Below are 56,049 nucleotides of genomic sequence, written 5' to 3'. Positions count from 1 at the left end.
AAATTGAAAAAATCCGAAAACATTGTAAACTCAAATTGGAGCTTGGTGGTGGAATTCGTGATGAAGAGACGATTCGTCGTTATGTGGATTTAGGCATTGATCGCGTCATCTTAGGCTCAATAGCGCTTAAAAATCCCGCTTTCGTAAAAGAGATGTCGCAAAAATTTCGTGTTGTTGTTGGCATTGATGCGATTGATGGTTATGTTGCCGTAGAAGGTTGGGCTGAAAAATCCACCATGAAAGCAACGGATCTTGCGCGTGCTTTTGCTGATGCTGGAGTTGAAGCGATCATCTGTACCGATGTTGGACGTGATGGTATGCTCAGTGGCGTTAACATTGATTTTACGCTCTCTATCGCAGAAGCTTCAGGCGTTGCCACGATTGCGAGTGGAGGATTAAAGAATTTAGACGATATTATACTGTTGAAGCAGAGCCAAAAGGTTTCTGGTGTCATCGTTGGAAAAGCATTTTATGAGGGTAGCTTAGATTTGCGTGAAGCATTTGCGTATATCGCTAAAGAAACGCTTTAAACTAAGTTCAAACTAAACTTGGTTAGAATTTAACCAATAGCAATAACTAAACGATAAAAGGAGTGACATTGAAGCTGCTTGTAGTAGATGATAGCTCGACAATGCGCCGTATTATTAAAAACACATTACAGAGATTAGGTTTTAATGATGTTTTGGAGGCTGAGCACGGTGTTGAAGCTTGGCAAATTATGGAAAGAACGCCTGATATTAATGTGCTTATTACCGATTGGAACATGCCTGAGATGAATGGTTTGGATTTGGTTCGTAAAGTAAGAGCTGAAAAAAAATATGAGAGTATGCCTATTATTATGGTAACAACTGAAGGCGGTAAGGCAGAAGTTATTACTGCTCTTAAAGCGGGAGTCAATAACTATATTGTCAAACCTTTTACGCCTCAAGTACTTAAAGAAAAACTCGAGGATGTTTTAGGTTAATTTGAATGGAAAAAACCTATAACGAACTTCATATAACCCCTAGTAGTAGTGTATATCCACTTTTTCTTGACTTTATCATGAGCCTCAGCGATGAGGCAATTGAAGAAAATGAAGGCACCCTTATTTTACGTAGCGAAGAAGATTTGGAGATGCTCCGCTTTGGCGTAGAAGCATTTGCCAAAGAGCTTACGATTGCTCTGAATCAAGAGATTGCGCTTGATACCAAGCTTTTCGTGAAAGAGAATGAAGACTGGATCGCACAGTATCGAAATTCTGTACAACCTTTACATGTAAACGATTTTTACATTCATCCAAGTTGGGTAGAAGGTGTAGAAGGCAAAAAAAATATCATCATAGATCCAGCTCTTGCTTTTGGCTCAGGTCATCATGAAACAACGTATGGTTGTTTATTGCTATTGCAAAAATATGTCAAAGAGGGAACGGAACTTCTAGATGTTGGGTGTGGCAGTGGTATTTTAAGTATTGCAGCCCGTAAATGTGGCGCAATTGTTGATCTGTGCGATACAGATGAACAAGCTACAGGAAGTGCTGAGGAAAATTTTAAGCTCAATCATGAAAGTTTTCATCGTATTTGGACAGGGTCTGTTCAAAAAAGAGAGCAAACGTATGATGTCGTTGTTGCCAATATCATTGCAGATGTACTTATTATGCTAGCTAGCGACTTGCAAAAAGCGGTAAAAGAAGGGGGATTACTCATTCTTTCTGGCATTTTGGATAAGTATGTTGATAAAGTTGAACAGAAGTTTTCTTCGATGAAATTGGTCGAAAAGTATCAAAAAGAGGAGTGGTTTACACTCGTGTTACAAAGGAATTAAATGAGTCAAAATAATCAAGATAATAATAAAAACGACAAAAAAAACTTTTTCAATCAAAATCCACTTTTAATGTTTGCTATTTTCTCTATTGTCGTTATCGTTTTATTTAAAAATTTTACATCGGTTTCGGATGCTGGTGTGGGAGCTGGTTTTGGCGCACAAAACAGTACAACCAAAAACATTAGTTATTATGACCTTAAAGAGTTAATTCGTAATAACCAAATTAACTATGTTGCAATTGGTCAAACAACCATTAAAGCATTTACACCTGATGGTGCACAAAAAACAGTTTATGTGGTTAAAAAAGTAGGCGAAGATAGTACCTTAATTCCTTTAATGGATGAGAAAAAAGTGGGCTATGGCGGTTACAATGAGTCTAATATCTTAACTGAAATTCTCTTCTCATGGGTTTTACCTGTTTTTGTATTTTTTGGTATTTGGATGTTCTTGGCGAACAAAATGCAAAAAAATATGGGTGGCGGCATTCTTGGAATGGGAAGCAGCAAAAAGCTTGTTAATTCTGAAAAACCAAAAGTGAAATTTGAAGATGTTGCTGGTGTAGAAGAAGCCAAAGAAGAGGTTAAAGAGATCGTTGATTTCCTTAAGTTTCCTGATCGTTACATGAACTTAGGGGCAAAAATCCCTAAAGGTGTCCTTTTAGTAGGCCCTCCAGGTACGGGTAAAACCCTGCTTGCAAAAGCCGTTGCAGGAGAGGCTAGTGTTCCTTTCTTCTCTGTTTCAGGTTCTAGTTTTATCGAAATGTTTGTAGGTGTGGGCGCAAGTCGTGTAAGAGATCTTTTTGAAAATGCTAAAAAAGAGGCTCCTGCTATTGTTTTTATTGATGAGATTGATGCCATTGGTAAAAGTAGAGCAGCGAACGGTATGATGGGCGGTAATGATGAGAGAGAACAAACCCTCAATCAATTACTTGCAGAGATGGATGGCTTTAGCTCTGATAAATCACCGGTTATTGTTTTAGCTGCTACGAACAGACCTGAGGTTTTAGATGCAGCGCTTCTACGACCTGGTCGTTTCGATAGGCAAGTATTGGTCGATAAACCAGATTTTCAAGGTAGAAAAGATATTTTAAAAGTACACAGTGCGGATATAAAACTTGGTAAAAATATTGATCTTGAAGAGATTGCACGCTTAACTGCAGGTCTTGCAGGCGCAGATCTTGCCAATATTATCAATGAAGCAGCACTTCTTGGCGGACGTAAAAATAAAGATCATGTTGAACAAATTGACCTTGTTGATGCTGTTGAACGTGCCATTGCGGGTTTAGAGAAAAAAAGTCGCCGTATCAATCCTGCGGAAAAACGCATTGTTGCATACCATGAAAGTGGTCATGCTTTGATAGCGGAGACAACAACGGGTGCGAAGAGGGTTTCTAAAGTTTCAATCATTCCAAGAGGTCTTGCGGCCCTTGGATATACACTTAACACACCAGAAGAAAATAAATTTTTAATGCAAAAGCATGAACTTATCGCTGAAGTCGATGTTCTTCTTGGTGGACGTGCGGCAGAAGAAGTGTTCTTAGGCGAAATTTCTACGGGCGCTGGTAATGATCTTGAGCGCGCAACGGATATCATTAAATCAATGGTTAGCATATACGGTATGAGTGATGTTGCAGGTTTGATGGTTCTTGAAAAACAACGTAACACATTCCTCAATGGTGGCACAACCAAAGATTACAGTGAAAAAATGGCTGAAAAGCTAGATGAGCACATTAAAGATACGCTGCAAGCACGTTATGTCATTGTCAAAGCGCGTTTAGAAGAGTATCGCGAATGTATTGAACGTATTGTAGCAAAGCTTAGTGAATATGAAACCATTGATGGGGTGCAATTACGTGAAGTAATTGAAGCCTTTGAAGTGGAGTTTAATATTGCTTCAAAGCTCAAAGCTCCTTTTGTGAGACATGAGTCAAAAATTTCTGAAGAACAGCCTAACAGTGATGCGTAATACGTACGATACTTCAACGCAGATTATTGCTAAGGAGGGATGGAACCAGATCGTTTTTACGTTTATGGTTTTCCTTCTCTCTTATGCACTTTCATTTTTTTCATGGATCTTTTTCCTCATTTTTATAGCGACTCTTTACAGTTATCGTAACCCTGAACGCATTCAAGAAGAGGATGATGAGCATTGTATCGTTGCCCCAATGGATGGAATTATTACCGATGTTTCTAAGATTGGCTTACGTGATGGTAGTGAAGCATTGCGCGTGGTTATTCGAAAATCATTTTTTGATGTAGGCGTGTTAAGATCTCCTCTTTCGATGGAAATTGTGGATGTCAAAAAACGCTTTGGACTTTTTATGGCGTCCTCTTCACCTCTTTTCTCACGTTTGTCTGATCGTAAAACCTTTACATGTAAAAGTAAATTTGCTTCTATAAAAATGGTTATTAGTGCTGGCCTTTGGAGTCAAAAGATTACATTGTTCTCTAAAATAGGATCGTTTAAAGCAGGCGAGCGATTAGGTTTTTTGCGTGATGGTGAAGTAGCACTTTTACTTCCATTAGATACACGTGTCAAAGTTTCGTTAAATGATGAAGTCAAAGCAGGTATGAGCGTTTTAGGCTATCTTGCATACAAGGATAAAGATGTTAAATAATGGTGGTAACAATAAGCTCCAATTGATCTATATTTTCCCCAATCTTTTCACGGCGGCAAGTGCATTTTTAGGTGTAATCAGCATTATAGCTTCGGCAAATGGTCAATTTGAAAAAGCGGCTGTTTATATTTTGCTTTCTTTAATTTTTGATGGTCTTGATGGACGAGTCGCGCGTATGACAAATGCTACGAGCAAATTTGGCGCAGAGTTTGATTCATTAGCCGACATCGTTGCTTTTGGCGTTGCTCCTGCGATGCTTTTTTACTTTAGTGTCGGGCATATGTATGGCAAACTAGGCTCTCTTTTATGCGCAATGTATGTTGTATTTGGTGCGATCAGGCTAGCACGTTTTAATATCATGATTGGTGTATCTGAGCCTTCTGTCTTTATTGGCGTGCCTATTCCTACTGCGGCAGTGGTTGTTTCTATGTGGATTTTATTTTACCGTGAGCATGCTTTTTTCCATGGCTTTGAGTGGGTTATGCTTCTAGGTATTGGTTTGCTCTCTTTTTTAATGGTCAGTAATATTCGCTATCCAAGTTTTAAAAAGATAGATATGAAAAAAGGTTATTTAATTAAAATCTTAGTCTACTTAGTCATCGTTTTTTCTTTCTTGTATATCTATCCTGTTGAAGCAGGGACGTTTTTAGTGACGGCTTATTTAGCATATGGACTTATTCGTGGAGTTTATAATTTTATCGTTGCCAAATCCCATAAAAATTTAGTATAATATGCCCACTTCGAGGTAAAGAAAGACTTTACCTCACTTAGTTTTAACAAAGGAGAAGCGATGAACAGCGTAGATGTTGGCATTATGAAATCGATCAAAATTTTACCCAAGATAGAGATCAAAAACGCTCTCCTGCAAAACCTCCTCTCCCTCTAACCCTTTTTATTTTCTAATTTTTTTAACAATCATACTAAGGAATAACCTATGAGTAACTCTAAAATTATAATTTTTGATACCACATTACGTGATGGAGAGCAAAGCCCTGGGGCGTCTATGAATACGGAAGAGAAGATTCAGATTGCATTGCAACTTCAAAAATTAGGGGTTGATGTCATTGAAGCAGGTTTCGCAGCGGCAAGCCCTGGAGACTTTGACGCCATAGCACGCATTTCTGAAGCAGTCACGAAGAGTCGTATCTGCTCTCTTGCTCGTGCCCTTGATCGCGATATTAAAGCAGCGGGTGAAGCTGTTTCAAAAGCAAAGTTGAACCGTATTCACACGTTTATTGCGACAAGTCAGATACATATGCAGTACAAACTCAAAATGACACCGGATCAAGTCATTAAAAAAGCGGTTGAAGCCGTACAATACGCTAAAACATTTTGTGATGATGTCGAGTTTAGCTGTGAAGATGCAGGTCGTAGTGATGTCAGCTTCATGAAAGAGGTGTTGGACGCAGTTATCAATGCAGGAGCCACAACGCTGAATATCCCCGATACGGTAGGGTATCGTTTACCAACGGAGATGGGTGCAATTATCAAATCGCTTTCTGATTTTGTGGGTGAGCGTGCGATTATCTCTGTGCATAACCATAATGACTTAGGTCTTGCTGTGGCTAACTCTTTGGCATGTATTGAAAACGGTGCGCGTCAAGTGGAGTGTACCATCAATGGTTTGGGTGAACGTGCTGGTAATGCGGCACTTGAAGAGATAGTCATGGCTCTTCGTACCCGCAAAGATCATTTCAATGGTTACGATACGAACATTAACATCAAAGAAATTTATCCAACCAGTAAATTAGTCTCTTCTATTACGGGAATTGAGCCTCAACCAAACAAAGCCATTGTCGGTAAAAATGCGTTCTCTCATGAGAGTGGCATCCACCAAGATGGTGTTCTTAAACATACTGAAACGTATGAGATTATGAGCGCAAAAGACATTGGTCTTGATAAAAACTCGATCGTTCTTGGTAAACACTCTGGTCGCCATGCCTTTAAAGACAAATTGAATACACTAGGGTATGAGTTAAAAGATGAAGAGCTTAATGAGGCATTTGATCGTTTTAAAATTTTAGCAGATCAGAAAAAAGAGATTTTTGATGATGATTTACGAGCCCTCGTTGCAGAAGAGATCACGAAGATTCCTCAAGTATTTGACTTGGTACGTTTACAGCTCTCTGATTGTGCACCAGGAGGTGTTCCAAGTGCTGCTGTGACTATTTTACATGATGGCAAAGAGATCACCGATGCAGCGATTGGTAATGGAACTATGGATGCTATCTTTAAAGTGATTGACCGTGTATGTGGTGTGAGTGGTGAGCTAAAAGACTATAAGGTGGATGCCGTTTCTCAAGGTAAAGATGCGATGGCAAGAGTACTTGTAAAAGTGGTATTTGATGAGAGCAAGCCTGCGATTATGGGACATGGACTCAGCGTTGATACAATGCTTGCTACGGCTAAAGCGTATATTGGAGCGCTCAATAGTTATATGTCTATGAGAGAGAGTCTTCGAAATATTAAAACAAACGAAGAAGAGGGCCTTTAACTCTTTTTGATCTTTACATGTAAAGGTCTAAAAACCTTTACATGTAAACTTATTTTATAAGTGCAAAGCTAAAATATTGTGAGATAAAACCAATATTGCCAATCGTTCGATACTGCGCATTTGCCGCTTCAAAATTTCCTACTTCTTGATACAACAATCCAAGGGCATATTTGCTTTCAACATTACTAGGGTCCGTTAATTTAGACAGCTCTAAGAGTGCAATGGCATTTTCACTATGCCCAGCTCCAATGGCTGCAACGGAGGCAAGAAAGATGGTATGTGTATCTCTTTTATTATAGTCATCGATGAGTTTATTGTAGAGTGTAAAAGCCTCTTCAAAATTGTTGGTGTAGATCTCCATGTAAGCGAGTGTTTGCATAATGGAAGGAATATCGACACGCTCTTCTTCCATTTTTTTCCTGACACTATCGCGTTTTTGATGAAGAAGCCCACCAATCTGTAAGAGTTTAATGTACTGTTCTTTGACGATTTTTGGTCCAAAATAAAAGGCATCATAATCAAGAGGAAGTCGGTTGAATTCCATTTGAATGGCTTTGGCATACGCTTTAATGTTCTGTTTTTGATGCTTAACATTAAAAGCAATGAGATTGGCAACGATGTCTTTAGGAAGGAGTGCTTGAAGCTTTTGTGTGCCTAAACGATAAATACGCTCATTGCCTAGCTTTTGTGCCGCTATGATGTTCAGCATAATGCTAAGGGGGCTATCTTCTTTCTCTTTTTCTATCCAGCGTGTGAGTGAAAAGTGGTTTCCATCGGTAAGGTGAATTAAAGAAGCATAGAGATTGTCTTTTTCTAATGTTGTATTTTTGTTTATACTCTCTCTGACATCTTCTGAGAGTTTTGTGATGTCTTTCCCAATCAAATTACCCGTCATAAGCGCAAAGACACCTGCCAGATAGTTGTTGCCATCGAGATGATAGCTTTTGGAAAAGTTTTTATAAGCCGCCGCATAATCGCCCATTTGTGCGTACGTTAAAGCGAGATTATAGTGCAAAATAGAGTGATTTTTATACTCTTCAACCATTTTTAGGAAAATGTCATTGGCTTCATAGACATGAAAGTCAAGCGCTTTTTTAATACCTTTACTAATCGCAATATTGACTTTAGAAATGGTAGAACTGGCTTTTAAATAAGAAAGCGCTGGACCAATCTCATCAATAAAGATATTCATACTTCCTTTACGGATATAGTCAATGGTTTGTTTTGCATCAAAGACTTTATACGGAGCATAATAAAAGATGAGGCTATAGATATTTTCATTGTCAAAAAAGAGCTCTTTTTCAAATTCAACCTGAGCTTGGTCAACATCAAAAAGGGAAGGTTTCAAAATAGCCCGCATTTTATAGATAGGCTTAGCATCCGTGTCACGTACTTTGTAAACTTCGCTCATCAGTAATGCCGTATTGCCTAGATTGCCTAGTTTATTTTCAACCATGGCAAGTGCCATTTTAATTTTTGCATTTTCGTGGTCATTTTGGAGTGCTTTGAGCAGTGATGCCTTAGCTTTTTGAAATTCTCCAAGTTTAGCATGTAGAAGTCCAACGGTAAAATGATCACTCTCTTTTTCAATTTTTTCAAGCGTTGAGAGGGCATAGTCATTATAATTGAGTGAAGCTAATATTTTGGAAGCGAGATAATCTTGATCTTCTTTATAGTAGTCTGTAACAGGATGCGATATGGCACTCAGTGCTTCGTGGTAAAAATCTTTATAGTAATGCACGAGTCCTACATAGTATGAGTAAAGAGGGGCATTGCTCTCTTCTGGTAGATAGGCAAAGGCAAGGTCTATGTAGTAGCTAAAAAGTTTATCATCTTTCATTTCCAGCGCGCACACAGCAGCATTAATGGCACTAATCGTACGATGTTCTTTATTTTGGATTGCTTTTTTGAACGCTTCTAAAGCATCAGGAAAATTCTGTTCTTTGAGTTTTGCCACGCCAATGTTATAGTAAGAGATGGCTTCATTAAACGTAGCAATTTTTTCATAGATTTTAAGGGCATCATCTTTATTGCCTTGTTCATAAAGAAGATGTGCTTTTTTAATCATACCATCTATTTTAGAAGGTGAAAATTGTTCTTTAATAAAAGGTTTTTCGACTGTTTTTTCAATAGCAACAGGTTCAGGAGTTTTATTTTTATTTTTGATGATAACCACAAGTGCAATAATAATACTAAGAAGTAGTACGGCTCCAAGAATGAGTAAAATAAGCAATTTTTTCTTAGCTTTGCCTTTTTGTTCATTTTCTTCACTTTGAGCAGCGGAGGAAGCTGCAGTTTCATCAGCATTCTCTTCCTCTATCGGAGCAAATCCCTCTTCCATGACGGTGATCGCTGATGAGGGATCAGCTTCGAGTATGACTACTTCTTCTTCTGCCATGTTACATGTACTTTTTCAAGACTTCAGGAATAGCAATACTGCCATCTTCTTGTTGATAGTTCTCCATAATGGCAATGAGTGTTCGACCTACTGCTAAAGAAGAGCCATTAAGCGTGTGAACTAAACGATTTTTACCTTCATCTTTAAAACGGATTTTGGCACGTCTTGCTTGGAAATCAAATGTATTAGAAACCGAACTGATTTCGCGGTATCTATTTTGCCCTGGAAGCCAGACCTCAAGATCAACGGTTTTGGCGGCACTAAAGCCAAGGTCTCCTCCGCAAAGCATCAAGTGACGGTGTGGAAGTCCAAGGGAAGTCAGCAAATCAGAAGCACACGTGAGCATCTCTTCAAAAACAGCTTCACTTTGCTCTGGTGTGGTGATACAAACTAACTCAACCTTGTCAAATTGGTGTTGGCGAATCATACCGCGTGTGTCACGTCCTGCACTTCCTGCCTCTTTTCGAAAGCAGGCAGAATAAGCCGTCATTTTAAGAGGGAGTTCTTCTTTGGTTAAAATTTCATCTCTAAATAAATTGGTAACAGGCACTTCGGCTGTTGGGATCAAAAAGAGGTCTTCACCATCAATTTTAAAAAGGTCATCTTCAAATTTAGGAAGCTGACCTGTTCCCATAAGCGTTTCACGGTTAACAATGTAAGGAACGGCAACCTCTTGGAAGCCTCGTTTGGTATTAAAATCAAGCATGTAGTTAATGAGTGCTCGCTCTAACTTCGCGGCTTCATTTTTTAAAACACTAAAGCGACTCTTTGCAAGTTTGACGCCACGCTCAAAGTCGATCCAGTTTTGTTTGATGTCAATATCCCAGTGCTCTTTAGGTGTAAATGAGAAAGTTTTGGGTTCAAGTACACGTTTGAGTTCCACATTGTCATTTTCATCTTCGCCATCAGGGACAAGATGGGAAGGCATGTTAGGAATGACTGTTGCGAGAGATTCTAGTTTTTCTTCTAAAGTTCGAACGACTTCTGTTGCATCCGCAATTTTTTCTTTATTAAGAGAAAGTTCTGCTTTAAGGGCGCCTACATCTTTGCCTTCTTTTGCATAAGCACCAAAGAGTTTACTTTTTGAGTTCTGCTCTGCTTGGAGTGGTTCTAAAACAAGGCGAGCACTTTTGAGCTCTAATGAAAGAGTACGAAGTTCTTCAAGAATTGCTTCATCCACTTTTTTTTTGCGAAGACTTTGTGCCACGTTTTCAAAATCATTTTGTATCAGTTTAATATCTAACATACTTTCCCTTAGCGATAAATTCCAGCAAGATCACGAATAACGCGCATCTTCTCACTTGCGATTTTACGAGCTTTACTCGCACCTTCATCTAAAATAGCGAAGACTTCGTCTTTATGGTCCAAGTAATACGCTCTTTTTGCACGTGCTTCAGCAAAATAGTCCCAAATAAGCGTGTTAAGATAGGCTTTAAAGTGCCCGTATCCTTCGCCACCTTTTTGGTAGCGCGCTTGCAATGCAACTACTTCGTCATTTTCCAAAAAGAGTTTAGCCAGTGCGTAAACATTACACGTAGCATAGTCTTTTGGCTCTTCCATAGGCGTTGAGTCGGTTACGATGCGTGAGGTTGCTTTTTTGAGCTCTTTTTCGGTGCAGAAAATATCAATGGTATTGCCATAGCTTTTACTCATCTTCGCACCATCAAGTCCAGGCACAGTAGCAACATTTTCATCCACTTTGAATTCGGGTACTTTGAAAATTTCGCCAAAGTCATTGTTAAATTTAATGGCGATGTCGCGCGTAATTTCAACGTGTTGAATCTGATCTTTTCCCACAGGAATGATTTCAGAATCATAGAGCAAGATGTCAGCTGCCATCAAAACAGGATAAGAAAATAAAGAGTGGTTCGCAGCAATACCTTTAGCCACTTTGTCTTTGTAGCTGTGTGCTCGCTCTAGCAAACCCATAGGCGTATAGCCTGAGAGTATCCAGTAAAGCTCTAAAACCTCTTTGACATCCGATTGTGCCCAGAAAGTTACTTTAGTGTGGTCGATGCCTAAAGATAAAAAGTTTATGGCTGCATCAAGCGTGTTGTTTTTGAGTGCAACACCGTCTTTAAGTGAGGTGAGGGCGTGGTAATTTGCGATAAAGATAAAAAGATCGCTCTTCTCTTGAAGGTCGATCATCTGTTTAATGGCACCAAAATAGTTACCTATGTGAAGCGCACCAGAGGGTTGAATTCCTGTTAATACTCTCATAAATCTATCCTAATCTTTTTTCTCTTTTAAATTGAGTAATCTAATTAAATCTCGTACGATATCGTTGATACTGCGCTCTTCAACATCAATGATGATGTCTGCTTTGGCTTCATAAAGTGAAGAGCGCTCTTCAAATAAAGCGCGCGCTTTAGCTTCATCGGTAAGCAGCGGACGTTTAGCAAGCTTTAGATCTGCATTTTCATGCTCCCGAAGGCGTTTTAAGATGCCATCAAATGAGGAGCGAAGGTAGACAATCGTTCCAATTTGGTCCATATTCTCGACTTTGAAAAAACCACCACCGGTTGAGATGATGGCATTTTTAACATTTTTTTCAAGCCATTTAGCGGTTTTCTTTTCTAGCTTACGAAAGTATGCTTCTCCGTCTGCTTCAAAAATAGCTTTGATTTTTCGGTTTTCCATACTTTCAATGAGATCATCCGTATCCAAACCAAAGCGTTTGGTTTTTTGAATGAGGGCCCTTGCAATGGTACCTTTGCCAACGCCCATAAAGCCGATAAAAACGATATTTTTGTTTTTAGGATTCAGCACCGTTATTTTCCTGTTCGTCTCTCTCTCCACGTGCGCGTGGGTAGAGTAGAATTGGTGAGCCTTCAAGATTGAAGTTTTCACGCAATTTGTTTGCAAGGTAGCGTTTATAGCTAAAGTGTAATGAACGTGGTTTGTTCATGACAAGCGCAATGCGTGGAGGCTTGGTAAGGTACTGAGTTGCAAAGAAAATTTTAACGATCTTAGAGTGATCACTTGGAATCTGATGTCTAATGGTCGCCTCTTTAATAATCTCATTGAGCTGACGTGTTGGAAGATGCTGTGAATAATTGGCATAGACTGATAAGATCATATCTTTGATTTTAGCAACTCTTTGTTTACTCTTAGCCGAAACGGTAATCAGTGGTGCATAGGAGAGAAACTTAAAGCGGTGTCTCACTTCTGCGGTGATTTGTTCAAAGTCAGCCAGTGGATTGTCCCATTTGTTAAGGACGATAATACATGCCAAATGGTTCTCTTCCACAAGTCCTGCGATACGCTCGTCAAGCTCTAAGAATGGCTCACTGGTATCTAAAACAAGCAAAGCGATATTGGCACGCTCTAACATCTCTTTGGTACGCATAAGGGCAAATTTCTCAATACCTTCAATTTTACCACGGCGACGAAGTCCCGCAGTATCGACAAAGTTGATGACTTTATCTTCATACTCGATGCTCTCATCCACAGGATCGATGGTTGTTCCAGCCACGCTGCTGACAACGGCTCGCTGTTTGCCAACAAGGGCGTTAAGGAGGGAGCTTTTACCAACATTGACACGTCCGATGATCGCAACATTGATTTGATTGGTTTCAACTTCAGGGATAACGTCCTCAGGGATGATCTCTTCATCTTCTTCCGCAAACTCATCGTCATCGTCCCAGACGTCTTCTTCAGTAGCATCTTCATCTTCAAACGCATCTTCGTCACTTGGAAGCGGAGGTGTTATAGCACTTTCGACAGCAGGAAGAAGCTCACCGATCCACTCTAAGAGAGCACTTACTCCTCGGTTGTGTGAAACAGATATTGGGAAGACATGTTCTGCTCCAAATTCGTCAAAATCCCATGCGCGTTCCATCTCTTTATCGTTGTCGATTTTATTGATGACCAAAGCAATAGGCTTTTTACGTGCTTGAAGGGCGTAAAAGATTTTCTTCTCTGCATCACTTGGACGCATTTTACCATCGACCACCATAACGATGATGTCAGCTATTTTGGCAGCTTCCATTGACATTGTGTGGACATTTTCAAAGAGTTCTGTCGATTTGTCAAGTCCGCCAGTATCTAAAAGAAGGCACGGTTTTTCGGTGATATGGACTTTGTGCGTTTTAATATCGCGGGTAGTTCCACTAAAATCAGAAGTAATCGCAATACGCTGTTTAGCGATGCGATTAAAAAGGGAGCTCTTACCCACATTGGGTAGCCCGATAATTGCTATTTTTTTCATAGTAACCTTTATTGCATAATTAGGTTGATTATACTCTGTGTTTGCTGTTATTTTGGTAAACTCTCTCCATAGGGCGTCTGGGATGGGAAAGCAAACTGTGCTCCATTTTTGGAAACGATTTGTATAATTTTTTATTTTACATGTAAATACACGTTGTCTTGGTAAAAGATTGAGGTAAATAAAATAACAATCGCACTCAACGTGTCGTTTAAGCATGACTGAAAATTCATCGGTTCTTCCAAGTCATGCTCAAAATATCAACGGATTTTAACACAGAATTGATTAAGATTACGTATTTACGGCGTTGAATGGAGTCATTGTGAGAGAGTTTATAGGCAGTATTAACAAGGGCGTCTTGTTTATGCTGATCTCCTCGTTTAGTTTTGCGTTTGATGGGGCTTTTGCTAAGGTGCTGAGTCAAGATATGGATTCAGTCGAAGTTGTCTTTTTTCGCAATGGTCTTACTATGTTCTTTGTTGCTCTAAGCATTTTCAAGCTTCCTATCAAACAAGCGGGTGGAAAGCCTTGGTTGTTGCTTTTTCGAGCCCTCATTGGTTTCGCTTCCATGTTAGTTTTTTTCTACAATATTGCCCATATTCCCCTTGCCGATGCCATTACTTTTTCACGAACCGCTCCTATTTTTACCGCTATTTTGGCTTTTTTCTTTTTGAAAGAGCAGATTAGCTGGAAAGCGTGGTTAGCTGTTTTTATAGGCTTCTTAGGGATTGTTTTGGTCATGAAACCAAACGGTTTAATGCTTTCCAAAACCGATCTTTTTGGTCTTTTTAGTGGTCTTGGCGCCGCGTTAGCTTATACGAGTGTAAGAGAGCTTAACAAAGTGTATGATACAAGGGTTATCGTATTAGCATTTGTCTGTACAGGGACGATTTTTCCTGCGTTGTTCATGCTTTTGAGTGAGTTTTTTCATACACCGATGTTTGATTTTATGCTGGGGCATTTTATTCTGCCACAAGGTATTCAGTGGCTTTATATTGTTCTTATGGGCTTTTCGGGTGCGATTGGTCAGGTCTATATGACGAAAGCGTTTGCCACGACCAGAGCGGGTGTTGTAGGTGCGGCTGGGTATTCGATTATCTTCTTTTCACTGATTATTGGCGTAATATTAGGAGATGGTTTACCTGATTTTATTGGACTATTTGGTATACTCTTAGTCGTTCTTAGTGGAATTATCGTAGCAAAGGAGAAAGAGTGATTTTAATCGCTGGACCATGTGTCATTGAAAGTAGAGACAGCCTCTTTAGGGTTGCAGAGAAATTAGTAAGTTATCATGAAGATAAAACAATAGATTTTTATTTTAAAAGCAGTTTTGATAAAGCCAATCGTACCAGTATCGATAGTTTTAGAGGTCCTGGTATGGATGAGGGTTTGAAGCTTTTGGATGAGGTGAGAACGCAGTTTGGTTATAAGCTTTTAACTGACATTCACGACTACACCCAAGCAAAACCTGTTGGTGAAGTGGTTGACGTGCTTCAAATCCCAGCCTTTTTGTGTCGTCAAACCGACCTTTTAGTTGCAGCCGCACAGACAAAATGCGTTGTTAATATCAAAAAAGGGCAGTTTTTAAATCCTGCTGATATGCGCTATTCGGTCAAGAAAGTACTTGATACCAGAGGTGTCAAAGAAGAGGGCCATGAAGCGGCTAAAAAAGCGGGCGTATGGTTGACGGAGCGAGGCAGTACATTCGGATACGGTAATTTGGTCGTGGATGCACGTAGCTTTGTCATCATGCGTGAGTTTGCACCCGTCGTTTTTGATGCAACACATTCGGTGCAAATGCCTGGAACTGAGGGTGGTAAAAGTGGTGGAAAACGTGAATTTGTACGTCCACTTTCGCGCTCAGCAGCAGCTGTAGGCGTGGATGGTTTCTTCTTTGAAACCCATTTTAATCCATGCGAAGCACTTTGCGATGGCCCAAATATGCTTGACTTAGAAGATTTAGGCTTAGCAATCAAAGATATTAAAGCGATTCAAGACAGTTTAAAGGCATAAGATGCAACTTATCCCAACACGCAACATTCTTCTCAACGTGGGAACAGCGGAGCAAAAAAGAGCGGAGATCAGAGAGTATTTTCTAAAAACTTACACGGTGTATGAGAAGCTCTTTGAGCTGATGAAGGACGAAGAGAGTTACTACCTCACGGCAGATCCTCTACGTCATCCGCTTGTCTTTTATTTTGGTCATACGGCGACCTTTTTTATCAATAAACTGGTTCTTGCCAAGTTGATTGATAAGCGCATCAATCCGACATTCGAGTCTATTTTTGCGATTGGTGTGGATGAAATGAGTTGGGACGATTTGAATCAATCTCATTATAAATGGCCTAGAATTGCTGAAATTCGTGTTTATCGTGACGCTGTTAAAACGAAAATCTTAGATCTCATTGATACCTTACCTCTTACAATGCCCATTTCATGGGAGAGCCCTTTTTGGGCGATTATGATGGGCATTGAGCATGAGCGCATTCATCTTGAAACTTCCTCTGTTCTGATTCGCCAATTGCCACTTGAGCGCGTGAAGCCGAGCGATTTTTGGAAAGTCTGCCCTCTCGATACTCCTGTTGTGGAAAATCAATTATTGCATGTAAAAGGAAGCACGCTTCGTTTGGAAAAGAAAAAAGACGATGCGCTGTACGGTTGGGATAACGAATACGGTTTACATGTAAAAGAGGTCAAAGACTTCAAAGCGTCCAAATACCTTGTTTCTAACGCCGAGTTTTTGGGCTTTATGGAAGATGCTGGTTATGAAAATGAAGCTTTCTGGAATGAAGAGGGTTGGAAATGGAAACAGTACAAAAATGCCACGATGCCTCTGTTTTGGCGCAAAGATGGCTCAAGCTATAAACTTCGCCTAATGGCTGAAGAGATAGCCATGCCATGGAGTTGGCCTGTTGAGATTAATTACCTTGAAGCCAAAGCATTTTGCAACTGGAAAAGTAAGAAAACGGGTAAATCGATTCGCCTCCCCAGTGAAGAAGAGTGGTATGTTTTACGTGATTTACATGTAAAAGTTGAAGAGCCTTTTTGGGATAAAGCACCTGCCAATATTAACCTAGAATATTTTGCCTCTTCCGTGCCTGTAGATACCTTTGCTTTTGGCGATTTTTACGATGTTATCGGCAATGTGTGGCAGTGGAGTGAAACGCCGATGAATGGGTTTGATGGCTTCGCTGTTCATCCGCTGTACGATGATTTTTCAGTCCCAACGTTTGATGACAGACATAACATCATCAAAGGGGGTTCGTGGATTAGCACGGGCAATGAGATTATAAGAGCTTCTCGTTACGCATTTCGTCGTCATTTTTACCAACATGCAGGGTTTCGCTATATCGAGTCAGACGAGCCTGTAGAAACCAACTCGGTTTTTTATGAGACAGATTTTGCACTTGCTAAAATTTGTGATGCACACTTTGGTAAAAAAGAGAACAACTACTATGAAACAATGGCTGAGTTTTGTATCGCTCTGGGTGGTACAAAAAACAAAGCACTTGAAATTGGTTGTGGGGTAGGGCGAGGGACATTTTCGCTTGCACGTCATTTTGCAATGGTTCATGGCATTGAATTCACCGCGCGCGTTGTCAGACTGGCGACCAATTTTAAAGAGAGTGGTAAGCTCAAATATGCCCTTAAAGAAGAGGGCGAGTTGGCACTTTTTATCGAGAAAAATTTGAGCGATTTTGAAATTGATCCAAGCCGCCAAAAAGTCGAATTTTGGCAGGCTGATCCTCACAATATGAAGCCTTATTTTGATGGATACGACCTTATTTTAGCCAACGATGTGCTCGATACATTGTACGATCCGGCACTCTTTTTAGAGAAGATCAAAGAGCGTTTAAATCCTCAAGGATTTTTAGTCATCGCAAGTGCCTATGACTGGGATGAAGTCAAAACGCCTCGTGCTAAATGGCTCGGCGGCATTAAGAAAAATGGCGAAAAATACAGTACATTTGATGCGTTAAATGAGCATTTATCGCCTTTCTTTGATTTACATGTAAAGCCTGTGGAAATGCGTTTGAGTATCCATGAAAGTGCTCGAAAAGAAGTGGTTAAATCTTTACATGTAAGCGTGTGGAAGAAAAAGTAAATTGTCACACGATTATTAGAACGTTAGATTACAATTCTCTCTTTAGTTTTTTATAAGGGAGAGTGTATCGTGACGCAAGAAGTTCAACACATTAAAAATATTGTTGCTGACCCAACGCCATTAGGGCTTTTTGGTTTGGCTATGGTGACACTTGTCGCTTCATCCCAAAAGTTGGGTCTGACAGTAGGTCTTTCTCTCATCTTGCCTTGGGCTATTTTTTTGGGAGCGTTTGTTCAGCTTATTGCCTGTTTTTTTGACTTTAAACACAATAATACGTTTGGAGCAACTGCCTTTGGTGCGTATGCGTTTTTTTGGTTTGGCGTGGCGTTTTCTTGGATGATTAAGATGGGTCTTTTGGGTGACGTTCTTCTCTCACAAGCCGATGGCAAACAGCTTGGTTTTGCATTCATTGGGTATCTCATTTTCACGCTTTTTATGACCATTGGTGCGGTAGAAACAAACAAGGTTTTACTTGCGATTTTTGTTCTGATTGACCTTCTCTTTTTGGGACTTGTTGGAGATGTTTTTGGCTGGTTTCATAGCGCTCATACATTAGCCGCGTATGCAGAATTAGGCATCGCACTTCTTTCCTTGTACGGCTCAGGAGCCATCCTTCTTAACAAACATTTTGGAAAGTCATTTTTACCGATTGGTAAGCCACTGGGCATTTTTAAATAGTCCATGAATCGCTTCTAATCAAAGTGTAACGAAAAATAGTGTATTATAAGGAAAAGTAAAAAAGGAAAATTATGAATATTATCGAAGGAAAACTCGCTCTTACTGGTAAAGAAAAAGTAGCAATTATTAATAGCCGATTTAACCATATTATTACGGATCGTTTGGTAGAAGGTGCGAAAGATGCGTTTATTCGTCATGGTGGCGATGAAAAAAATCTTGATCTTATCTTAGTGCCAGGTGCGTATGAAATCCCTTTAGCACTCGATAAAATTCTAAGCAGTGGCAAATATGACGCTGTTTGTTGTGTCGGTGCGATTATTCGTGGAAGTACACCTCATTTTGACTACGTTGCAGCAGAAGCAACCAAAGGTGTTGCAAACACAGCCCTTAAATATCAAAAACCAGTTACTTTTGGTGTTTTGACTACCGATAATATTGAGCAAGCGATTGAGCGTGCAGGAAGTAAAGCCGGCAATAAAGGCTTTGAATCAATGACAGGGTTAATCGAACTCATTAGTCTTTACAAACATCTATAAGGAAACGCTTTGGCAACACGACATCAAGCAAGAGAGAGCATTATCACCCTTTTGTACGCAGAAGATATTGGTAATGCAGGTATTGAAAAATTTATTGACGAGCTTTTTGAAGAGAAAAAAATTCGTAATCAACAAAAAGAGTTTGCCCTTGGACTTTACCGCGGTGTAAAAGAGCATTTAACCATTATTGATGAGGCGATCAATCTTCATCTTAAAGAGTGGAACCTTAGTGAAATTGGTATGCTTGAGCGTGCTATTTTAAGACTGGGTGGTTATGAGATTTTATATTCAGAACTCGATAATGCAGTGGTTATCAACGAAGCAATTGAGCTTGCAAAGAAGCTGTGTAACGAAACAAGCCCTAAGTTTATCAATGGTGTTCTTGATGCGATTTGTAAAGATGGAGAAACAAAATAGATGAAGCTCTGTGTTGCTCTTGATCTGCCAAGCAAAAGTGAAAATTTAGCGCTGATTCAAAAGCTTAAAAGCGAGGATGTCTGGCTTAAAGTAGGACTTCGCTCTTTCATCCGAGATGGAGAATCGCTTTTGCGTGAGATGAAGTCGATCAACCCCAATTTCAAAATCTTTTTAGATCTCAAAATTCATGACATTCCCAACACGATGGCAGATGCCGCTGAATCGATGGTAAGCTTAGGGGTGGATATGTTCAATATTCACGCTTCCAGTGGCATTAAAGCAATGCGTATGGTCATGGATCGTGTCAATACATATGCCAATCCACCGATTGTTTTAGCGGTTACCGCCCTCACCAGTTTTGACAACGCTTCTTTTGAAGCGATCTACCATACTTCTATTGCTCAAAAAGCAGTAGACTTTGCCAAAGATGCTCATGCGAGTGGGTTACATGGTGTTGTTTGTTCTGTTTATGAGAGTTTAGATATTAAAGCACATACCGCGTCTTCCTTTTTAACACTGACTCCTGGTATTCGTCCTTTTGGCGAGAGTAGTAATGACCAAGAACGTGTGGCTGATTTAGAGACAGCAAAATTACAAAAATCTGATTTTATTGTTGTTGGACGACCCATTTATCATAGTGCTGATCCACTGGGAGTCGTCAAAAAAATTATTGAAAATATTTAGGGACTGAGAGGGAAAAATGTTTCGGAAGATATTGCTGAGTGTTTTGTTAGTGTGTGCCTTTATCATCGTTACATTTTTCTTACTCATTAAAGTTATTGATTTTAATGAATATAAGCCGCGCATTCATAAAGCACTCAAAGAGAGTACAGGGTACGAGATTATCATCCGTGGTGATATAACACTTTCTCTTTCTCCTGTGGGTGTGAGTATTTCTGATATTGAAATTACCAATCCATCCTATCGTTCTGAAACTCCTTTTGCAAAACTTGGAAGCTTTGATGTCGCTTTAAATGTTGCCTCTCTTCTTAAAAAAGAGATTAAGGTGAGAGATGTGAGCGTTGATAATCTTACGCTTATGGTCGAAAAATCCAAAGAGGGCAAGTTCAATTATGAATTAGCTCCTTTGAAACAAAAAATAGCCGATAAAAAAAGTAAAGAGAGCAATGCTACTGTTGAAAAAAGAGATTGTAACGTTACATGGTTTGAAGATGTTAAAAAAATAAAGTTTAGCAATGCAAATGTAACGTACAACGAAACCAATAGTACTACCAATAAATTGACTTTTGAGAAGATCAATCTTGATACGTATAATATCGGTCGTGATCTTTCAAAGCAGAAGTTCCAAGGTTTTGCTTTTAGTGCAGATGCCCATATTGATAAAATTTCTTACGGTGAATATGCTCTAAGAGATATCTCGATGCCGTTTGAAATGAAAGATGGTATTGCGATCAGTGAAAATCTTCAATACACTCTTTTTGATACACCCGTTCTTGGAAGTAGTAAATTTGATCTGAGTGGGAAACAACCAAAAATATCGCTAAAAAGTAAAATTGTAGGCTTAAAACTAGCGAGCCTTTCCAAAGAACTTTGGAATAAAGACCTTCTTGAAGGCAATGCAAATGGCGAATTCAAACTTTCATTCTTTGCAGGCGATAAAAGTACCCTCCATGGCTTTGTACAGCTTTTTGGAGAGGAGATAGTACTCAAGGGGTATGATCTTGATAAAATTGCCTCCTTGCTTGATCCAGCACAACAAAATGCACACGCTTTCAATTTTGGTAGTTTAATTTCAGGTATTAATGCTTTTAAAGGTGGCACAACACTCATTAAAGAAGCAAATACAAAGCTGGATATGGGGTATTCTGAAATTCATTTTACGGATGTTGCTCTGAGTACAGCTCAAAATAGAATTGCTATGAAGGGTATTGTAAATATTGTTGATGAAAAGTTGGTCAATGTTAAAACAGCACTTTTAAACCCAAAAGGGTGTGCTACTCTTGAGCAGAAATTTAGTGGGACCTTTTTGAATCCTTCGTTAAAAGTAGATGATTCAACCATTACAACGTTGAGTAATGTTGTGCTTTCATTTTCAACAAAGTCAAAAGCAATAGTCCCAAATACTCCAAAACAAAATGATGAAAATTGTACGGTTTTTTATGAGGGCGTCATTAAACATCCTCAACCTGAACCAATCAGTGCAATACCTTCAGGGGAATAAATTTTGCTTTTTTAGATTATATTTCTGATCTAAAGGAGTACCCAATGCATTTTATAGAAGGTGTTAAGCTCGTAGTGATGCTTAAAGATAAGATTGAAGAGGCGAAAAAAACAGATCAAGCCAGTGTGCAAAAGCTTCAAAAACTGCTTGAAAAGCTTTTAAAATCGCATGATGCTGCGTATATCTAACCGATAAACGGCTTAGGAGAAAGCTCTTAAGCCGTTTATTAGTTACTTTTGCTATACTTTCGTTCTACTTTTTAATGGACAGATGGGTGAGCGGCTGAAACCACATCCCTGCTAAGGATGCGTCGGGGTAACCTGACCGAGAGTTCAAATCTCTCTCTGTCCGCCACAACCTAACTTCCCCTTATAATTATCTCAAAATGAGTTGTTTTTATAGATACTCTAAATCTTTGAACGAAAGTTGAGTCATAATGTTAAAACTGTATACCCATTTTATTACCAAACATTTTAAAGCAGTGATCGTTGCTGTAACGATTATAACGGGCATTTTTGGCTATTTTGCACAGTATTTGAGTATTGATGCTTCTGCTGAGACACTTTTGTTGGAGAATGACCAAGATTTAAAACTCACACGTGAAGTACATGGACGCTACATTAGTCCTGATTATTTAGTGATCTCTTTTAGCCCAAAAGCAGACTTACTCTCCGATGCTACACTTTCAACCATTCGAAATCTCAAAGAATCTTTACTTAAAATCAACGGCGTGGAGAGCATCACTTCCATTTTAGATGTTCCTCTTTTGCAAAGTCCTCCTAAACCTATTAAAGAGGTGATAGGCAATGTTCAAACACTAGAGTCAGCAGGTGTTGACAAATCACTGGTGCAACAAGAACTTACCACCAGCCCTTTGTATTCAAAAAATCTTGTCAGTGGTGATTTTAAAACAACGGCCATTGTCGTTAATCTCAAAGATGACGCAAAATACACGGAACTCTTGAGCGCTCGGAATCAATACATTCTTTTAAAACAAGAACGAGAGCTGAGTAAAGAAGAAAAACTCCAATACGATATGGCAAGAAAAGAGTTTAAAGCGTATCGTGATAGCACCCGTGACGAGACACATCAACTCATCAACAATGTCAGAACGGCTATGCAACCTTATAAAAATGAAGGTGAACTCTTTTTAGGTGGCGTGATGATGGCGGCTGATGATATGATCAGTTTTGTTAAAAATGACATTGAGATTTATGGTGTTGCAATTTTGGTCATCATGGTTGTGATTTTATGGATTATTTTTAGGCAAATTCGTTTTGTGGTCTTGCCAATCGTTGTTTCGATCAGTGCGGTTATCATTACGACAGGTATCAATGCGCTTTTGGGTCTCGAAGTGACGGTTATTTCATCCAACTATGTCGCGATGCAGCTTATTACGACACTCTCTTTGGTCATACATCTCATCGTGTGTTACCGTGAAGAGTACACCCTTTTCCCTGATGTCTCACAACGAGAGCTTTTGGAAATTGTATTTGAACGTATGAGCATTCCTTCAGTTTTTGTTATTTTAACCTCTGTTGCAGGATTTGGTTCATTGATGACCTGTGATATCTTGCCAATTATTGATTTGGGTAATATGATGAACATCGGTGTTACCATCTCTTTACTGGTAACGTACACTCTTTTCCCTGCGATGATGATGCTTTTTAAAAAAGAGGCACCTATTTTAGTGTTTGACAAGGCTTTTACGCTCAATGAAAGTTTTGCTACAATCGTTGAACACCATGGTAAACTCATTATTGGGGTGGTTGTCTCTCTTGCAATCTTTAGTATTTTAGGTGCTTCACAGTTAGTTGTTGAGAACAGTTTTATCAACTATTTTAAACAAAGTACGGAAATTTATAAGGGTATGAAAAAGATCGACAATAACCTTGGTGGGACAACACCTTTGGAGATTGTTGTTAAATTCCCTAAAGCCGCACCAGTCGAGGCAAAAAGTGAAACAACTACGCCTGCCTTAGATGGTTTTGAAAATGAATTTGATGAAATGAACAGCGACGCGAAGTATTGGTTTACCGAGCAAAAAATGCAGACCATTCTCAAAGTGCATGATTATCTTAAATCGCTACCAGAAGTGGGCAACGTCTCTTCTTTAGGAACACTCTCAAAAGTTGGTCGTATCATCAAAGATGGAAAAGATTTTGACAACTTTGAATTAGCACTGATGTATAATGAACTTTCGCCTGAGTATAAAAAGATTTTGATTTCTCCGTATGTCAATATCGAGCACGATGAAGCACGTTTTGTGATTAGAGTGGTGGATTCGAACAAAGAGTTAAGACGCAATGAACTGCTTCAAACCATTCAAAAAGGGTTAGAGAGCGAAGTGGGGCTTGAACCACAAAACTATAGACTGGTAGGAATGATGGTGCTTTACAACAACATGCTCCAGTCTCTTTTTTCATCGCAAATTTCGACGCTTGGGCTTGCGGTACTCTCTTTGGGCGGTATGTTCCTCTTTTTATTCCGTTCGCTTAAAATTGCCATTCTTGCGATGACAGTTAACATGGTTCCGATTAGCGTCATCTTCGGTATTATGGGTTTTGCAAACATTCCACTTGATATGATGAGCATTACGATCGCTTCTATCGCACTTGGTATTACGGTTGACAATACGATTCACTACTATTACCGGTTCCGTGAAGAGCTGAAAATCGATGGAGATTACATCGCTTCGATGCACAGGGCGCATGGTACGATTGCTTTTGGTATGTTCTACTACTCGCTTGCAACCATTGTAGGCTTCTTGGTCATGGTAACGTCCAACTTTATTCCAACACTGATTTTTGGACTTTTAACGGTCATCGTTTTGGTGACGGCTATTGTCTCAGACCTTCTTTTCTCGCCTTTCTTGGTGGTCTTTTTCAAACCTTTCGGCAAAGGTGGAAAGCTCAAAAAGTAAGCATGACCTTACCACTCCTTTTTGGCGAAACAAGTTATACTGTTCCAAAAAGGAGTGAACGATGCTCAACCTGAACTGCCCCGAACTTGACGCATACCATACCGAGTGTGACGAGCTGCTCAGCTCTTTTGACTACACCCATTTCACAGACTCCTTTAGCGCACTCATCCACCACACCAAAGAGCATTTTGCCAATGAAGAACGCATCATGAAAGAGCTTAACTTTCAAGGTTTCATGGAACATTTTGAAGAGCATCAAAAAATTCTGGGAGAGATGAGCCAGTTTTTAGCAATGGCGATGCAAGGCAATACGCTGTTTGCCAAAAACTACATCAAAAATGGTGTTGGGGAACGCCTTGATTTGCATATTCGCAACATAGACTCAGAACTTGCAATGTTTTTAAAAAGTAAAAGCTAATTACTTTACATGTAAACTTTTTAATCCTTTTTCATTACAATGGAACCACACTGTTTTTAGGCAAGGAAGAAAATGAAAAAATGGATTTTACTCTGTTTGAGCGCACTTTTGGGTTATGCTACAGAGCTTCCAACGGTTTCATCCGTAGATTTAACGCGTTATCTTGGGCGTTGGTACGAAATAGCACGGTTTGATCATCGTTTTGAGCGCGGTTGCAGTGACGTTGAAGCGTTTTACACCTTGCGTGAAGATGGAATGATCGGCGTTGTTAACCGGTGCCGTCTTCAAGCTGAAAACCGTACCAAAGAGGCAAATGGACGTGCTTACATTGTCGATGAAAAAAGCAATGCCAAACTCAAAGTAAGCTTCTTTTGGCCATTTTACGGTAACTATTGGATTATAGATTTAGCCGAAGATTACCGTTATGCCGTGATCAGTGAGCCAAGTCAAGAGTACTTTTGGATACTCTCTCGCACTGGTGAAATGGCACAAGACGACATCGACCATATTCTTCATTTGGCTACAGCACTAGGCTTTGATACTTCAAAACTTATTTGGCGTTACTGAAACCAAGCTAGGGCAAGCTTGAAACTAAAACCAATGAGACCTATTCCTACAACTTTTTGCACAACGAAAAGATAAGGAAAAAGTCTTAACGCTCTTTTGTTGCCAAAAATAAGTGCCACAACCATATCCCATACCAGCAACATTCCTACCATCCACATGGCGTAAAAAATCTTTACATGTAAAACAGTTTCAGGCTTGATGATCGTAAAAAGAAGCGAGAAGTAAAAGAGAATATTTTTAGGATTGAGCAGCGCCGATAAAAGTCCTTGAACAAAGAGTTTAAACGCCATTTTGCTTTTTACATGTAAAGCATTTTCAAGATGCGGTTTGGGTGCAAAAAGCAGTAAAAAACCAAGGTAAAGTAAAAAAAGTGCTCCACCCATTTCGATGAAAGAAACGATTAGTGGATAGTGGCTCAAATATTCATGTCCCATGTATGCCAAAATGATGTAAAGCGCGTTTCCGCTGGCAATGCCTAAACAACTCCACCACGCTTTTTGATACCCATGTGTTAAGGCGTGCTTGATGATAAGAAAAAAGTCTTGACCAGGGCTGAGAAGTGCTAAAAAGTAGATGGACGTGAGGGTAAAAAACTCTAAGCCAAACATGTAACTCCTTTTTGCATGGAAGCATAAAGGAAATGGAAAAAAAGTTATTGTACAAAATTGACTTGGTACTCTTTGGGCGTGAGAGCAGTGTGGCGCTTAAAAAAGCGGTGGAAGTGGCTTTGGTCTACAAAACCGCAGTATTGAGCACATAAGGCAAGCGAGGTACCAACTTGGAGCAATTTTTTCGCGTGGTCGATGCGTAGATCCAGCGCGTAGTGTTTGGGTGTGCAACCATAGGCTTGTTTGAAATGGCGTGCGAGTACAAATGAGTTGAGTCCAAAGCGTTTGGCAAGATCGCTCAGACTGAGCGTCTCATCGATGCGACTTTCCAAAAAGCGCGCCACATTGTGAAGCGTTTCCTCTGTTTCTTTGATGACGCAACGTTTCGTATAGAGCCAAAAAAATGTTTCCAACCACGATTCCAATGCCTTTACATGTAAAGGTGAATACTCTTTTATAAATGCCTTGATAATATGCGTAAATGCTTCAAATAACTCTTTGTGAAAAATCAAGGGTGATGTGAGTGGCAAAAGCGTGCTCGCTTCTTTAAAATGCCGTGCTTGAATACGTGCGCAAAAGTCAGCATCAAGATATACCATAACGTAACTGCGTTTGCTCTCTTTGATAGGATTGCACGAATGTTGCGTGTGTGGCGGGATGATGGCAAGAGCGCCTTGTTCTAAAAAAAATGCACCTTGAGGCGTTTGAAAACAGGTCTTTCCTTCCATCATAAAGCCGATGGAAAGGGTAGGGTGAGCATGCGACTCGTAGGCTCGTTCACTTTGCAAGGTTTGGCGAATTTGCACAAAAGGTGCTTCCTTATAGCCTGTCATCGTTGTTTTTGTCGTCTTCATGAGAGTATTGTAATATAATAATCAAAATGAAGGCAAGGAGAAGAGTATGAACAAACTCTTTTTAATCGTGGCACTATTCGCAACTACTGCGCTGTTTGCATTGGATTTTGCACGTGAGAGTGAGCTTCAAAATGAGTGCGATCACAACAATGGTGTGGCATGTTTAGAGTTAGGTGCTATGTACCATGTGGGCGATGGTGTGAGGCAAAGTTTTAGCAAAGCCAAAGAGCTTTACAACCAGTCGTGTACATTAGGCGTTGCGAAGGGATGTTCAAGTCTTGGGTATATGTACGAAAACGGACATGCAGGGACGAACTATGCTAAAGCGGCTGAGTTGTACGAGCGAGCCTGTGTTAACGGCGATGCTTCCGCTTGCGAGAGTTTAGCGATGTTTTATGAAAATGGCAAAGGTGGCAGTGAAAACATGCAAAAAGCAGTCGATTATTATGACCGTGCGTGTAGTGGAGGACTCCAAAGTAGTTGCTCCCATTTGGGTCTTTTATATGAACAAGATGGCAACTATGAATATGCAGTCGTCTATTACCAAAACAGTTGTGATGCAGGAGGTGCGCAGGACTGCGTGCGTTTAGGAAGTATGTATTACACGGGTCAAGGTGTTGCACAAAGAGAAGAGCGAGCCGTCAAACTTTTTAAGCGAGCATGTGAGCTTGGTGAAGAGGTCGGATGTAAAAACTACGAACTCATCAAAAACAGCTACTACATCGAATAAGCCAAAAACAGATGCATCAAGAACATGTAAACTGGCATACTAAAACATCGCAAGAGGTTTTAGATGCTTTACATGTAAACGAACATAAAGGCTTAAATGCCGATGAAATAGGCACTAGACGTACACAGTATGGTGCAAATGTTCTAAGTCAAAAAGATAAAGAATCGCTGTTAAAACTCTTTTTACTTCAGTTTCACCAACCCCTTGTTTACATCCTTCTTTTAGCCTGTCTCATTATGGCGCTTATGGAAGAGTGGATGGATACATGGGTTATCTTAGCCGTCGTTATCATCAATGCCATCATCGGTTTTTGGCAAGAAAACAAAGCCATCAAAGCCATCGAAGCACTTTCAAAACTGAGTCACAGCAGTGTGATGGTACTGCGAAGCGGAGAGAAACTTCTGTTGGAGTCTTCACACATCGTTGTTGGGGACATCGTACTGCTCTACTCGGGCGATAAAATCCCCGCTGACATAAAACTTTTACACGCCAAAGAGCTTAAAATTGATGAGTCTTTGCTCACAGGCGAATCCATTTCAGTGGAGAAGCTTGTGGGAGTGCAAAGTGCAGATACCGCTTTGGCAGATCAGACAAATATGCTTTTTTCTTCCACCCTTGTGACCTACGGGCAAGGCATTGGCGTGGTAGTCAGTGTGGGCGATGAGAGCGAGCTTGGCAAAATCAATACGATGATCTCCAATGCCGATGTGCTTCAAACGCCGTTAACGCAAAAGTTGGCTTTTTTCTCAAAACGCCTTTTGTACGGTATTTTAGGCATGGCAGGCGTGACGTTTATCATCGGTGTGATGCGTGGCGAAGAGCTTGTCATAACCTTTATGGCTTCGGTCGCTATGGCGGTGGGTGTCATTCCTGAGGGATTGCCTGCGGCGATGACCATTATTTTAGCGATTGGCGTTGTGAAAATGGCGAGCAAAAATGCCATTATCCGAAAGCTCCCTGCAGTTGAAACACTGGGAAGTACCACCGTCATCTGCACGGATAAAACAGGCACACTCACGCAAAATGCTATGACCGTTACCGAAATGATGGCAGCAGGTAAAACGTACCTCCTCAGTGGTAATGGGTATGATCCTAAAGGGGAGATATTTGAGGCAAAAGTGCCGATGATTCCCACAAAAGGAACTGCGCTTTATGAGACGTTGGTTGCTGGTGTGCTGTGTAATACTGCACGTCATGTCAAAGTGGAGGGTGTTTATGCCATTGAGGGTGACCCAACGGAGGGTGCACTCATCGTCTCGGCTAAGAAAGCGGGTCTTAGAGAAGAGCTCTTGCTTCAAGATTTTGAACACGTTGATACGCTCTCTTTTGAGTCAGAACATCAGTACATGGCGTCAGGTTACCGCATCATTGGGGAGGAATCGAACCTTGCTTATCTTAAAGGCTCAGTGGAAAGAATCGTTGAGCGATGCGACCTTTATATGGACGAACAAGGCTCTTTCGTGTCCATAGATAGAGCTAAAATAGAAGCTTCTGCTGAAGCGATGGCAAGCCAAGGACTTCGTGTTTTAGCCTTTGCCAAAGTGTATCTCCAAGAAAAGATTGATACCTTAGGGCATCATCATTTTCAAAAGGGGTTGATCTTTTTAGGCTTACAAGGAATGATAGACCCACCGCGGATCGGTGTTATCAAAGCGATTCAAAGTTGTTACCATGCGGGCATTGCGGTTAAGATGATTACGGGAGATCACCGTATGACGGCACTTTCTATTGCGCATTCTATTGGGCTGAAAACCGATGATAAAACCGCTGTTTTGACAGGTAAAGAACTTGAAGCATTGAGTGATAGTGAGCTTGCCTCATTGATAGAGCGCGTAAGTGTTTTTGCGCGCATTGCGCCTGAACAAAAACTACGGCTTGTTAAAGTGCTTCAGTCACTCTCTCATGTTGTTGCGATGACAGGCGATGGGGTCAATGACGCACCAGCACTTCGTCAAGCCAACATCGGCATAGCGATGGGCATTGCAGGAACCGAGGTTGCCAAAGAGTCCGCCGATATGATTCTCACCGATGATAACTTTACCACACTTGAAGATGCCATTGAAAAAGGGCGTGTGGTGTATGACAACATCATCAAGTTCATCACGTGGATACTCCCTTCCAATATGGGCGAAGGTCTTGCGGTTATCTTTGCCATTCTTGCAGGCATTACACTGCCGATACTTCCTTTGCAGATACTTTGGATCAACATGGTAACGGACAGCGTGCTCGGCATCATGCTCGCTTACGAGCCTAAAGAGAAAAACATCATGGAGCGCGCTCCTCGCAACTCAGCAGAGCCTATCCTAACGGGACGGCTTTTATTTAAAGTGGCACTCGTTGGCATTTTGTTGGCACTGAGTGCCTTTAGCGCATTCTTCTATGTTCAAGCCTTAGGGATGAGCGAAGAGGTAGCACGGACTTTGGTGGTTAACATCTTTGTTTTTGGTGAGATGTTTTATCTTTTTAATTGCCGCTCTTTGCGCTACTCAATGTTTCAAATAGGCTTTTTTAGCAACCCTTTATTGCTTGGCGGTACTGTTCTAGTCACTACTTTACAACTTCTTTTCGTCTATGCACCCTTTATGAATCAGCTCTTTAAAAGCGCGCCTTTAGGGGCAGTGGAGTGGGCGATCACGTTAGGTTCTAGCTTCATCGTTTACGTCGTCATTGAGGTTGAAAAATCTTTACATGTAAAAAGAAGTGAGGCGAAGTAGTTAGAGCTTTTTAGCTTCATTCTCAAAACGAAAATGCGCTTGTGTCATCTGATGACGGTAGGCAAACATTGCGTCCATATCTTTTTTGATGAATTTAAAAATGAGGGATTGAAAGAAGAAAATCGGTGGTGCTAGGGTGATCGTCTCTTCCATGCGTGTGCAATTTTCACCTTCCGCTCTAAAGTGTCTTTCATGCCGAAAAGAGGCAAAAGGACCTTTGATCATCACATCGACAATGCTTTGAGGGCAGTTAATTTCCAGTGCCATTTCCCAACGTGTCGTAATCCCAAACTTTTTGATGTCGAGCACGACAGTATTATTGCCCTGTGAAACGATCTTTACATCAATAGAAGGTGGCGTAATAAGTGGAAGGTTCTGTGTGTCGGTATGAAAGGCACACACCTCTTCCACAGAAGCTTCTATAAGACAGCTGTAGAAGAGGATGTAGTGTTTCATTTGCCCAGTGGCGCATCGTAGAGGAACGAAGCGATCTCTTTAAGCGTTGCTTGATCCAAACCAAGTTCAGGCATCACCCCATACTTTGTAACGGCTTCAGGCATAAGTGCTGTTTTAGCGTCTGGTTTTCCCACCCACGTTGCCATAAACTCCACAAACTTCTCTTTGGTCGCAAAAGCTTTTTTGTAGGTCTTTTGCATCTCTACTGACGTTGGTGCCGCGGCTGCATCGCTGGGTGTGTGACACGTAACACAGTTACCGTTAAAGAGCGTCTCACTCGAAGACGCAGCGTAAAGATAAAAGGCTGAAAGGCAAAGTAGTAAAAATTTTGTCATAAGGCCTCCTTGTTTTAGTTATTGTAGCAAAGAATCATCGAAATGTTTTATTTATATGTAAAGCTAGTTAAAATAGTATTATTATAATTAAAAAGGATAGTTCATGGATATTGGTGTATATATTGGAATTGTTAAAGATATCACACTATCAATAGCTGCTGGTATTACAGCATGGGTTGCTTATACTGGACTGAATAAATGGAAAAAAGAACTAAGAGGTAAAATAGATTTTGATACAGCCCATGCACTTATCAAGGCGACTTATAAAGTGAGGGATGAATTAAAATATGCTCGTTCTCCTTTTATCCCCGCTCATGAATTTCCAAAAGGTTATGATTCTTTCAATAAGAATTCTGAAAAAGAAGGTGATGCCTACGCTTTTATATATTCCAATAGAATGAAGCAAGTATTTGATGCCACGCAGGATTTTGATATACGTGCGTTGGAAGCAGAAGCATTATGGGGAAGTAAAATAAAAGAATATACTCAAGAATTAAGAATTTGTTACAGGCAGTTAAATATATCTTTTGAAGCATATATAAGGAACAAGTACTCTGGAAATGTAACTTTTGAGTCAGATCGCAATTTTAAAGAAAAAATTGAACAAGATATTTGGGTATCTTTAGAAGAAGATGATTCTTTGTCCATAAGGATCAAAGATGCAATTAAAAAAATTGAACAAGAAATACACTCCTATTTAGACAAAAAATAATTTAATAAAACTCCATCAAAAGGTCGATTATGAAAAAATTACTGTGCTTTTTTCTTCTTTGTATGAGCTATGGTTTTGCAGCTGGAAACGTTGAGTCCGTAACCCTTGCCAAGTCAGACAAGAGTTGGGATGGCTCGGCAATGCCCTCATACCCCAAAGAGACGCCTGAGATTTCGGTTTTGAAGATCATCATTCCTGCTCACATGGAGCTTCCACTTCATAAGCATCCTATCATCAATGCGGGGTACATGGTCAAGGGCTCACTCAAAGTGGTGACCGATGAGAACAAAGTGCTACAGCTCAAAGCGGGCGATGCGCTCATTGAAGTGGTGGACAAGTGGCATTATGGTGTGAATGAGGGCGATGAGCCCGTCGAAATTGTCGTTTTTTATGCGGGGACAAAAGAGAGTGCGTATTCGATTAAAAAATAATTTACATGTAAGCTTTGTTATAATGTGAAAAATCTCCTAAGGAGTAGACGATGGACAAAGAACTGCAAACGCTTCAGAAGTTTTACACGGTTGTAATTGAGTTTTTGACCCATTACAGTTTTCAGCTTTTGGGTGCGCTTATTATCGTTATTATTGGGTGGTTTGCGGCGAAGTATGTGTATGCGCTTTTGATGCGTCTGTTTGAGCGCAATCATTTTGACAGTACGCTTGCTAAGTTTGTCGCAAGTGTTGTTAAAATGCTTGTTTTTGCCGCGATGATCGTTATAGCACTTGGGAAAATTGGCATTTCCATCGCTCCGTTTGTTGCCGCCATCGGTGCGGTTTCTCTGACGGCTGGTTTGGCACTTCAAGGCAGTGTTTCCAACTACGCCGCGGGTGTTTTGCTCATCATCTCTCGCCCGTTTAAAGTCGGCGATACACTTTCCATTAGCGGTTTTTACGGGGTGGTGGAAGAGATAAAACTCTCCTACACCGTACTTCGCAATGAAGATGAAGAGCTCATCACCATTCCCAATAAAAAGATGATCGGTGACGTGCTGGTAAACTCGTTTGATGTGCGTGTTGTGGAGTCTGGCATTGGTGTGGCGTATGAGGAAGACCCCGCTAAGGCGATAGCGCTCATCAAAGAGGTGTTATCGAGTTTTAAAGACGTTTCCAAAGAGCATAAACCCGTTGTGGGTATCGCAAAATTTGGAGATAGTTCCATCGAGCTTGGGCTTCGCTATTGGGTTCCAACCAAGAGCTATTTTAAGACACAGTATGATGTAAATTTAGCGCTTTACACTGCTTTACATGTAAACAATATTAGCATTCCGTATCCTCAAAGAGAAGTGCGCATTTTAGGAGAGAAGTTTGATTTCAAAGAAGTATGAGTTTATAACGTTTGCCTTTTTTATGTCGTTGTTTATGACATTGTTGATGTCGTTTGTCATCACGCTCATCAATATGGGCTTTAGTGAAGCCTTTTTCTTCCAGTGGTTCGGTGCATTTTGGCGTGCCTATGTTGTTGCTTTTCCAGCAGTGTTAACGGTTGTACCAATCGTTCGAAAACTCGTGAAAAAGTTGGTTGCAGAACATTAATTTAATGTTTAAAAAATTCGATGAGTCCCATTACGATTTCAAAGCCAATGAGACCGATGATGATCCACTCTAGAAATTCGCTGTGCTTGTGGTTGAACATATCCAGCGCCATACTGATGTCATCTTTGAGGTTGGTGAGTTTATGCTCGACAATCTCGAAGCGATCTTTGAGTTCTAGGATGGATGAAAGTCTATTATAGAGTTTCTCTGCTTCTTCGTTGTCCCACAAAATGTTCGGTTTATCCAGTAAAAACAGATCACTCACCATACCATGCTGAATGGCGGTTAAATTACGTGCAAATTCGATAAGTTTAGAGCGTTTGAGCAGTGAATAACTTTGCGTCAAATCAAGCAGTTGTTGGCTTTTGGCAAAATGTACGTCTAAGTCTTGCTCATACTTTTCCAACCCCACGCTTTGCGAGATCACCAGTGCGATGATGATGAGGTAAAGCGAAAGAGGTTCTTTGAGGATGATCTGCTCATTGCTCACTTTACATGTAACTTCTAAATCAGGCTCAATGAGAATAGGGTAGTCTTGAAAAATGGTGTGTTGTTCAAAAGAGTCAGCATTATTAATTCCCAGTTTCAAGAGTGCTTTGTGGATAGCTTCTTTTTCCCAGTTGATGAAGGTGAGGACATTGAACTGAGTGTAGACTAAAAACGTATCTCGGTATTGCATAAAAAATGCTTTCTCAATTCCTTTTTTAAACGAGCAATCCAGCAGTGTTTCGATCTCATGTTTGGCAAAGGGAGTAGGAAGAGAGATGGAAACCAGAGAATAGGATGTAGCCATGATGGACTCCTTTTGAAAAAAATACCAATACTTTGTAAAAGTATACATCGAAAGTACAACCAAAGCATTACATGTAAAAAAATGTTAACAAATTAATGCTAATATTAACACACTAAAAAAGTAAGGATACCGATGCGTTTGAGGTTCATGGGGTGTATGGTTCTTGGCATGATAAGTGTGCTTGTAGCAGAAGAGTTTGACCCATTGGATACAAAGTCTCTTTTACCAAAACAGCAAGCAACATTTGTAACATGCACAACGACCGATCTTACGAAGTCTTTAGGACTTTCTGATGTAGTTATGGCGGCACTGTGTAACAACCCGCAAACGAAGATTGCGTGGCAAACATCGCTTTATCAGGCGGCACAAGTGGGTGTGAGTCGTTCGGCGTATTTGCCAACACTGAGTGCCACAGGTTCCGTGTTAAGAAGTGAAAGTAGTGAAACCAAAAGTGGCAACCAAGAAAACATAGGCGTAACGCTTTCGTATTTGCTCTATGATTTTGGCAAGCGCGATGCAACGTATGACAATGCACGAGCACTTTTAGACGTTGCGCTTTTCTCCGAAAATGGTACGATTCAGAGTGTTTTTCTCTCCGCCATTCAAGCCTACTACACACTTTTTGGCTCTAACGCCTCACTGGAAGCCAGTCGTGAGGCTGAACGCTCTGCTCTGGAAAGTCTCAATGCGGCAAAGACACGCTACAACGTGGGAGCTGCAACACCTGCCGATACTCTGCAAGCCCAAACAGCCTATTCACAAGCGATGTTAAACCGCATCCAAGCTGAGGGCAGTGTCAAAAGTGCGCAAGGAGAACTTGCAAGCGTTTTGGGCATGATGCCAGATACGACGATTGGGTTGCAAAATCCTCTGCTTGCCATTCCCAGCGATACATTCGAGAAAAACATAAGAGCACTGATGGAAGAGGCGCAAAGACTTCGCCCCGATCTTATGGCTGCTAGTGCTAAGATCAAAGCTGCAGAAGCCAATGTCAAAGCGGCCAAAGCAGACCACATGCCAACTTTTTCACTCTCTGCAACGTCAGGACATACCGATACGGTTTTTAACACATCGCAGAGAACGTCTAGCATTGGGCTTTATGTCAGTATTCCCATTTTTACGGGGTTTAATACCAAGTATAAAGTTCAAGCCGCACAGCAACAGCTTAAAATCAACGAAGCGGAGTATGAAAAACTCACCCAAGATGCAAGTTTGGAAGTGTATAAAACCTATCAGACTTTGGTGAGTGAAACCCAAGCCACACGTACAAGTAGTGACCTTGTAGCCAGTGCGCAAGCTTCCTACGATCTCTCCCTTGGCAGGTACAAAGCAGGGGTGGGAACCATACTCGATCTTTTAACTGCTCAGAGCGCACTTGCGAGTGCCAAACAACAACACATCCAGTCATTGTATAACTGGTATATAACCAAAGCAAGCCTTGCGAAAGCGATGGGCTCACTTGACTTTTCAACGATAAAAGGACAACCATGAACTTTGTAACAAAAATACTTTTACATAAATTTACCATTTTGATCGTCCTCATAGCCGTAGGTTTTGGCGGATACAAGGCTTGGGAAATCTATACAAAACCACCGCTTGAAGCAAAGTATAAATTTCATACGTTGGAGCTGGGTGACATCACTCAAAGTGTCGCCGCAAATGGCACACTTAACCCTTTAGTCTTGGTAACGGTAGGTACACAAGTTTCAGGTAAAGTCATTAAACTCTATGTGGATTTTAACGATAGAGTGAAAGAGGGACAGATTTTAGCGGAGCTTGATCCTGCTCTTTTAGATGCCCAAGCAGCGCAAAGTGCCGCGAATGTGAAAAGTGCTGAAGCCTCTTTAGAGCTTGCTGTGGCAAACGAAAAACGGGCTCGGGAGTTATTTGCTAAAGAGTACATTTCCAAACAAGATTTGGACTCTTCTGTACAAGCGCTTAAAGCGGCACGTGCCGCTCTTGATTTAGCCCGCGCGCAGTCTCAAAAAGATCGTACCAATCAAGGCTATACGATTATTCGCTCCCCCGTTTCAGGTGTCGTAGTGGATCGCCAGATCGACGTAGGACAAACGGTTGCGGCAAGCTTACAAGCACCGGTACTTTTTAAAATTGCGCAAGATCTTAGAGAGATGCAGATCGATTCCAACTTTGCAGAAGCAGACATCGGGCGCATCAAAGTAGGGCAGAATGTCAACTTCTCGGTTGATGCGTTTCCTAATGTCTCGTTTAGTGGCGTTGTTAAACAAGTCAGGCTGAATGCTACCACGGTTTCGAATGTCGTAACCTATGATGTCGTTGTGACACTTCAAAATCCTGATGAAATCTTAGCCCCTGGTATGACAGCGTATGTCAATGTCATTATTGCAGAGAAGAAAGAGACTTTGGTTGTCCCAAATGCCGCACTTCGTTACAAACCAACGGAAAATGTCACAAAAGAGGTTTCTGAAGCTCAAAAACAACAAAATGGCATGAGAGCTAAAAAAGAGAAAAGAGAACCCAATATGGGCGTCTTGTATGTGTTTGAAAATGGTGTGCCAAAAGCGGTTAAAGTAGCTACGGGCATTACCGATAATCGGTTTACAGAGGTCATTACCGATACTCTTAAAGTAGGGGATAAAATCATCCTTGAAGAGACAAAAGCTACTGCAAAAGCAAGTACAGCAGGTAGCCCAATGGGAAGACCGTTCTAATGAGCGAAGTCATCAAAATCACGCACTTAACAAAAAATTATTACACCGATGCGGGTGAAGTGTGTGTGCTTAAAGGGGTTGATATAACCATAAACAGTGGCGAATTTGTAGCGATTATGGGACCTTCAGGTTCAGGTAAATCAACCTTTATGAATATCCTAGGTTGTCTTGATAAAGCAACCTCAGGAGAATACTTTTTAAATCAAACCAATACAACCTCTTTGAGCAAAAATGATCTCGCAACGCTTCGCAATCACATCATTGGCTTTGTATTTCAAGGTTTCAATCTGTTACCACGCAAAAGTTTGATTGATAATGTAGCCCTTCCTTTAGTTTATGCGGGGATAAGCTCTGCTGAACGAAAAGAGAGAGCAAAAGAGATGCTTAAAAGCGTTGGCTTGGAAGCCTTTGGAACCTACCTTCCTACGCATATCTCAGGCGGTCAGCAACAACGCGTTGCCATCGCTCGTGCCCTTGTCAATAAACCCAAACTCATTTTAGCAGATGAACCAACAGGAAATCTTGACACGAAAACGAGTCAAGAGATCATGCAACTTTTTAGTGATCTTAATGAAAAAGAGGGCATTACGGTTGTGTTGGTCACACATGAACCTGACATTGCTGCGTATGCCAAACGACTGGTGAATTTTGTCGATGGAAAGATCCAACACGATGGACCAACCGCGCGAATGGAGATGGCACAATGACTTTTATAATGCTTGCAGAAGCGTGGAGTGCAATGGGAGCCAATAGGCTTCGTACCTTTTTAACGATGTTGGGTATGGTCATTGGTGTCGGTGCGGTTATTTTGATGTCTTCCATAGGGGCTGGAACGCAAGCAAAAGTTAAAGAGTCGATCGCTTCGATGGGAAGTAACCTTTTTATTGTTTTGGCTGGTTCTATGACCTCTGGCGGGGTTCGCATCGGAAGTGGTGCCGTGCAGACATTGACAATTGGTGATGCAACGGCAATAGAAGAGATCGATAGCATTTCAGCAACAGCTCCCGTCTCTTCAGGCTCATCACAAATGGTCTATCAGTCAGCAAACTGGAACACGCAAGTGACAGGGACAACGCCATCCTTCTTTCAGGTACGTGATTGGTCGCTTGAAAGTGGGTACCCTTTTATGGATTCGGATGTAAGAGGTGCGACCAGAGTGGTTGTTTTGGGTAAAACAGTTGCGCAAAATCTTTTTGGGGATGAAGAGCCTGTAGGTAAAACCATTCGTATCAAAAATAGCCCTTATATTGTGGTGGGTGTACTTGCCAAAAAAGGGCAAAGCTTAGATGGTAGAGATCAAGACGATACTGCGATGGTTCCGATCACCACCGCACAAACGAAGCTTTTTGGTAGTCAGTTTAAAGGTACGGTACGATTTATAATGGTGCAAGGGCGCTCAGAAGATACGATGGATAAGGCAGAAAAAGAGATGACACAGCTTCTTCGCCAGCGTCATAAACTGCGCGATAGTGCCGATGATGACTTTACGATTCGCAACCTCACAGCCCTTGCCAATACAGCAGAAGAAACAACCAAAGCCATGTCGTTGATGCTCGCAGCCATTGCGTCCATTTCGCTCTTGGTGGGTGGCATTGGCATTATGAACATCATGCTGGTTTCTGTTACGGAGCGTACACGTGAGATTGGTATTCGTATCGCGATTGGTGCGAAGCAAAATCATATTTTATTGCAATTTTTACTTGAAGCGTTGATGATTTCCATCATCGGTTGTTTTATTGGGGTGTGTGTGGGTGTGGGTGGGGCGTATACTGTAGCGCACTTTTTTCCCATTAGCGTGGTGATTACGCAAAATTCCATTATCATCTCTTTCTTAGTTGCAACAGGTGTTGGCGTATTTTTTGGGTTTTACCCAGCGCGAAAAGCAGCCAATCTTGAGCCTATTGAGGCATTGCGATACCAATAGACTTTTAATAATGCGCTATAATTCTTCAAAATTAGCATAGGAATGTCAATGAAATTACTTTTAATTGGTGCAGGGAACATGGGTGGAGCGATGCTTCAAGGTTTACATGTAAAAGATATTACGGTGGTTGAAGCCTATCCTCCACGTGTTAAAGAGTTACAAGCACTCTATCCAACCATCAAAATTGTGGAGGAGATTCCTTCCTTAGAAGGCTACATTGTCATTCTTGCGATCAAACCTCAATCGTTTAGCACGCTTCACACCAAAGGCATTGCTGAGGGCATTATTTCTATTATGGCAGGTGTGAACTTGGAAAAACTCAAATCGAGCATTATGGCAAAGCATTACATTCGCTCTATGCCAAATATGGCAGCCCTTGTGCGCAAATCGGCGACATCTTTGTGTGGTGACGTTGCTTTAAAAGATGAGGCGATAGATGTTCTAAGCTCTATCGGTCGTTGCTTTTGGTTGGAGAGTGAAAAAGAGCTTGACATCGCAACAGGTCTTGCTGGTTCAGCGCCTGCGTGGATTGCTTTGGTTGCAGAAGCATTAAGCGATGGTGCGGTCAATCTTGGAATGAAGCGAGAGATCACGTATCAATACATTGCAACACTCTTTGAAGGTGTCGGTGAAGTGCTCAAAAGTGAACATCCTGCCATATTAAAAGATAAAGTGATGTCTCCAGCGGGGACAACAGCTGCAGGTTATGCAAAGCTTGAAGAAGGTGGCGTGCGAGACAGTTTCATCAAAGCGATGGAAGCATCGTATGAGAGAGCAAAGGGATTTTCAAAGTAAGAAGATTTAAGGGCTTGTCAAAAGACAAGCCTACGCTATTTTATGTGCTTTTTTCTTGGTTGATGCTGTTTTCTTAGAGTTTTTAGAAGGGGCTACAACTTTCTTAGCCGTTCTTGTTTCCGTAATATCTGGTAGAACATCTTCAAAAATCGTTTTGATGTCATTCCATCGATGCTCAGAGTTGAGCATAACCACTAAAATATCTCTATCATCTTTTTTAGCTCTTGCAATCAAACAAGGGCCTGCTTTTTGCGTATATCCTGTTTTAATACCTACTGCATATTTATAGTTGTTAAGAAGTTTATTATGGGTGTATGCAGCATAGCCTCTTTTGGTATTGACTGCTTGAAAATCATGACGTTTGAGTTTTGCCATATCGTTGAAGGCGTTATTTTTAATAGCGTATTCACTGAGTGTTAAAAGATCGAGTGCGGTGGAGTAGTGGTGACCGATGTCAAAACCACATGGGTTGGTAAAATTCGTATTTTTCATACCGATCATTTTAGCTTTTTTGTTCATTAGCACTACAAATTTATCGACATCGCCATCGCCTAAATAGACGCCTATGCTCATGGCAGCATCATTCGCTGACATCACCATCGCTGCTTTGACAAGGTCTCTAAGGTAAAATTTTTCACCCACTCTAAGACCTGCTTTGGTAGGTTCTACTTGGATCATCTCACGCGTGATGGTTACCACTTCGTTCATTCTTCCGCTTTCGATCGCCAACATTGCTGTCATAATTTTGGTAAGGCTTGCTGGTTGATTGATTTTTTGTTCGTCTTTAGCAAAGAGAAGTTGTTTCGTGCCTAAGTCTTTTGCAATGATAGAATCCGTGTTACGTTTAATACGATCAGCGGTCTCTTTATCAAGATAGGATGCGCTGAGTGAAGTTGAAATAATACATGCGCCGCAGATAAGCGATAAAATTTTTTGTGTCATGCTGCTCTTTTGAGAATAGATTTTTTCCATTTTATATAAATTTTCTTAAAATTTCCCTTTGAAAATGGCTAAAATAGAGACTTTGCAACAAATGATTAAAAATTAAACATAAAGCGTTATAACACTTAAGGTAATAACGTTATAATGCTCAAAATGATTTAGGCCATGTCTATCGTTATATACTTTTACTACATAAGGAAAACAAATGGAGGGGATTGCCTCTGGTGTGATGAGTTTTGACAAACCAGCCCTTTTGGAAAAGCGAATTAAATTGCTCGAAGCCATTGCTGAAACGGGCTCAATTAGTAGTGCTGCTAAAAGAGTAGGGCTGAGTTACAAAGCGGCATGGGAAGCTGTCGATACGATGAATAATCTCTCCCATAACCCGTTGGTTGTGCGTGTTACGGGTGGTAGTGGAGGAGGGGGAACAACCCTCACGCCACTTGGTTGCGAAGTCGTTGCCAACTACAGCGTTTTAAAAAAAGAGTATGAACGGTTTTTAAATCGACTCTCTACTCTGGGTGATTTTGAAATGAACAGTTTAAAACACATACAAAGGATTGCTATGCAGATAAGTGCGCGTAATCAGCTGATGGGAAAAATCGGCGAGATTAAAAAGGCAAAAGTGAATGCAGAGGTGAGCATCGTACTTAAAAGTGGTGTCATCCTTGTCTCTACCATTACCAACAGTGCGGTGGAAGAGTTAGGTCTTGAAATTGGCGATGAAGTGGTGGGAATCATCAAAGCTTCTTCGGTGTTAATTTCTAATGTGCTTGACATCGCTACAAGTGCTCGCAATAAACTTGTGGGTATGGTGACTGACATCAAAATCGGTGAAGTCAATGCGCAAGTGAGTGTGGACATCGGTCAAAACGATGTAGTGGTTTCAACCATTACGGCAGAATCCGTCAGAGCTTTAGGGCTTGCGGTGGGATCTCGTGTGTGTGCCATCATCAAATCCAGTAGTATTATCATCGGAAAATAATTCAAAGGAGTCTTTATGTTAAAACTATTTTTAGCGAGTGCCGTGTTGTCAGCTTCTCTTCTTGCTGGAGAGATTAGTGTTGCAGTTGCCGCCAATTTGAGCGATGTTATTGAAGTTTTTAAAACAGAGTTTGCAAAAACCAATCCGAACACTAAAGTCAACACGGTTTTAGGTGCGAGTGGAAAATTTACCACACAAATTAAAAGTGGTGCTCCGTTTGATCTTTTCTTAAGTGCCGACATGGGCTTTCCTGAGAATTTGTATGCTGAAAAAATTGCGGTAACAAAACCCGTTGTTTATGCCAGTGGCGCTTTGGCGATGGTCAGTGTTAGAGGGCTTGATTTAAGTAAAGGTATTGCTGTTTTGGATGATCCTAAAGTCGAGAAAGTGGCGATTGCAAACCCAAAAACTGCACCGTATGGAACAGCGAGTATTGAAGCGTTTAAAAATGCAAAAGTGTTTGAGAAAGTAGAGCCAAAACTGGTTCAGGGCGATAGCATTGGACAAGCATTACAGTTTGCACTCACCGCGGCAGATGTCGGTTTTGTAAACAGTTCTGCTTTTTACAGCGACAAAATGAAAGAGTACAAAAAAGGGGTTCAATGGGTTGATGTGGATCCAAAACTCTACACACCTATTGCTCAAGGAATTGTTTTGCTTAAACAAGCGGAGAACAATGCTGAAGCGAAAGCCTTTTATGACTTTGTCTTAAGTGCAAAAGCGAAAGCGATCTTTAAAAATTACGGATATTTGGTCAATGAATAGACTGAATGCTGTTGTAACGCGTATTGAAGGTGAGCAAAATCTTCATATTATCAGTTTTGATTATGAAGGTGTGAGCCTGAAAATGATGGGGCTTGATCTGCCAAAAGGTTTACATGTAAACGCACATGTGATTCTTGGCATCAAGCCTTCGCATGTGGCGATTGCTAAAAATTTGAGTGGCGAGCTTAGTTATTCTAACCAGCTTTCTGCCACGATTGAGAGCATTGAAAATGGAAAATTGCTGAGCTCCATTCTTTTACATGTAAACGAAAATGAGATGCAAAGTTTTATTACTTTAAGCTCTTCCACTCGGATGAATCTTCAAGTTGGTGATGCGGTTACCTTGCTTATAAAAGCAAGCGAACTCTTTGTCTTGGAGGTCTTAGATGCTTGAAACACTAAAGGCATTGGAGTTTACCCCTTTTCTGATTTCATTTAAACTTGCTTCCATAACTACTGCAATTCTCTTTTGTATCTCTATCCTTTTAGCGTGGAATTTATCGCAAAGCAAGTCTCGGTTTAAGCCTGTTTTTGAAGCCATTACGGCACTTCCTATTGTATTGCCTCCTTCTGTTTTAGGTTTTTATATTCTTTATGCACTCTCTTTCCACTCTCCTATTGGACGGTTTTTCCAAGATGTTTTTGGCATGAAATTGGTCTTCAACTTTACAGGGTTAGTGGTTGCGAGCTGTTTTTATTCGCTTCCTTTTATGGTACAACCTTTACAGAGTGGTTTTGAAGCATTGCCTAAAAATATGTTAGAAGCCTCGTATATTGCAGGCAAAAGTAAGCTTAGAACACTTTTGTGTGTGTGGCACTTCCTAACATCAAGCCTTCGTTAATGACGGCTATTGTCATTACCTTTGCGCATACGGTTGGCGAGTTTGGTGTCGTTTTGATGGTGGGTGGAAGTATTCCGAATCAAACAAAAACGGCTTCGGTTGCTGTTTATGAGTTGGTAGAGATTATGGATTATACCAGTGCTCATCTCTACAGTGGCATTATGGTCTTGATCAGCTTTTTGGTTCTGCTTTTGGTCTATGTATTTAACCGCAATCAGAACCACCGTTTAGGAGGCATTGCATGATCGAAATTGATGTACAAAAAGAGCTTTTAGGCTCTCTTGGCAAAATGGATTTACATGTAAAGCTTTCGATTGAAAAACAGAGCTTTGTCGCACTTTCGGGTCAAAGCGGTAGTGGTAAAACAACGTTGCTCCGCATTTTAGCGGGATTGGAGAGTGCTAAAGGGCAGATCAAAGTGGATGATGAGGTGTGGTTAGATAGCTCACGCTCCCTTCCTCCACAACAACGAGGCATCGGGTTTGTTTTTCAAGATTATGCACTTTTCCCGAACATGAGCGTACTCGAAAATCTTCTGTTTGTACGTAAAGACAGAGCTTTGTCAGAGCAGCTTTTAAGTATGACAGAACTGAGTGAACTTGCTCATCGAAAGCCTGCAACTTTGTCGGGTGGGCAAAAACAACGGGTGAGTTTATGCCGAGCGATGATGAATAGACCGAAGCTTCTTTTGATGGATGAACCGCTTTCTGCTCTTGATCCTTTGATGCGTACGAAACTTCAGCATGAGATTTTAATGCTCCACAAGGCGTTTGGTACAACGACCATTATGGTAAGCCATGATCCGAGTGAAATTTACCGTTTAAGTTCACGCGTTGTGGTTCTTTCTCAAGGAGAAGTTGTTCAAGATGGTGATGCCAAGAGTGTTCTTCTTCGTACCCAAGGGAGTCAAAAATTTTCTTTTGAGGGTGAACTTTTGGACATCGTCAAAGTGGATGTCATCTACATTGCCATCGTCTCTATCGGTCAGCAGATCGTGGAAATTGTGCTCGATGAGAGCGAAGCCAAAGATTTACATGTAGGCGATAGTGTGAGCATAGGAACCAAAGCATTTGCCCCTATGATTCAACGATTAAAGGAGAAGTAATGAACAAGCTTTTACTCTTTATTTGTGTTGCTTTTTTAACACACGTCTTGGCGGATGATCTTAAAATCGCTGTGGGCGCTGGGTATAAAAAACCTGTTGTTGAAGTGCTTAAAGCGTATGAAGAGAGTGGACATGGACGGATCGATGTGATGTATGGCAATATGGCACAAATCTTTGCTCATGCCAAACAGATGGAAATTGCTTTGGTCATTGCCGATAAAAAGTTTTTAGAGAAACAGAGCGAGCTTCATTTTGTAAATTACCAAAGGGTAGGAGAGGGTATTGCAGTCATCGCTTATGCCAAAGGAGTTACATTTTCTAGTATTGAAGATTTGAAAAGTGATGCGATTAAAACCATAGCAATGCCAGAAGCTAAAAAAGCAATTTACGGTGATGCTGGCATAGAATTTTTACACAAGAGCACGTTGTACGAAAGTGTAAAAGAGAAACTTATTGTCGTGGCGACCGTGCCACAAGTAAGCTCTTACGTGAGTACGCATGAAGTGGATGTGGGCATTATGAATCTCACCGCAGCATTGGATAACATGGATAAAATGGGTGGATACATCAAAATCCCTCAGGCGTATTACACGCCTATTGAAATTGTAGCTGGGAGTTTAAACGCATGCGAAACCGATAATGCTTGCCAAGCGTTTGTTGCCTTTTTAAAAACGCCTAAAGCGAAAGAGATATTTGCCAAATATGGACTTTGATATGGTACAGGTTTGGCACCCTTTGGTGCTAAGCCTTAAAACCATCAGCGTCGTTGCCCTTCTTTTAGTTATTCTGGGGATTCCTCTCTCTTATGTCCTCTCCAATGAAAAGCTTAAATACAAGTGGCTTTTAGAGACACTGGTGACACTTCCCCTGATTTTCCCTCCCATTGCCATAGGTTTTCTACTCTTGCTTCTCTTAGGCAAATACGGCTGGCTTGGAAGCTATTTTAATGCCATGGGGATACGTTTTATTTTTGATTTTAACGGGTTGGTGTTAGCGGGATTTGTATCAGCCCTTCCTTTGATGGTTAAACCACTTCAGTCTGCCATTGAGCTTTTCCCAAAAGCCATTAAAGAAGCCGCTTACATGAGCGGTAAAAGCAGGTTTCATACGTTTCTTTTTATCATTCTTCCCTGCATTAAAAAAAGTGTGGTTGCCGCTCTTTTGATTGCTTTGGCACGTGCTTTGGGGGAAGTGGGAATTACGTTAATGCTGGGAGGAAACCTTGTCGGTAAAACCGATACGATCTCACTAGCCATCTATAATGCCGTTTTTGATGGTGAGTACCGCTTGGCATTGCTCTTGTGTGCCATTCTCATTGTCATCTCTTTAGCGGTTTTTACGGCATTGCATTTTTTCCAAAAAGAGGAGCAGTTTCTTTAACCTTCTTGTGTTATGATTTTATACTTTAGTAAAGGTTTACTTATGATGGATATGATACGTGAAGATGTCGGGTTAATCGACATGACCACGGTTGGATTAGATATTGGGTCTCACAAAGCCAAGATTTCATTTGCTTCCAAAGAGCCTATTGTTCTTTGTGGCGTGGAGTTTGTCAAAGAGATGTGTCAAAAGCTAGGACTTGATACACATGCTTACAAAGAGTGTGGCGATAGACTGGAAGCAGGAGAGCTTATCTTAGAGGCATATGGTAGAGCGGACGCGGCGCACAAGGCATGGAAAGTTTCTCAAAATATTTTAGAGTTTTTAAGTGGAATTGCGACTAAAACCAACACGATGATAACCCTTGCACGCGAAGTGAATCCTAAAATTGAACTTTTAACCACACGTAAAATTTTTCCTCGAACCAAAGAGTTGGCACTCAAAGCAGTCTATGCTGGAGGTGGTGCACATCATCGATTGGGGCTTTATGACTCTGTTTTAGTCTTTAAACAACATCGTGTATTTTTTGAAAGCGACGCGGCGTTTGAAGCGCAATTTGCCAAAATGAAGCAGAAGTACTTGGAAAAAAAGATTGTCGTCGAAGTAGACAGCTACGAAGAGGCACGTTATTTTGCAACGCTTGGAACGGCGATACTTCAATGCGAAAAAATGGATTTTGAAACACTAAGGCACTGTGTGGTACTCAAAGAAGAATTCCCGAATCTGCTTCTTTCCGCAACGGGTGGCATTGGTGAACATAACATTGTTGCTTACGCACAAACGGGGGTTGATTTTATTGTCACTTCTTCGCCTTACCATGCAAAACCAGCCGATATTCGTGTGGTCATAGAAAGAGTTTAATGCAGACCATTGAGCAGATTTATACCGCGGAGGTTGAAGAAAAAAAGTCCACTTTTTTGGCGTATCTTTGCCCGATGGGTGATTTTGAATCTTTACATGTAAAGCTTAAAAGTGAACACCCAAAAGCGGCACACATTGTTTGGGCTAAACGCTTTTTTAATGAATACCGCCAAGTCGTGGAAAATAATAGCGACGATGGAGAACCCAAAGGTACCTCCGGGCCTCCTGTTTTAAATGTGATGCGAGGGGTTGAACTCATCAATGCAGGGCTTTTAATCGTGCGTTATTTTGGCGGCATTAAACTTGGCACGGGTGGCTTGGTTCGAGCCTATGGAAGCAGTGCAAAAGAGGTAATAGCCAACGCGTCGCTCATCCCTTTTGTTTTTAAAGAAAGAGTTCTTTTTCATACGATTTACTCGTTGACCCCCAGATTTGAGCACTACACTTCAACGCAAAATGTAACGGTGATTCAAAGAGAATTTCAAAGTGACGGTGTGGTGTGGGAGATAGAGGTAAGTGAAGCGGAAAAAGAGCATTTTAAACTCTTTTCCCAGCCTTTTGAAAGAGACGGTTTTAAACGATTATAACTCGATGGCTTCGACTTCGACGGTAATATTGATCGTATCACTAACAGTAAGTCCGCCACCCTCTAGGATTTTATTCCATGTCAGACCAAAGTCTTTGCGGTTGAGTTTTCCCTCTAAGCTAAAGCCAACGCGTTGATGTCCTTGAAAATCTTTGACAACACCATGTATCGTGTTCTCTAAGATAATATCTTTGGTGACGCCGTGAATGGTAAGTTTGCCATATACTTTGCCCTCTTTCATGGATGTCATCACAAAGTCAATGGTCTTAAACTTCTCAACATCAAAAAAATCACCACTGCGTAAGTGTTCATCACGTTTAGCAATACCGGTATCGACAGAAGCCGCTTCAATTTTTGCACTCAATTTATTGAATACTTTTTTATCTGCATCGTAATCAATTTCTGCATTATAGACGTTGAAATTACCTTTGACATTGGAAATCATCATGTGTTTGGCTGAAAAGCCAATATTGGAGTGGGCATTGTCAATAACAAATTCTTTTGCCTCTGAGAAAGAGAGAAGAAGGGTGGTTGCCATAAGCAGTCTGAAGAGGTATTTCATAGGTCTATCCTTTTGATAAAAATCTACCAAAAGTATAGTTGTATGACGCTTATGGCTTTCGTATTATGTAAAAGTAATGTTTTACTTTAAGAGAGAATGTGAGAGATACTCAAAAAGTTGAAATGCGCCCGCACTACAAATACCTGCAGCCACACCAGCAAGCATATCATCGCCCATAACGCCCCAGCCACCTTTAACATTTCGATCAATTTTGCCAATCAATGAAGGTTTCCAAATGTCAAAAAGACGGAAAAATGCAAAACTAAGGACAATTTGAATCATCGTTCCAGAGCTAAGAATCAGCGCGATCCACACACCAACCACTTCATCAATGACAATGCGACTGTCGTCGTGATTGCCACTGCTTTCTTCATAAGCATTAATCTGTTTAACGCCCATAAGGGTAAAGAGAATGGTTAAAAGTACCAACGTTTCCATGGAGATGTAATGAATAATCCCAGCGCCTAGGATGACAGCAAGCAAAGACCCTGCTGTTCCAGGTGCCTTTGGTGCATGACCTGAGTATAAAAAAGTTAAAAAAGCATTTGGCATGAAAATCCTAAGTCAGTGAAGTTGTTTGATGTAAACGCATGAGTTCAAGGTAAAAATCGCGTTCATCGTGACTCTCTAAAAGTCCGCTATTTGGGAAAATAGCATCGTAAATTTTACCAATATTTTCAAAACGTTTTTTAAAGAGATCGCTTAAAAGGAGGGCCGAGATATCTTTACGCATAAAGATGGCAGGAGGCAACATGCCTGCTTTTAAGATCTCAAGCAATGATTCTGCATGATATTTGATGTGATGGTGTCCACCATGTGGGCACGTGTTGGTACTTACTAACGTTTTACACTCGTTACAATACACAAACTCAGTGATAATCTCGATATCAATCTCTAAATCTTCGTAATGATCTAAAATAGACTTCATCTCATTTTGATCGTAGTATGCGCCAATACCGCTGTGGTGTTGACCAAGAACGAGTTTATTACATCCGAAATTTGAAGCACAAATGGCATCTAGCACAGCATTTTTATAGCTGGAAAAAAGATAGGTGTTTTCAAAAGGAACAATCACCACTCTGTTTTTAGGTAGATAGTTGTCCACAAAGTACTGTAACGCTTTTAACCGAAGTTCATACGAGAGTATGTCTTGTTTATAAGGTTTGAGCAAAAAGATAACCAGCATATCGCACTTCTCAAGCGTGATACGAATGACCCGCTCATGTGCTCTATGGAATGGTTTTGCATTCATCATCATGGCAGAAACGTTTTTGGCTCCCAGTTGTGCTTTCGCATCAGCGATTTTGCTTTTAACGTTTTTAATGTCATCAAAGTGTAATTCATACTCACCACACACGGCGATGTCACCAAGGCGTTTGAGAAACGTTTGTGTCTCAGGGTTTGAGATGTCATACGTTCCAAAAATCTGTTCAATACGCTTCTTTTTATCGACCTCAAAGACTTCATCAACGATAATGGTTCCTCTGATTTTACTATCAACCACAAAATCAAGAGGTTCACCTTGATAGGCGGTGGTTAGAACTTCTTTGTTTTTTTCACCTGCTGGGGCAATAATGAAAGGAAAAGGAAAAGGTTTGCCTTTGTAGTATCCGCTCTCTTCGACCTCTTTAGCTTCAGCACGATTCATAAGCTTATCTACGGGATATAAAATACCCTCTTTGGCAAGAGCAAGGGTTGCTAAAAATTCTTTATCTAAAAAGAGTTGTCGGTTATTTTTTCTTGTTGATTCCATATTTCTTCCTTTTTTCCCATAGACTTTTGCGAGATATTCCTAATTTTTTTGAGAGTTCCGTGTCAGGGAATTTATTTTGGAAATTGAAAATGACATATTTGACATAATCATCAATACACAAAATATCACCTTGGTCTAAAATCTTACTATCGGTGTTGATTTCTATCTTTGTAAAGTCACTCTCTTCGTTAGGATCAGTGCTACAAATAATAGCACGTTTGCCCTCTAAGATGTTGTAGACTTTGAGTTTTTCGCTTTTTTTGAGGTTATGAAGATCAATAATGTAGAGTAACTCCTCACTTCCAGCACGTGCAATTTTTTCAAAGGCATTACTTTGGGTTAAAGAGATAAACGTAAATGTTTCATTTTGAGACTGCGCGTAGTTAAAGACAAGTGCATCTGCATGTTTTTGAAAATTGGTTTTGATTAAAATAGGGAATTTTGTTTTTTTATCCAGTGGTTCTAAATTAGCACTGCTGAAAAGATTTTTGACATACTCTTTATAGGTTTCATTCTCTTTTTTGAGGTTCTTAAAGTCGCTTAAGTGTTGTAATTTTCGGATCAACTCTTCAATCATAAACGGTTTTTGAATGTAATCACAAGCACCTGCTTTAATCGGATTGGTGACGGTGTCATTGCTAATATAAGAGATCATTAAAATAATGATGGAAGAGCGATGTTTCTCGATAACAGGGTAAAAATTTTGTCCTGAAATATTGGTAGAGAGCAAGATGGCATCGTATTTTTCATCTTTGAGTGCATCTTTGATACTGGTAGCAATCTCACATAAATGTCCAATTTCCATCAACTTAGAGGCGATACTTTGCGCGAGATAAATCTCATTTTCAACGATTAAAATCTTCATACATTCGTCCAATCATAATATTTTAATGTAGCCGTTGCACTGACTGCAACACCTTCGCATCTTCCAACAAATCCTAGTTTCTCTGTCGTGGTTGCCTTTACATTCACATGGATAGGTGAAATTGCCATAATGTTAGCAAGGGTAAATCTAATTTTGTCCTTAAAGGCACTTAAACGTGGAAACTCTGCCATAACGGTAATGTCGCAATGAACGATCTCGAATCCCACTTTTGCTAAAAACGAGCACACTTCCTTTAGTAAAAATTTTGAATCAATATCTTTATAACGTTGGTCGTTATCAGGGAAAAGCTCTCCAATGTCTCCTGCACCTGCTGCTCCTAAGAGGGCATCGATAAGTGCATGAATGGCAACATCACCATCGGAGTGTGCTTTAAAGCCTGTTGTTGGGTGTACTTTCACACCTCCAAGCATCATCACTTTGCCTTCTTCAAATGCGTGCACATCAAAACCTTGTCCAACAAAAGGCGTTGAAGAGGGAGCTTTAAGGCATGGAATGGTTGCACTGTCTTCTTTACATGTAAGCTTTTTAGCCTCTGGGTTTCCAAGTACGTAAGCGACTTTTCCGCCCATCGCTTTAATGGCGCTGCTGTCATCCGTATAGAGTGATGATGTTTGCAATGCTTTTCTTAACATCTCTGTACGTGAAAGTTGCGGCGTTTGAATCAGTTTGACATGATCGCGGTTAATCGTTGCATCTTCGTAAACAACGGTGTCAACTACGGGCAAATAGGGCACAACAATGTCATTGTTTTCCATCTCAGCTAATATTCGAACCAGCATTGCTTGATCGATACAAGGACGTGCAATATCACTGACTAAAACGTAAGGGGTATTTACATGTAAAAGAGCATTGGCAAGAGACTCTTGTCTGGTAGCACCACCCTCTACAAAGGTAATCGTATCGCTAAATTTTCCCGCATAAAAATGTTCATCGGGTGTCGTCGTCACAATGATTTGCTTAAAAGGAAAAAGCTGTTGAAGATTTTGGGTGGCATATAGCCATAAAGGGGTCTCTTCAATCCGTAGCCACTGCTTTTTAACACGTTGGTTAAATCTTGAAGAACTACCTGCGCCTAACATCACAAGTGCTAAATCGGGCAAACTTTGTCCTTTTTTCTGAAGTGTTACAATATTATACATTTTGAAAGCTTTTTTTTATCTTTTTTGTGTTAAATTCCGCCATCACTTAAGCATAAAGGTCGAAAAAATGTTAAATAAAGATGCCGTTTTAAGCGCATTAGGTGGCGTAAAATACCCAGGTTTTGAAAAAGATATTGTGACATTTGGTTTTGTTAAAAATATCGATATATCGGATAATAATGTATATGTTGAAGCAGAGATTGTCTCTTCAAGTAAAGAAGTTGCTGACGAATTAAAAGTCGCTATTGAAAAAGCGATTAAGGCATTGGGTGCTGCTCGTGTGGATGTTGTTGTAAAGCAACCTAAGGCTCCAACGGAGAAAAGTAACTCACAATCAGGTAAAAACATGGCACCACACATCAAAAATTTCGTGATGGTAAGCTCAGGAAAAGGCGGTGTCGGTAAAACAACGACAACCGTTAACTTGGCAATCGCACTTGCGAGTCAAGGTAAAAAAGTAGGGCTTTTAGATGCTGACATTTATGGTCCAAATGTTCCTCGTATGATGGGTGTCGTTGACACACATCCTGAAATCGTAGGCCAAAAAGTTAAACCTATCGTTGCGTATGGTGTCGAGATGATGAGTATGGGCTCTTTGATGGAAGGTGGGCAGTCACTCATCTGGAGAGGCGCTATGGTTATGAAAGCGATCGAACAACTTCTTCGCGATATTTTGTGGAGTGATTTGGATGTTCTTTTCATCGACATGCCTCCAGGAACAGGTGATGCACAATTAACACTGGCTCAAAGTGTTCCCGTAACGGCGGGTATCTGTGTTACAACGCCTCAACAAGTAGCGCTTGATGATACGGAGAGAAGTCTTGATATGTTCCAAAAACTACACATCCCAATCGCTGGAATTATGGAAAATATGAGCGGTTTTATCTGCCCTGAGACAAATAAAGAGTATGATATCTTCGGTAAAGGAACCACCAAACCGTTGGCAGAAAAGTTTGAAACCATCGTGATTGGCGAGATTCCTATTGAACCTGCTGTGCGTGAAGGCGGAGATGCTGGAAAACCAGTAACCTTCTTCCATCCGACAAGCGAAACTGCTAAACGTTACCAAGACTCAGCTCGTAAACTTTGGGAAGCTATTGAGAAAGTAAACGAAGATGGTGGCGTAAGCAATGAAGCAATTCAGCCAACTATGGGTGTTAATGGTGCACCAAGTGCGTGTTCAAGTGTGAAAAAATAGGAACATAAAGGAGAAAATATGGCTTTACGTGTAACGATTGATGAGGCAGATTTTAAAGCATTAGTCAAAGATATTGAAGCGCAAGCTGGGTATAAAAAACCAATTGGTTTTGGTATTGCGAGAGTTGACCGTGGACAACTAAGCCCTGAGAAAATTTTACAAGCGACATTTCCTGTTATTAACTGGAAAGAAAACTTTGGGAGTGCGGCTATTTTAATTGCAGCACTACAAGAAAGTGGCGTTGATGTAGATTTTACCAGCAGTGAATTTGTCTATGATGTGAAAAAGAAATTTGTCAAAAATGCAATGAATGCGTTTACTCCATACCTTAACCAAGCAATCGGTGAAGCGCATAAAAATGTTCAAGTGATTAAAACATTGGACTGGATTGCACAAACAGAGAAGCTTAAAAAAGATTATCGTATCGTTTTCTTATTTGAAGATGATGCACCGCTGAGTCCAGAAGCCGTTTATTTGAAACTTTATGCACTCTCTACGGGTAAAGCTCCGATTCGCTCATTAAACCTCTCAGGCGCATTTGGTGTGCTTGAAAACGTAGCATGGTCATTGGGTCAACCTATAGAGCTTGCATGGCTTAGAATGCACGAAGTAGAGATGAAACTTTTGGGTGAATATCCACTCATCGAATCAGTTGATAAATTTCCACGTTTCTTAGCACACATCATTCCCTCCGACAATACGCGTATCTTAGATACCAGTAAAGTCAGAATGGGCGCGCAACTTCATGCTGGTACAACCATTATGCCGGGTGCTAGTTACGTGAACTTTAATGCAGGTACAACGGGTGCTGTTATGGTTGAAGGTCGCATTAGCTCTTCTGTGGTTGTAGGACAAGGAAGTGATGTTGGCGGCGGTGCTAGTATCTTAGGCGTGCTTAGTGGAACGAACGGTAATGCTGTTAGCATTGGCGAAAATACACTTCTTGGAGCCAACTCTGTGACGGGTATTCCTTTGGGCAATGGATGTATCGTTGATGCAGGTATTGCTATTTTAGAGGGAACTAAAATTGGAGTGAGTGGGGTAGAGCTTGCAAAAATTATTGAGGCTAATCCTAAAGCAAAACTCAAAAAAGCAGGTAAAGAAGAGATCGTATTCTTTAAAGGCTTGGAGCTAGCGGGATTGGATGGAATTCATTTCCGTCAAAACAGCGTCAATGGCATGATTGTAGCCACCAGAAGTAAACGTGAGATCAAGCTTAACAGCGAACTTCATTAATTTTTATTACGAGTGAAAACGTGGGCTTATCCACGTTTTCCTATCCTTCGATTGTGTTCTTCAGCCCACAAAATTGAGAGTATCTGGTAGGTGTTCTTAGCCGTAAAATTGTGTTTAAAATTACCATGATTACACTCTTCACATAGATTGATTTGCTCACAAAGCAGATCAATACTCATCGTCGCAAACTGCTTAGATTTTTTCTTACATACATCTTCACTGCATTTAGAGTGCTTTTGTGACATAGGCTTCCTTATCATTATTGGTGCTAAAAAAGGCATTAAATTATGAGAAAAAAAGAGATATTATAAGGCAATAACGAGGAATATAGTAGTCAGAAAGAGTGTAAGAAAAAGTGAAAAAAAATGATTAATTTTAAAAAATAAAATATGTTTAGGAATTCTTTAAAAGAGCTTGATTGAATGATTCAGCCCATTTGGTTGAAACCTTCATATACGTTTCATTGGCAACAGCATCGTCTTTTAATATCCAATTACCGCATGTTGAGCAACGCGTGGCATACTCTTCAAGTTCGGATAAACTCATATTATCCACTGCTTTGAGTCGTGCTTTACACTCTGCAAGTGAGCATTTAAGGGTTGTACTACTCATTAAGATTTCCTTTAGGATATTTTACGTCCATCTTAACATATTAAAAAAAGTAATTATGCGCAAATTATAAGCAAATGAGACAGTTACGTCCGCTCTCTTTAGCTTTGTATAAAGCATCATCGGCAAGTTTGATAACTTCTTGAGGTGTTTTGCCTTTAGCAGACATTGCCATACCGATACTGACAGAGAGTCTTTCTTTTTTGACAGCATTGGATTGTTGCATCTCTTTGGGTGCTTTTTCAGGACGATTTTTATCGCGAATGACAAATCCACGTCTAAATATCTGCTCTCTGAGTTCTTCAAGCGCTATGACACAATCCTCTTTTTTCTTACCACTAAAAAGAATGGTAAACTCTTCTCCTCCATAGCGGTATGCTCGACCTCCATTTTTGACATGACTCAACTCTTTGGCAACCAGTTTTAAAACATCATCCCCAATATCATGACCGAATTTATCGTTGAATTTTTTAAAAAAGTCAATGTCCACCATAGCAATGATGTAGTGTGAACCTAAACGTAAGAAACGCTCTTCCAGTGCTCTTCGTGAAGGAATGCCTGTGAGTGTATCCGCATATGCCATACGATACGCATCATGCACCAATGCACTAATGGCAATGATGGAGGCTACGAGTGAAAAGAGGATGACATCGTTACTCTCTTGCAAAAAAAGTAGAGGAATCATCTGTGCTAAAAGCATCCAAAAAGGTGCTTTTTGGCTTTGTGCTTCAAAGAGCATTGAGATTAAGAAGATGAAACCTAAAGCGATAACGGTAATAATCAGAATAAAATCGCTGGCTTTTGAGAGCCCTTGAAGGCTTACATGTAAAATGGGAGTATCCAGTGCTTTTTGAATAATCGGTGAAAAATATTTCAGTCCTGCGTACCCAATGCTAAGTATGATGAGTCCAAGTGTGGTACGCAATATGCCAAAAGAGCTAAAAAGTCCTCTCTCTTGCAGTGAATAGACCAGTAAATACCCAAGTGCTGTAATAAGGGGTGCAATATGCCAAAAAGCAGGAACGCTCAGTTTGGTAAAAAGGGACGTGGGAAAGGCTAAACAGAGTGTGAAAAAAAGAGGGAAAAGCAACAAAACAAAGAGTTTGCTTTTATTGAAATAGATACTGAGCAAAATAGCAATCATAAAAGAGACAAAGGTACTTTGCCATACAAAATAGTAAGCATATGTGGGGATAAGTCGAAACAGTACGGTTATCAGTGCAAGGAGGATTAGCCCGAAACAGAGTGCATGAAAAGTAGAAAGAGCGTCCTTGATTCGTTGCATTAGAGTCCCTGTTTTTTTGCGATTATAGCAAAATTAGCTCATATTCCCATAAATCTCCCATAAGAGGTGCTTGAAGATGAGGTTTTCCTAAGAGCAATTTTACCACTTCTACGCTTTGAATAGAGGCAGCAAAGCATACGGTAAAAGAGGGGTTTCCTACTTTCTTTTCAACACCATCGCCTTTTTTCAGATAGAGAGGCTCAAGTAAAGCAGAGGTTGCAAATTGACTGTAATAGCCAGCAATTGCACCATGCACAAACGCTTTTTGATTATCATGGCAGAGTCTTGCAAGCAGGCATTTCAGATCGGGATTGTCTAAGGCATCGACGATAACATTGGCTTGTTGGATGAGATTTTTATCTGTTTTGGGATCAAAAAAAGTGGTTATACTTTTTACATGTAAAGCAGGGTTGATCTCTTCAAGTTTTTC

At 40.6% G+C, this 56,049-nt stretch carries 60 protein-coding genes, 1 tRNA gene and 1 pseudogene (2 of these 62 running past the window's edge); 42 read left to right on the top strand and 20 right to left on the bottom strand.

The features are described 5' to 3' along the window. The 7 genes from hisA to SAR02S_RS12375 all read left to right on the top strand — a co-directional run. Positions 1-530: the 3' portion of a 1-(5-phosphoribosyl)-5-[(5-phosphoribosylamino)methylideneamino]imidazole-4-carboxamide isomerase gene (gene hisA / locus SAR02S_RS12405; RefSeq protein ID WP_041960197.1), read on the top strand. It extends 193 nt beyond the left edge of the window; only the last 530 of its 723 coding nucleotides appear in the window; its start codon lies beyond the left edge, outside the window; its stop codon occupies positions 528-530. 68 nt (positions 531-598) lie between these two features. Further along, the gene (locus SAR02S_RS12400; protein ID WP_041960196.1) at positions 599-964 is read left to right on the top strand and encodes a chemotaxis response regulator CheY; all 366 of its coding nucleotides are present in this window, start codon (positions 599-601) and stop codon (positions 962-964) included. A 5-nt stretch (positions 965-969) separates the two neighbouring features. Further along, positions 970-1,800, top strand: a complete 831-nt coding sequence (locus SAR02S_RS12395) for a 50S ribosomal protein L11 methyltransferase (RefSeq protein WP_041960195.1) — start codon at positions 970-972, stop codon at positions 1,798-1,800. Next, entirely contained in the window at positions 1,801-3,765 is a 1,965-nt protein-coding gene (gene ftsH / locus SAR02S_RS12390) for an ATP-dependent zinc metalloprotease FtsH (RefSeq protein WP_041960193.1), read from the top strand. It begins immediately after the preceding gene. Then, a complete protein-coding gene (locus tag SAR02S_RS12385; RefSeq protein ID WP_232294056.1) occupies positions 3,722-4,417 on the top strand; it encodes a phosphatidylserine decarboxylase in 696 nt (231 codons plus the stop codon). Before ftsH ends, SAR02S_RS12385 begins: the two co-directional genes overlap by 44 nt. Then, positions 4,407-5,147 (top strand): CDP-diacylglycerol--serine O-phosphatidyltransferase, encoded by a 741-nt coding sequence (pssA, locus tag SAR02S_RS12380; RefSeq protein ID WP_041960189.1) that lies wholly within the window; start codon positions 4,407-4,409, stop codon positions 5,145-5,147. The genes SAR02S_RS12385 and pssA overlap by 11 nt, the downstream gene beginning before the upstream one ends. Before the next feature lie 204 nt (positions 5,148-5,351). Next, entirely contained in the window at positions 5,352-6,911 is a 1,560-nt protein-coding gene (locus SAR02S_RS12375) for a 2-isopropylmalate synthase (RefSeq protein ID WP_041960187.1), read from the top strand. A gap of 49 nt (positions 6,912-6,960) precedes the next feature. Here SAR02S_RS12375 and SAR02S_RS12370 read toward each other — a convergent pair whose 3' ends face one another. From SAR02S_RS12370 to der, 5 genes are read right to left on the bottom strand one after another with little or no spacing between them, the layout of a single operon-like run. Beyond that, entirely contained in the window at positions 6,961-9,309 is a 2,349-nt protein-coding gene (locus tag SAR02S_RS12370; RefSeq protein ID WP_041960185.1) for a tetratricopeptide repeat protein, read from the bottom strand. 1 nt (position 9,310) lies between these two features. Next, positions 9,311-10,555 carry a serine--tRNA ligase gene (gene serS, locus SAR02S_RS12365; RefSeq protein WP_041960183.1) on the bottom strand — a complete coding sequence of 415 codons (1,245 nt, stop codon included), beginning with the start codon at positions 10,553-10,555 and terminating at the stop codon, positions 9,311-9,313. Positions 10,556-10,563: 8 nt separating this feature from the next. Continuing rightward, the gene (gene trpS, locus SAR02S_RS12360; protein WP_041960181.1) at positions 10,564-11,529 is read right to left on the bottom strand and encodes a tryptophan--tRNA ligase; all 966 of its coding nucleotides are present in this window, start codon (positions 11,527-11,529) and stop codon (positions 10,564-10,566) included. Positions 11,530-11,538: 9 nt separating this feature from the next. Beyond that, complete coding sequence (locus SAR02S_RS12355) at positions 11,539-12,036, bottom strand: shikimate kinase (RefSeq protein ID WP_041960222.1); 498 nt, start codon at positions 12,034-12,036, stop codon at positions 11,539-11,541. A gap of 28 nt (positions 12,037-12,064) precedes the next feature. Further along, entirely contained in the window at positions 12,065-13,519 is a 1,455-nt protein-coding gene (gene der, locus SAR02S_RS12350) for a ribosome biogenesis GTPase Der (protein ID WP_041960179.1), read from the bottom strand. A 319-nt stretch (positions 13,520-13,838) separates the two neighbouring features. Between der and SAR02S_RS12345 the strand changes: the two genes are divergently transcribed. The 13 genes from SAR02S_RS12345 (at position 13,839) to SAR02S_RS12290 (ending at position 25,342) form a co-directional block, all read left to right on the top strand. Further along, positions 13,839-14,732, top strand: a complete 894-nt coding sequence (locus tag SAR02S_RS12345) for a DMT family transporter (RefSeq protein WP_269746301.1) — start codon at positions 13,839-13,841, stop codon at positions 14,730-14,732. Beyond that, positions 14,729-15,529, top strand: a complete 801-nt coding sequence (kdsA, locus tag SAR02S_RS12340) for a 3-deoxy-8-phosphooctulonate synthase (protein ID WP_041960177.1) — start codon at positions 14,729-14,731, stop codon at positions 15,527-15,529. Before SAR02S_RS12345 ends, kdsA begins: the two co-directional genes overlap by 4 nt. Before the next feature lies 1 nt (position 15,530). Next, positions 15,531-17,621 carry a 5-histidylcysteine sulfoxide synthase gene (gene ovoA / locus SAR02S_RS12335; protein WP_041960175.1) on the top strand — a complete coding sequence of 697 codons (2,091 nt, stop codon included), beginning with the start codon at positions 15,531-15,533 and terminating at the stop codon, positions 17,619-17,621. Between the two features lie 69 nt (positions 17,622-17,690). Then, the gene (locus SAR02S_RS12330) at positions 17,691-18,299 is read left to right on the top strand and encodes an acetate uptake transporter (RefSeq protein WP_041960173.1); all 609 of its coding nucleotides are present in this window, start codon (positions 17,691-17,693) and stop codon (positions 18,297-18,299) included. Positions 18,300-18,370: 71 nt separating this feature from the next. After that, a complete protein-coding gene (gene ribH / locus SAR02S_RS12325; RefSeq protein WP_041960172.1) occupies positions 18,371-18,835 on the top strand; it encodes a 6,7-dimethyl-8-ribityllumazine synthase in 465 nt (154 codons plus the stop codon). A gap of 9 nt (positions 18,836-18,844) precedes the next feature. Beyond that, a complete protein-coding gene (gene nusB, locus SAR02S_RS12320) occupies positions 18,845-19,252 on the top strand; it encodes a transcription antitermination factor NusB (protein ID WP_041960170.1) in 408 nt (135 codons plus the stop codon). Next, on the top strand, positions 19,253-19,936 hold the full coding sequence (gene pyrF, locus SAR02S_RS12315; RefSeq protein WP_041960169.1) for an orotidine-5'-phosphate decarboxylase: 684 nt from the start codon (positions 19,253-19,255) through the stop codon (positions 19,934-19,936). 16 nt (positions 19,937-19,952) lie between these two features. Further along, positions 19,953-21,434: an AsmA family protein gene (locus SAR02S_RS12310; RefSeq protein ID WP_041960166.1), complete on the top strand. Its 1,482-nt coding sequence runs from the start codon at positions 19,953-19,955 to the stop codon at positions 21,432-21,434. Between the two features lie 44 nt (positions 21,435-21,478). Beyond that, positions 21,479-21,622, top strand: coding sequence for a hypothetical protein (locus SAR02S_RS13510; RefSeq protein WP_198133109.1), 144 nt, complete (start codon positions 21,479-21,481; stop codon positions 21,620-21,622). 76 nt (positions 21,623-21,698) lie between these two features. Beyond that, positions 21,699-21,788 (top strand) — tRNA-Ser (locus tag SAR02S_RS12305). Positions 21,789-21,870: 82 nt separating this feature from the next. Beyond that, positions 21,871-24,357, top strand: coding sequence for an efflux RND transporter permease subunit (locus tag SAR02S_RS12300; RefSeq protein WP_041960164.1), 2,487 nt, complete (start codon positions 21,871-21,873; stop codon positions 24,355-24,357). 61 nt (positions 24,358-24,418) lie between these two features. Further along, complete coding sequence (locus tag SAR02S_RS12295; protein WP_041960162.1) at positions 24,419-24,775, top strand: bacteriohemerythrin; 357 nt, start codon at positions 24,419-24,421, stop codon at positions 24,773-24,775. Between the two features lie 72 nt (positions 24,776-24,847). Next, positions 24,848-25,342: a lipocalin family protein gene (locus SAR02S_RS12290; RefSeq protein ID WP_041960160.1), complete on the top strand. Its 495-nt coding sequence runs from the start codon at positions 24,848-24,850 to the stop codon at positions 25,340-25,342. Here SAR02S_RS12290 and SAR02S_RS12285 read toward each other — a convergent pair. Both SAR02S_RS12285 and SAR02S_RS13305 read right to left on the bottom strand, forming a co-directional pair. Continuing rightward, positions 25,336-25,950 carry a LysE family translocator gene (locus SAR02S_RS12285; RefSeq protein WP_041960158.1) on the bottom strand — a complete coding sequence of 205 codons (615 nt, stop codon included), beginning with the start codon at positions 25,948-25,950 and terminating at the stop codon, positions 25,336-25,338. The genes SAR02S_RS12290 and SAR02S_RS12285 overlap by 7 nt on opposite strands. A gap of 44 nt (positions 25,951-25,994) precedes the next feature. Further along, positions 25,995-26,804: an AraC family transcriptional regulator gene (locus tag SAR02S_RS13305; RefSeq protein ID WP_084218517.1), complete on the bottom strand. Its 810-nt coding sequence runs from the start codon at positions 26,802-26,804 to the stop codon at positions 25,995-25,997. Between the two features lie 46 nt (positions 26,805-26,850). On the opposite strand from SAR02S_RS13305, the gene SAR02S_RS12275 reads away from it, so the two are divergent. Both SAR02S_RS12275 and SAR02S_RS12270 read left to right on the top strand, forming a co-directional pair. Further along, the gene (locus SAR02S_RS12275; protein WP_041960156.1) at positions 26,851-27,534 is read left to right on the top strand and encodes a tetratricopeptide repeat protein; all 684 of its coding nucleotides are present in this window, start codon (positions 26,851-26,853) and stop codon (positions 27,532-27,534) included. An 11-nt stretch (positions 27,535-27,545) separates the two neighbouring features. Further along, complete coding sequence (locus SAR02S_RS12270; RefSeq protein WP_041960154.1) at positions 27,546-30,248, top strand: cation-translocating P-type ATPase; 2,703 nt, start codon at positions 27,546-27,548, stop codon at positions 30,246-30,248. Here SAR02S_RS12270 and SAR02S_RS12265 read toward each other — a convergent pair whose 3' ends face one another. Then, complete coding sequence (locus SAR02S_RS12265) at positions 30,249-30,704, bottom strand: SRPBCC family protein (RefSeq protein ID WP_084218516.1); 456 nt, start codon at positions 30,702-30,704, stop codon at positions 30,249-30,251. It abuts the gene before it with no gap. After that, positions 30,701-31,039, bottom strand: a complete 339-nt coding sequence (locus SAR02S_RS12260; protein ID WP_041960150.1) for a c-type cytochrome — start codon at positions 31,037-31,039, stop codon at positions 30,701-30,703. The genes SAR02S_RS12265 and SAR02S_RS12260 overlap by 4 nt, the downstream gene beginning before the upstream one ends. A gap of 103 nt (positions 31,040-31,142) precedes the next feature. On the opposite strand from SAR02S_RS12260, the gene SAR02S_RS12255 reads away from it, so the two are divergent. Genes SAR02S_RS12255 through SAR02S_RS12240 form a run of 4 tightly spaced genes read left to right on the top strand, consistent with a single transcriptional unit; the run spans position 31,143 to position 33,283 of the window. Beyond that, positions 31,143-31,751, top strand: coding sequence for a hypothetical protein (locus SAR02S_RS12255; RefSeq protein ID WP_041960148.1), 609 nt, complete (start codon positions 31,143-31,145; stop codon positions 31,749-31,751). Positions 31,752-31,780: 29 nt separating this feature from the next. After that, positions 31,781-32,182: a cupin domain-containing protein gene (locus SAR02S_RS12250; protein WP_041960146.1), complete on the top strand. Its 402-nt coding sequence runs from the start codon at positions 31,781-31,783 to the stop codon at positions 32,180-32,182. Between the two features lie 50 nt (positions 32,183-32,232). Continuing rightward, on the top strand, positions 32,233-33,075 hold the full coding sequence (locus SAR02S_RS12245; protein WP_041960144.1) for a mechanosensitive ion channel family protein: 843 nt from the start codon (positions 32,233-32,235) through the stop codon (positions 33,073-33,075). Further along, the gene (locus SAR02S_RS12240) at positions 33,056-33,283 is read left to right on the top strand and encodes a DUF2798 domain-containing protein (RefSeq protein ID WP_041960142.1); all 228 of its coding nucleotides are present in this window, start codon (positions 33,056-33,058) and stop codon (positions 33,281-33,283) included. Before SAR02S_RS12245 ends, SAR02S_RS12240 begins: the two co-directional genes overlap by 20 nt. Before the next feature lies 1 nt (position 33,284). On the opposite strand, the gene SAR02S_RS12235 is transcribed toward SAR02S_RS12240, so the two are convergent. Next, positions 33,285-34,076: an RMD1 family protein gene (locus tag SAR02S_RS12235; protein ID WP_041960140.1), complete on the bottom strand. Its 792-nt coding sequence runs from the start codon at positions 34,074-34,076 to the stop codon at positions 33,285-33,287. 132 nt (positions 34,077-34,208) lie between these two features. Here SAR02S_RS12235 and SAR02S_RS12230 point away from each other — a divergent pair, with 132 nt between their 5' ends. The 5 genes from SAR02S_RS12230 to proC are packed head-to-tail and all read left to right on the top strand — an operon-like array spanning position 34,209 to position 39,485. Then, positions 34,209-35,567, top strand: a complete 1,359-nt coding sequence (locus SAR02S_RS12230) for a TolC family protein (protein ID WP_041960138.1) — start codon at positions 34,209-34,211, stop codon at positions 35,565-35,567. Beyond that, on the top strand, positions 35,564-36,766 hold the full coding sequence (locus SAR02S_RS12225) for an efflux RND transporter periplasmic adaptor subunit (RefSeq protein WP_041960137.1): 1,203 nt from the start codon (positions 35,564-35,566) through the stop codon (positions 36,764-36,766). Before SAR02S_RS12230 ends, SAR02S_RS12225 begins: the two co-directional genes overlap by 4 nt. After that, the gene (locus SAR02S_RS12220; RefSeq protein ID WP_041960135.1) at positions 36,766-37,473 is read left to right on the top strand and encodes an ABC transporter ATP-binding protein; all 708 of its coding nucleotides are present in this window, start codon (positions 36,766-36,768) and stop codon (positions 37,471-37,473) included. Before SAR02S_RS12225 ends, SAR02S_RS12220 begins: the two co-directional genes overlap by 1 nt. Beyond that, positions 37,470-38,690 (top strand): ABC transporter permease, encoded by a 1,221-nt coding sequence (locus SAR02S_RS12215; RefSeq protein ID WP_041960134.1) that lies wholly within the window; start codon positions 37,470-37,472, stop codon positions 38,688-38,690. The genes SAR02S_RS12220 and SAR02S_RS12215 overlap by 4 nt, the downstream gene beginning before the upstream one ends. Before the next feature lie 48 nt (positions 38,691-38,738). Continuing rightward, positions 38,739-39,485 (top strand): pyrroline-5-carboxylate reductase, encoded by a 747-nt coding sequence (gene proC / locus SAR02S_RS12210; protein WP_041960132.1) that lies wholly within the window; start codon positions 38,739-38,741, stop codon positions 39,483-39,485. Positions 39,486-39,515: 30 nt separating this feature from the next. Here proC and SAR02S_RS12205 read toward each other — a convergent pair whose 3' ends face one another. After that, on the bottom strand, positions 39,516-40,427 hold the full coding sequence (locus SAR02S_RS12205; protein WP_041960130.1) for a D-alanyl-D-alanine carboxypeptidase family protein: 912 nt from the start codon (positions 40,425-40,427) through the stop codon (positions 39,516-39,518). A gap of 205 nt (positions 40,428-40,632) precedes the next feature. Here SAR02S_RS12205 and SAR02S_RS12200 point away from each other — a divergent pair, with 205 nt between their 5' ends. The 9 genes and pseudogenes from SAR02S_RS12200 to SAR02S_RS12160 all read left to right on the top strand — a co-directional run bounded on the left by SAR02S_RS12200 (position 40,633) and on the right by SAR02S_RS12160 (position 46,952). Then, the gene (locus SAR02S_RS12200; protein ID WP_041960128.1) at positions 40,633-41,412 is read left to right on the top strand and encodes a TOBE domain-containing protein; all 780 of its coding nucleotides are present in this window, start codon (positions 40,633-40,635) and stop codon (positions 41,410-41,412) included. A gap of 15 nt (positions 41,413-41,427) precedes the next feature. Beyond that, the gene (gene modA, locus SAR02S_RS12195) at positions 41,428-42,177 is read left to right on the top strand and encodes a molybdate ABC transporter substrate-binding protein (RefSeq protein WP_041960126.1); all 750 of its coding nucleotides are present in this window, start codon (positions 41,428-41,430) and stop codon (positions 42,175-42,177) included. Then, a complete protein-coding gene (locus tag SAR02S_RS12190; protein ID WP_041960124.1) occupies positions 42,170-42,571 on the top strand; it encodes a TOBE domain-containing protein in 402 nt (133 codons plus the stop codon). The genes modA (SAR02S_RS12195) and SAR02S_RS12190 overlap by 8 nt, the downstream gene beginning before the upstream one ends. Next, positions 42,564-43,264 (top strand): annotated as a pseudogene (gene modB / locus SAR02S_RS12185) (molybdate ABC transporter permease subunit). The gene SAR02S_RS12190 and the pseudogene modB (SAR02S_RS12185) overlap by 8 nt, the downstream one beginning before the upstream one ends. Then, positions 43,261-44,124, top strand: coding sequence for an ABC transporter ATP-binding protein (locus SAR02S_RS12180; RefSeq protein WP_041960122.1), 864 nt, complete (start codon positions 43,261-43,263; stop codon positions 44,122-44,124). The pseudogene modB (SAR02S_RS12185) and the gene SAR02S_RS12180 overlap by 4 nt, the downstream one beginning before the upstream one ends. Next, the gene (modA, locus tag SAR02S_RS12175; protein ID WP_041960120.1) at positions 44,124-44,837 is read left to right on the top strand and encodes a molybdate ABC transporter substrate-binding protein; all 714 of its coding nucleotides are present in this window, start codon (positions 44,124-44,126) and stop codon (positions 44,835-44,837) included. The genes SAR02S_RS12180 and modA (SAR02S_RS12175) overlap by 1 nt, the downstream gene beginning before the upstream one ends. Beyond that, positions 44,827-45,504 carry a molybdate ABC transporter permease subunit gene (gene modB / locus SAR02S_RS12170; RefSeq protein ID WP_041960219.1) on the top strand — a complete coding sequence of 226 codons (678 nt, stop codon included), beginning with the start codon at positions 44,827-44,829 and terminating at the stop codon, positions 45,502-45,504. The genes modA (SAR02S_RS12175) and modB (SAR02S_RS12170) overlap by 11 nt, the downstream gene beginning before the upstream one ends. A 12-nt stretch (positions 45,505-45,516) precedes the next feature. Continuing rightward, positions 45,517-46,365: a ModD protein gene (gene modD / locus SAR02S_RS12165; protein ID WP_084218515.1), complete on the top strand. Its 849-nt coding sequence runs from the start codon at positions 45,517-45,519 to the stop codon at positions 46,363-46,365. Then, positions 46,365-46,952, top strand: coding sequence for an IMPACT family protein (locus tag SAR02S_RS12160; protein WP_041960118.1), 588 nt, complete (start codon positions 46,365-46,367; stop codon positions 46,950-46,952). The genes modD and SAR02S_RS12160 overlap by 1 nt, the downstream gene beginning before the upstream one ends. Here the strand turns inward: SAR02S_RS12160 and SAR02S_RS12155 are convergent. The 5 genes from SAR02S_RS12155 to SAR02S_RS12135 all read right to left on the bottom strand — a co-directional run bounded on the left by SAR02S_RS12155 (position 46,947) and on the right by SAR02S_RS12135 (position 51,252). Further along, positions 46,947-47,513 (bottom strand): YceI family protein, encoded by a 567-nt coding sequence (locus tag SAR02S_RS12155; RefSeq protein ID WP_041960116.1) that lies wholly within the window; start codon positions 47,511-47,513, stop codon positions 46,947-46,949. The genes SAR02S_RS12160 and SAR02S_RS12155 overlap by 6 nt on opposite strands. An 81-nt stretch (positions 47,514-47,594) precedes the next feature. After that, a complete protein-coding gene (locus SAR02S_RS12150) occupies positions 47,595-48,065 on the bottom strand; it encodes a phosphatidylglycerophosphatase A family protein (protein ID WP_041960115.1) in 471 nt (156 codons plus the stop codon). Positions 48,066-48,072: 7 nt separating this feature from the next. Continuing rightward, positions 48,073-49,266, bottom strand: a complete 1,194-nt coding sequence (locus tag SAR02S_RS12145; protein WP_041960113.1) for a sulfate adenylyltransferase — start codon at positions 49,264-49,266, stop codon at positions 48,073-48,075. Further along, positions 49,244-50,131, bottom strand: coding sequence for a response regulator (locus SAR02S_RS12140; protein WP_041960111.1), 888 nt, complete (start codon positions 50,129-50,131; stop codon positions 49,244-49,246). The genes SAR02S_RS12145 and SAR02S_RS12140 overlap by 23 nt, the downstream gene beginning before the upstream one ends. Next, the gene (locus SAR02S_RS12135) at positions 50,128-51,252 is read right to left on the bottom strand and encodes a bifunctional 2-C-methyl-D-erythritol 4-phosphate cytidylyltransferase/2-C-methyl-D-erythritol 2,4-cyclodiphosphate synthase (protein ID WP_041960215.1); all 1,125 of its coding nucleotides are present in this window, start codon (positions 51,250-51,252) and stop codon (positions 50,128-50,130) included. The genes SAR02S_RS12140 and SAR02S_RS12135 overlap by 4 nt, the downstream gene beginning before the upstream one ends. Positions 51,253-51,358: 106 nt before the next feature. Here SAR02S_RS12135 and SAR02S_RS12130 point away from each other — a divergent pair, with 106 nt between their 5' ends. Both SAR02S_RS12130 and SAR02S_RS12125 read left to right on the top strand, forming a co-directional pair. Beyond that, positions 51,359-52,489 carry an Mrp/NBP35 family ATP-binding protein gene (locus tag SAR02S_RS12130; RefSeq protein WP_041960109.1) on the top strand — a complete coding sequence of 377 codons (1,131 nt, stop codon included), beginning with the start codon at positions 51,359-51,361 and terminating at the stop codon, positions 52,487-52,489. 18 nt (positions 52,490-52,507) lie between these two features. Beyond that, positions 52,508-53,725: a tetrahydrodipicolinate N-succinyltransferase N-terminal domain-containing protein gene (locus SAR02S_RS12125; RefSeq protein ID WP_041960107.1), complete on the top strand. Its 1,218-nt coding sequence runs from the start codon at positions 52,508-52,510 to the stop codon at positions 53,723-53,725. Positions 53,726-53,751: 26 nt separating this feature from the next. Here the strand turns inward: SAR02S_RS12125 and SAR02S_RS12120 are convergent, their stop codons facing one another. The 4 genes from SAR02S_RS12120 to SAR02S_RS12105 all read right to left on the bottom strand — a co-directional run. Beyond that, a complete protein-coding gene (locus SAR02S_RS12120) occupies positions 53,752-53,970 on the bottom strand; it encodes a hypothetical protein (protein ID WP_041960105.1) in 219 nt (72 codons plus the stop codon). Positions 53,971-54,118: 148 nt separating this feature from the next. Beyond that, a complete protein-coding gene (locus tag SAR02S_RS12115) occupies positions 54,119-54,337 on the bottom strand; it encodes a hypothetical protein (protein ID WP_041960103.1) in 219 nt (72 codons plus the stop codon). A 64-nt stretch (positions 54,338-54,401) separates the two neighbouring features. After that, positions 54,402-55,619: a GGDEF domain-containing protein gene (locus SAR02S_RS12110; protein ID WP_041960102.1), complete on the bottom strand. Its 1,218-nt coding sequence runs from the start codon at positions 55,617-55,619 to the stop codon at positions 54,402-54,404. A 22-nt stretch (positions 55,620-55,641) separates the two neighbouring features. Next, a protein-coding gene (locus SAR02S_RS12105) for a HesA/MoeB/ThiF family protein (protein ID WP_041960100.1) crosses the window boundary here: on the bottom strand, positions 55,642-56,049 show its 3' portion. The gene runs 378 nt beyond the window's last position; the window shows 408 of its 786 coding nt (coding positions 379-786); its start codon lies beyond the right edge, outside the window; it ends in the stop codon at positions 55,642-55,644.

Origin of the sequence: Sulfurospirillum arsenophilum NBRC 109478 (assembly GCF_000813345.1) — a bacterium.
GTDB lineage: Bacteria > Campylobacterota > Campylobacteria > Campylobacterales > Sulfurospirillaceae > Sulfurospirillum > Sulfurospirillum arsenophilum.
Note: the sequence above shows the minus strand (reverse complement) of the source record. Positions and strands in the feature narration are given on the sequence as shown.

Excerpts from the sequence above, each read along its gene's own strand:
- SAR02S_RS12395 (WP_041960195.1), top strand. The coding sequence starts at position 970 with ATGGAAAAAACCTATAACGAACTTCATATAACCCCTAGTAGTAGTGTA.
- ftsH (WP_041960193.1), top strand. The coding sequence starts at position 1,801 with ATGAGTCAAAATAATCAAGATAATAATAAAAACGACAAAAAAAACTTT.
- SAR02S_RS12385 (WP_232294056.1), top strand. The coding sequence starts at position 3,722 with ATGAGTCAAAAATTTCTGAAGAACAGCCTAACAGTGATGCGTAATACG.
- pssA (WP_041960189.1), top strand. The coding sequence starts at position 4,407 with ATGTTAAATAATGGTGGTAACAATAAGCTCCAATTGATCTATATTTTC.
- SAR02S_RS12375 (WP_041960187.1), top strand. The coding sequence starts at position 5,352 with ATGAGTAACTCTAAAATTATAATTTTTGATACCACATTACGTGATGGA.
- SAR02S_RS12370 (WP_041960185.1), bottom strand. The coding sequence starts at position 9,309 with ATGGCAGAAGAAGAAGTAGTCATACTCGAAGCTGATCCCTCATCAGCG.
- serS (WP_041960183.1), bottom strand. The coding sequence starts at position 10,555 with ATGTTAGATATTAAACTGATACAAAATGATTTTGAAAACGTGGCACAA.
- trpS (WP_041960181.1), bottom strand. The coding sequence starts at position 11,529 with ATGAGAGTATTAACAGGAATTCAACCCTCTGGTGCGCTTCACATAGGT.
- SAR02S_RS12355 (WP_041960222.1), bottom strand. The coding sequence starts at position 12,036 with ATGGGCGTTGGCAAAGGTACCATTGCAAGGGCCCTCATTCAAAAAACC.
- der (WP_041960179.1), bottom strand. The coding sequence starts at position 13,519 with ATGAAAAAAATAGCAATTATCGGGCTACCCAATGTGGGTAAGAGCTCC.
- ovoA (WP_041960175.1), top strand. The coding sequence starts at position 15,531 with ATGCAACTTATCCCAACACGCAACATTCTTCTCAACGTGGGAACAGCG.
- ribH (WP_041960172.1), top strand. The coding sequence starts at position 18,371 with ATGAATATTATCGAAGGAAAACTCGCTCTTACTGGTAAAGAAAAAGTA.
- pyrF (WP_041960169.1), top strand. The coding sequence starts at position 19,253 with ATGAAGCTCTGTGTTGCTCTTGATCTGCCAAGCAAAAGTGAAAATTTA.
- SAR02S_RS12310 (WP_041960166.1), top strand. The coding sequence starts at position 19,953 with ATGTTTCGGAAGATATTGCTGAGTGTTTTGTTAGTGTGTGCCTTTATC.
- SAR02S_RS13510 (WP_198133109.1), top strand. The coding sequence starts at position 21,479 with ATGCATTTTATAGAAGGTGTTAAGCTCGTAGTGATGCTTAAAGATAAG.
- SAR02S_RS12300 (WP_041960164.1), top strand. The coding sequence starts at position 21,871 with ATGTTAAAACTGTATACCCATTTTATTACCAAACATTTTAAAGCAGTG.
- SAR02S_RS12295 (WP_041960162.1), top strand. The coding sequence starts at position 24,419 with ATGCTCAACCTGAACTGCCCCGAACTTGACGCATACCATACCGAGTGT.
- SAR02S_RS12290 (WP_041960160.1), top strand. The coding sequence starts at position 24,848 with ATGAAAAAATGGATTTTACTCTGTTTGAGCGCACTTTTGGGTTATGCT.
- SAR02S_RS12285 (WP_041960158.1), bottom strand. The coding sequence starts at position 25,950 with ATGTTTGGCTTAGAGTTTTTTACCCTCACGTCCATCTACTTTTTAGCA.
- SAR02S_RS13305 (WP_084218517.1), bottom strand. The coding sequence starts at position 26,804 with ATGAAGACGACAAAAACAACGATGACAGGCTATAAGGAAGCACCTTTT.
- SAR02S_RS12275 (WP_041960156.1), top strand. The coding sequence starts at position 26,851 with ATGAACAAACTCTTTTTAATCGTGGCACTATTCGCAACTACTGCGCTG.
- SAR02S_RS12270 (WP_041960154.1), top strand. The coding sequence starts at position 27,546 with ATGCATCAAGAACATGTAAACTGGCATACTAAAACATCGCAAGAGGTT.
- SAR02S_RS12265 (WP_084218516.1), bottom strand. The coding sequence starts at position 30,704 with ATGAAACACTACATCCTCTTCTACAGCTGTCTTATAGAAGCTTCTGTG.
- SAR02S_RS12260 (WP_041960150.1), bottom strand. The coding sequence starts at position 31,039 with ATGACAAAATTTTTACTACTTTGCCTTTCAGCCTTTTATCTTTACGCT.
- SAR02S_RS12255 (WP_041960148.1), top strand. The coding sequence starts at position 31,143 with ATGGATATTGGTGTATATATTGGAATTGTTAAAGATATCACACTATCA.
- SAR02S_RS12250 (WP_041960146.1), top strand. The coding sequence starts at position 31,781 with ATGAAAAAATTACTGTGCTTTTTTCTTCTTTGTATGAGCTATGGTTTT.
- SAR02S_RS12245 (WP_041960144.1), top strand. The coding sequence starts at position 32,233 with ATGGACAAAGAACTGCAAACGCTTCAGAAGTTTTACACGGTTGTAATT.
- SAR02S_RS12235 (WP_041960140.1), bottom strand. The coding sequence starts at position 34,076 with ATGGCTACATCCTATTCTCTGGTTTCCATCTCTCTTCCTACTCCCTTT.
- SAR02S_RS12230 (WP_041960138.1), top strand. The coding sequence starts at position 34,209 with ATGCGTTTGAGGTTCATGGGGTGTATGGTTCTTGGCATGATAAGTGTG.
- SAR02S_RS12225 (WP_041960137.1), top strand. The coding sequence starts at position 35,564 with ATGAACTTTGTAACAAAAATACTTTTACATAAATTTACCATTTTGATC.
- SAR02S_RS12220 (WP_041960135.1), top strand. The coding sequence starts at position 36,766 with ATGAGCGAAGTCATCAAAATCACGCACTTAACAAAAAATTATTACACC.
- SAR02S_RS12215 (WP_041960134.1), top strand. The coding sequence starts at position 37,470 with ATGACTTTTATAATGCTTGCAGAAGCGTGGAGTGCAATGGGAGCCAAT.
- proC (WP_041960132.1), top strand. The coding sequence starts at position 38,739 with ATGAAATTACTTTTAATTGGTGCAGGGAACATGGGTGGAGCGATGCTT.
- SAR02S_RS12205 (WP_041960130.1), bottom strand. The coding sequence starts at position 40,427 with ATGACACAAAAAATTTTATCGCTTATCTGCGGCGCATGTATTATTTCA.
- SAR02S_RS12200 (WP_041960128.1), top strand. The coding sequence starts at position 40,633 with ATGGAGGGGATTGCCTCTGGTGTGATGAGTTTTGACAAACCAGCCCTT.
- modA (WP_041960126.1), top strand. The coding sequence starts at position 41,428 with ATGTTAAAACTATTTTTAGCGAGTGCCGTGTTGTCAGCTTCTCTTCTT.
- SAR02S_RS12190 (WP_041960124.1), top strand. The coding sequence starts at position 42,170 with ATGAATAGACTGAATGCTGTTGTAACGCGTATTGAAGGTGAGCAAAAT.
- SAR02S_RS12180 (WP_041960122.1), top strand. The coding sequence starts at position 43,261 with ATGATCGAAATTGATGTACAAAAAGAGCTTTTAGGCTCTCTTGGCAAA.
- modA (WP_041960120.1), top strand. The coding sequence starts at position 44,124 with ATGAACAAGCTTTTACTCTTTATTTGTGTTGCTTTTTTAACACACGTC.
- modB (WP_041960219.1), top strand. The coding sequence starts at position 44,827 with ATGGACTTTGATATGGTACAGGTTTGGCACCCTTTGGTGCTAAGCCTT.
- modD (WP_084218515.1), top strand. The coding sequence starts at position 45,517 with ATGATTTTATACTTTAGTAAAGGTTTACTTATGATGGATATGATACGT.
- SAR02S_RS12160 (WP_041960118.1), top strand. The coding sequence starts at position 46,365 with ATGCAGACCATTGAGCAGATTTATACCGCGGAGGTTGAAGAAAAAAAG.
- SAR02S_RS12155 (WP_041960116.1), bottom strand. The coding sequence starts at position 47,513 with ATGAAATACCTCTTCAGACTGCTTATGGCAACCACCCTTCTTCTCTCT.
- SAR02S_RS12150 (WP_041960115.1), bottom strand. The coding sequence starts at position 48,065 with ATGCCAAATGCTTTTTTAACTTTTTTATACTCAGGTCATGCACCAAAG.
- SAR02S_RS12145 (WP_041960113.1), bottom strand. The coding sequence starts at position 49,266 with ATGGAATCAACAAGAAAAAATAACCGACAACTCTTTTTAGATAAAGAA.
- SAR02S_RS12140 (WP_041960111.1), bottom strand. The coding sequence starts at position 50,131 with ATGAAGATTTTAATCGTTGAAAATGAGATTTATCTCGCGCAAAGTATC.
- SAR02S_RS12130 (WP_041960109.1), top strand. The coding sequence starts at position 51,359 with ATGTTAAATAAAGATGCCGTTTTAAGCGCATTAGGTGGCGTAAAATAC.
- SAR02S_RS12125 (WP_041960107.1), top strand. The coding sequence starts at position 52,508 with ATGGCTTTACGTGTAACGATTGATGAGGCAGATTTTAAAGCATTAGTC.
- SAR02S_RS12120 (WP_041960105.1), bottom strand. The coding sequence starts at position 53,970 with ATGTCACAAAAGCACTCTAAATGCAGTGAAGATGTATGTAAGAAAAAA.
- SAR02S_RS12115 (WP_041960103.1), bottom strand. The coding sequence starts at position 54,337 with ATGAGTAGTACAACCCTTAAATGCTCACTTGCAGAGTGTAAAGCACGA.
- SAR02S_RS12110 (WP_041960102.1), bottom strand. The coding sequence starts at position 55,619 with ATGCAACGAATCAAGGACGCTCTTTCTACTTTTCATGCACTCTGTTTC.